Source organism: Curtobacterium luteum, assembly GCF_001475545.1.
Classification (GTDB): Bacteria; Actinomycetota; Actinomycetes; order Actinomycetales; family Microbacteriaceae; genus Curtobacterium; species Curtobacterium luteum_A.
On sequence record NZ_LDQC01000008.1, the window covers coordinates 1 to 42,745 of the forward strand.

45 protein-coding genes, 1 tRNA gene and 2 pseudogenes are annotated in these 42,745 nt (G+C 70.5%); 24 read left to right on the forward strand and 24 right to left on the reverse strand.

What is annotated here, in order from left to right:
* On the forward strand, positions 1 to 430 hold a 430-nt coding region (locus NS184_RS18130; RefSeq protein WP_242862935.1), incomplete at its 5' end, for a hypothetical protein.
* A gap of 14 nt (positions 431 to 444) precedes the next feature.
* On the opposite strand, the gene NS184_RS01285 is transcribed toward NS184_RS18130, so the two are convergent.
* Entirely contained in the window at positions 445 to 1,125 is a 681-nt protein-coding gene (locus NS184_RS01285; RefSeq protein ID WP_083513349.1) for a response regulator, read from the reverse strand.
* Entirely contained in the window at positions 1,122 to 2,819 is a 1,698-nt protein-coding gene (locus NS184_RS01290) for a sensor histidine kinase (RefSeq protein ID WP_058724338.1), read from the reverse strand. Before NS184_RS01290 ends, NS184_RS01285 begins: the two co-directional genes overlap by 4 nt.
* A 190-nt stretch (positions 2,820 to 3,009) precedes the next feature.
* Here NS184_RS01290 and NS184_RS01295 point away from each other — a divergent pair, with 190 nt between their 5' ends.
* Complete coding sequence (locus NS184_RS01295) at positions 3,010 to 4,437, forward strand: cation:dicarboxylate symporter family transporter (protein WP_058724339.1); 1,428 nt, start codon at positions 3,010 to 3,012, stop codon at positions 4,435 to 4,437.
* Between the two features lie 92 nt (positions 4,438 to 4,529).
* Here the strand turns inward: NS184_RS01295 and NS184_RS01300 are convergent, their stop codons facing one another.
* On the reverse strand, positions 4,530 to 5,420 hold the full coding sequence (locus tag NS184_RS01300) for an NAD-dependent epimerase/dehydratase family protein (protein WP_058724340.1): 891 nt from the start codon (positions 5,418 to 5,420) through the stop codon (positions 4,530 to 4,532).
* Positions 5,421 to 5,528: 108 nt separating this feature from the next.
* Between NS184_RS01300 and NS184_RS01305 the strand changes: the two genes are divergently transcribed.
* On the forward strand, positions 5,529 to 6,140 hold the full coding sequence (locus NS184_RS01305; protein ID WP_058724341.1) for a TetR/AcrR family transcriptional regulator: 612 nt from the start codon (positions 5,529 to 5,531) through the stop codon (positions 6,138 to 6,140).
* Positions 6,140 to 6,490, forward strand: a complete 351-nt coding sequence (locus NS184_RS17645; RefSeq protein ID WP_058724342.1) for a hypothetical protein — start codon at positions 6,140 to 6,142, stop codon at positions 6,488 to 6,490. Before NS184_RS01305 ends, NS184_RS17645 begins: the two co-directional genes overlap by 1 nt.
* A gap of 223 nt (positions 6,491 to 6,713) precedes the next feature.
* Here NS184_RS17645 and NS184_RS01315 read toward each other — a convergent pair whose 3' ends face one another.
* Positions 6,714 to 7,115, reverse strand: coding sequence for a GNAT family N-acetyltransferase (locus NS184_RS01315; RefSeq protein WP_058724343.1), 402 nt, complete (start codon positions 7,113 to 7,115; stop codon positions 6,714 to 6,716).
* Positions 7,116 to 7,576: 461 nt separating this feature from the next.
* The gene (locus tag NS184_RS01320; RefSeq protein ID WP_152997995.1) at positions 7,577 to 7,909 is read right to left on the reverse strand and encodes a hypothetical protein; all 333 of its coding nucleotides are present in this window, start codon (positions 7,907 to 7,909) and stop codon (positions 7,577 to 7,579) included.
* A gap of 502 nt (positions 7,910 to 8,411) precedes the next feature.
* Between NS184_RS01320 and NS184_RS01325 the strand changes: the two are divergent.
* Positions 8,412 to 8,810 (forward strand): annotated as a pseudogene (locus tag NS184_RS01325) (alpha/beta hydrolase fold domain-containing protein); the annotation flags it as partial.
* A 98-nt stretch (positions 8,811 to 8,908) separates the two neighbouring features.
* Here the strand turns inward: NS184_RS01325 and NS184_RS01330 are convergent.
* From NS184_RS01330 to NS184_RS01355, 6 genes are all read right to left on the reverse strand, one after another.
* On the reverse strand, positions 8,909 to 9,352 hold the full coding sequence (locus tag NS184_RS01330) for an RbsD/FucU family protein (RefSeq protein WP_058724346.1): 444 nt from the start codon (positions 9,350 to 9,352) through the stop codon (positions 8,909 to 8,911).
* A 3-nt stretch (positions 9,353 to 9,355) separates the two neighbouring features.
* On the reverse strand, positions 9,356 to 10,405 hold the full coding sequence (locus tag NS184_RS01335) for an ABC transporter permease (protein WP_058724347.1): 1,050 nt from the start codon (positions 10,403 to 10,405) through the stop codon (positions 9,356 to 9,358).
* A gap of 10 nt (positions 10,406 to 10,415) precedes the next feature.
* Positions 10,416 to 11,972 carry a sugar ABC transporter ATP-binding protein gene (locus NS184_RS01340; RefSeq protein WP_206556243.1) on the reverse strand — a complete coding sequence of 519 codons (1,557 nt, stop codon included), beginning with the start codon at positions 11,970 to 11,972 and terminating at the stop codon, positions 10,416 to 10,418.
* Complete coding sequence (locus tag NS184_RS01345) at positions 11,969 to 12,853, reverse strand: ABC transporter substrate-binding protein (protein ID WP_206556244.1); 885 nt, start codon at positions 12,851 to 12,853, stop codon at positions 11,969 to 11,971. Before NS184_RS01345 ends, NS184_RS01340 begins: the two co-directional genes overlap by 4 nt.
* Before the next feature lie 221 nt (positions 12,854 to 13,074).
* On the reverse strand, positions 13,075 to 14,340 hold the full coding sequence (locus tag NS184_RS01350; RefSeq protein WP_058724349.1) for an MFS transporter: 1,266 nt from the start codon (positions 14,338 to 14,340) through the stop codon (positions 13,075 to 13,077).
* 79 nt (positions 14,341 to 14,419) lie between these two features.
* Entirely contained in the window at positions 14,420 to 15,379 is a 960-nt protein-coding gene (locus NS184_RS01355) for a sugar phosphate isomerase/epimerase family protein (RefSeq protein WP_058724350.1), read from the reverse strand.
* A 183-nt stretch (positions 15,380 to 15,562) separates the two neighbouring features.
* On the opposite strand from NS184_RS01355, the gene NS184_RS01360 reads away from it, so the two are divergent.
* The 3 genes from NS184_RS01360 (at position 15,563) to NS184_RS01370 (ending at position 17,689) form a co-directional block, all read left to right on the forward strand.
* Positions 15,563 to 16,480: a ribokinase gene (locus NS184_RS01360; RefSeq protein WP_152997996.1), complete on the forward strand. Its 918-nt coding sequence runs from the start codon at positions 15,563 to 15,565 to the stop codon at positions 16,478 to 16,480.
* Entirely contained in the window at positions 16,467 to 17,240 is a 774-nt protein-coding gene (locus tag NS184_RS01365) for a DeoR/GlpR family DNA-binding transcription regulator (RefSeq protein ID WP_058724352.1), read from the forward strand. Before NS184_RS01360 ends, NS184_RS01365 begins: the two co-directional genes overlap by 14 nt.
* A 254-nt stretch (positions 17,241 to 17,494) precedes the next feature.
* Positions 17,495 to 17,689 (forward strand): hypothetical protein, encoded by a 195-nt coding sequence (locus NS184_RS01370; RefSeq protein ID WP_152997997.1) that lies wholly within the window; start codon positions 17,495 to 17,497, stop codon positions 17,687 to 17,689.
* 240 nt (positions 17,690 to 17,929) lie between these two features.
* Here NS184_RS01370 and NS184_RS01375 read toward each other — a convergent pair.
* Positions 17,930 to 18,001 (reverse strand) — tRNA-Gln (locus NS184_RS01375).
* A 95-nt stretch (positions 18,002 to 18,096) separates the two neighbouring features.
* Here NS184_RS01375 and NS184_RS01380 point away from each other — a divergent pair.
* Both NS184_RS01380 and NS184_RS01385 read left to right on the forward strand, forming a co-directional pair.
* Complete coding sequence (locus tag NS184_RS01380) at positions 18,097 to 18,591, forward strand: MarR family winged helix-turn-helix transcriptional regulator (RefSeq protein ID WP_058724354.1); 495 nt, start codon at positions 18,097 to 18,099, stop codon at positions 18,589 to 18,591.
* Positions 18,592 to 18,669: 78 nt separating this feature from the next.
* Positions 18,670 to 19,113: a VOC family protein gene (locus tag NS184_RS01385; protein WP_058724355.1), complete on the forward strand. Its 444-nt coding sequence runs from the start codon at positions 18,670 to 18,672 to the stop codon at positions 19,111 to 19,113.
* 120 nt (positions 19,114 to 19,233) lie between these two features.
* Here the strand turns inward: NS184_RS01385 and NS184_RS01390 are convergent, their stop codons facing one another.
* The 6 genes from NS184_RS01390 to NS184_RS01415 form a co-directional block, all read right to left on the reverse strand.
* On the reverse strand, positions 19,234 to 21,120 hold the full coding sequence (locus NS184_RS01390) for an ABC-F family ATP-binding cassette domain-containing protein (RefSeq protein ID WP_058724356.1): 1,887 nt from the start codon (positions 21,118 to 21,120) through the stop codon (positions 19,234 to 19,236).
* Positions 21,121 to 21,304: 184 nt separating this feature from the next.
* Positions 21,305 to 21,703: a PLD nuclease N-terminal domain-containing protein gene (locus NS184_RS01395; protein WP_058724357.1), complete on the reverse strand. Its 399-nt coding sequence runs from the start codon at positions 21,701 to 21,703 to the stop codon at positions 21,305 to 21,307.
* Positions 21,704 to 21,829: 126 nt separating this feature from the next.
* A complete protein-coding gene (locus NS184_RS01400) occupies positions 21,830 to 22,270 on the reverse strand; it encodes a molybdenum cofactor biosynthesis protein MoaE (RefSeq protein WP_058724358.1) in 441 nt (146 codons plus the stop codon).
* Positions 22,267 to 22,776 (reverse strand): MogA/MoaB family molybdenum cofactor biosynthesis protein, encoded by a 510-nt coding sequence (locus tag NS184_RS01405; protein WP_058724359.1) that lies wholly within the window; start codon positions 22,774 to 22,776, stop codon positions 22,267 to 22,269. The genes NS184_RS01400 and NS184_RS01405 overlap by 4 nt, the downstream gene beginning before the upstream one ends.
* Complete coding sequence (gene moaC / locus NS184_RS01410; RefSeq protein ID WP_058724360.1) at positions 22,773 to 23,246, reverse strand: cyclic pyranopterin monophosphate synthase MoaC; 474 nt, start codon at positions 23,244 to 23,246, stop codon at positions 22,773 to 22,775. The genes NS184_RS01405 and moaC overlap by 4 nt, the downstream gene beginning before the upstream one ends.
* On the reverse strand, positions 23,247 to 24,491 hold the full coding sequence (locus NS184_RS01415; RefSeq protein WP_058724361.1) for a molybdopterin molybdotransferase MoeA: 1,245 nt from the start codon (positions 24,489 to 24,491) through the stop codon (positions 23,247 to 23,249). It lies immediately after the preceding gene.
* 120 nt (positions 24,492 to 24,611) lie between these two features.
* Between NS184_RS01415 and NS184_RS01420 the strand changes: the two genes are divergently transcribed.
* From NS184_RS01420 to NS184_RS01455, 8 genes are all read left to right on the forward strand, one after another.
* The gene (locus tag NS184_RS01420) at positions 24,612 to 25,454 is read left to right on the forward strand and encodes an MTAP family purine nucleoside phosphorylase (protein ID WP_058724362.1); all 843 of its coding nucleotides are present in this window, start codon (positions 24,612 to 24,614) and stop codon (positions 25,452 to 25,454) included.
* Positions 25,451 to 26,518, forward strand: coding sequence for an NAD-dependent epimerase/dehydratase family protein (locus tag NS184_RS01425; RefSeq protein WP_058724363.1), 1,068 nt, complete (start codon positions 25,451 to 25,453; stop codon positions 26,516 to 26,518). The genes NS184_RS01420 and NS184_RS01425 overlap by 4 nt, the downstream gene beginning before the upstream one ends.
* A gap of 387 nt (positions 26,519 to 26,905) precedes the next feature.
* The gene (locus NS184_RS01430) at positions 26,906 to 27,700 is read left to right on the forward strand and encodes a glycosyltransferase family 2 protein (protein WP_083513355.1); all 795 of its coding nucleotides are present in this window, start codon (positions 26,906 to 26,908) and stop codon (positions 27,698 to 27,700) included.
* Positions 27,697 to 28,332, forward strand: a complete 636-nt coding sequence (locus NS184_RS01435; RefSeq protein WP_058724364.1) for a TIGR04282 family arsenosugar biosynthesis glycosyltransferase — start codon at positions 27,697 to 27,699, stop codon at positions 28,330 to 28,332. Before NS184_RS01430 ends, NS184_RS01435 begins: the two co-directional genes overlap by 4 nt.
* Positions 28,329 to 28,991: a class I SAM-dependent methyltransferase gene (locus NS184_RS01440; protein WP_058724365.1), complete on the forward strand. Its 663-nt coding sequence runs from the start codon at positions 28,329 to 28,331 to the stop codon at positions 28,989 to 28,991. Before NS184_RS01435 ends, NS184_RS01440 begins: the two co-directional genes overlap by 4 nt.
* A 62-nt stretch (positions 28,992 to 29,053) precedes the next feature.
* Positions 29,054 to 29,320 (forward strand): hypothetical protein, encoded by a 267-nt coding sequence (locus NS184_RS01445; protein WP_058724366.1) that lies wholly within the window; start codon positions 29,054 to 29,056, stop codon positions 29,318 to 29,320.
* A gap of 192 nt (positions 29,321 to 29,512) precedes the next feature.
* Positions 29,513 to 31,132, forward strand: coding sequence for a phosphoglucomutase (alpha-D-glucose-1,6-bisphosphate-dependent) (gene pgm / locus NS184_RS01450; RefSeq protein ID WP_058724367.1), 1,620 nt, complete (start codon positions 29,513 to 29,515; stop codon positions 31,130 to 31,132).
* A gap of 138 nt (positions 31,133 to 31,270) precedes the next feature.
* Positions 31,271 to 33,739 (forward strand): MDR family MFS transporter, encoded by a 2,469-nt coding sequence (locus tag NS184_RS01455; RefSeq protein ID WP_058724368.1) that lies wholly within the window; start codon positions 31,271 to 31,273, stop codon positions 33,737 to 33,739.
* A gap of 24 nt (positions 33,740 to 33,763) precedes the next feature.
* On the opposite strand, the gene NS184_RS01460 is transcribed toward NS184_RS01455, so the two are convergent.
* Positions 33,764 to 34,639: a DNA-methyltransferase gene (locus NS184_RS01460; protein ID WP_058724369.1), complete on the reverse strand. Its 876-nt coding sequence runs from the start codon at positions 34,637 to 34,639 to the stop codon at positions 33,764 to 33,766.
* Between the two features lie 70 nt (positions 34,640 to 34,709).
* Between NS184_RS01460 and NS184_RS01465 the strand changes: the two genes are divergently transcribed.
* Positions 34,710 to 34,997: a GNAT family N-acetyltransferase gene (locus NS184_RS01465; RefSeq protein ID WP_058724370.1), complete on the forward strand. Its 288-nt coding sequence runs from the start codon at positions 34,710 to 34,712 to the stop codon at positions 34,995 to 34,997.
* Between the two features lie 28 nt (positions 34,998 to 35,025).
* Here the strand turns inward: NS184_RS01465 and NS184_RS01470 are convergent, their stop codons facing one another.
* Entirely contained in the window at positions 35,026 to 35,355 is a 330-nt protein-coding gene (locus NS184_RS01470; protein WP_152997998.1) for a hypothetical protein, read from the reverse strand.
* 184 nt (positions 35,356 to 35,539) lie between these two features.
* On the opposite strand from NS184_RS01470, the gene NS184_RS01475 reads away from it, so the two are divergent.
* Positions 35,540 to 36,349, forward strand: a complete 810-nt coding sequence (locus tag NS184_RS01475; protein ID WP_058724372.1) for a hypothetical protein — start codon at positions 35,540 to 35,542, stop codon at positions 36,347 to 36,349.
* Here the strand turns inward: NS184_RS01475 and NS184_RS01480 are convergent.
* The gene (locus tag NS184_RS01480; protein WP_058724373.1) at positions 36,346 to 36,984 is read right to left on the reverse strand and encodes a GNAT family N-acetyltransferase; all 639 of its coding nucleotides are present in this window, start codon (positions 36,982 to 36,984) and stop codon (positions 36,346 to 36,348) included. The genes NS184_RS01475 and NS184_RS01480 overlap by 4 nt on opposite strands.
* An 80-nt stretch (positions 36,985 to 37,064) precedes the next feature.
* Between NS184_RS01480 and NS184_RS01485 the strand changes: the two genes are divergently transcribed.
* Positions 37,065 to 37,685, forward strand: coding sequence for a TetR family transcriptional regulator (locus NS184_RS01485; protein ID WP_058724374.1), 621 nt, complete (start codon positions 37,065 to 37,067; stop codon positions 37,683 to 37,685).
* Between the two features lie 17 nt (positions 37,686 to 37,702).
* On the opposite strand, the gene NS184_RS01490 is transcribed toward NS184_RS01485, so the two are convergent.
* The 3 genes and pseudogenes from NS184_RS01490 to NS184_RS01500 form a co-directional block, all read right to left on the reverse strand.
* A complete protein-coding gene (locus NS184_RS01490) occupies positions 37,703 to 38,752 on the reverse strand; it encodes a lipoate--protein ligase family protein (RefSeq protein WP_058724375.1) in 1,050 nt (349 codons plus the stop codon).
* 40 nt (positions 38,753 to 38,792) lie between these two features.
* A pseudogene (locus NS184_RS17250) lies at positions 38,793 to 39,155 on the reverse strand (GNAT family N-acetyltransferase); the annotation flags it as partial.
* Positions 39,156 to 39,370: 215 nt separating this feature from the next.
* On the reverse strand, positions 39,371 to 40,240 hold the full coding sequence (locus NS184_RS01500; RefSeq protein ID WP_058724377.1) for an alpha/beta hydrolase: 870 nt from the start codon (positions 40,238 to 40,240) through the stop codon (positions 39,371 to 39,373).
* A gap of 99 nt (positions 40,241 to 40,339) precedes the next feature.
* On the opposite strand from NS184_RS01500, the gene NS184_RS01505 reads away from it, so the two are divergent.
* From NS184_RS01505 to NS184_RS01515, 3 genes are all read left to right on the forward strand, one after another.
* Positions 40,340 to 41,476 carry an inorganic phosphate transporter gene (locus tag NS184_RS01505; RefSeq protein ID WP_058724378.1) on the forward strand — a complete coding sequence of 379 codons (1,137 nt, stop codon included), beginning with the start codon at positions 40,340 to 40,342 and terminating at the stop codon, positions 41,474 to 41,476.
* A 12-nt stretch (positions 41,477 to 41,488) separates the two neighbouring features.
* Positions 41,489 to 41,761 (forward strand): hypothetical protein, encoded by a 273-nt coding sequence (locus NS184_RS01510; RefSeq protein ID WP_058724379.1) that lies wholly within the window; start codon positions 41,489 to 41,491, stop codon positions 41,759 to 41,761.
* A gap of 40 nt (positions 41,762 to 41,801) precedes the next feature.
* Positions 41,802 to 42,745 (forward strand): acetamidase/formamidase family protein (locus tag NS184_RS01515; protein WP_083513356.1); only part of this gene is annotated, 944 nt, incomplete at its 3' end.

A 42,745-nucleotide genomic window follows, 5' to 3' on the forward strand; every position in this document is an offset into this window, starting at 1 on the left:
CGCTCAACGTCGGGACGATCGCCGGGGGGGGGGGACCGCCGTCAACGTCGTCCCGGACCGCGCATGGGCGCAGGTCGACCTCCGGACGACGGACCCCCGCTCCGACCCGTCGGTCTGGTGGCGCGAGCAACCGGACCTCGCTTCGGTCGAGACCGAACTCTCCCTGCCCGCGGTGCTCCTCGACCCGGAGGACCCGGAGGTCGTGCGCCTCGGGATCCAGCCGGACGACCGGGTCGTCGGCTACTTCACGGACGCGGCCGTGCTCACCGGCGCGCTCGGGTGCGACCGCGTGGTGCTGCTCGGCCCGGGTCAGACCGACCTGGCGCACAGGCGGGACGAGTCCGTGGCCGTCGAGGCACTGCGCCGGGCCGTCGAGGACTACGGGGAGCTCGTCGTCCGGTGGCACGCGCGGGACACCGCCGATCGGTGACGGCCCGACGGTGCTCAGCGCAGCCAGCGGTAGGCGTACTCCGGTCGGCCGGGCCCGCTGTACCGCACGTCCTTGCCGGCCTGCCCGGCGCCGATGAGGTGCTCCAGGTACCGGCGCGCGGTCACCCGCGAGATGCCGAGCGCATCGGCCACCTCGGACGCCGACGCTGCCCCGTCGGCCTGCACCAGGTGCGCCCGGACCGCGTCCAGGGTCTCCCGGGCGATCCCCTTCTCGTGGTCCGGCGGCGCGGTCGGTCGCAGCGAGCCGAGGCTCTGGTCGATGTCCGCCTGGGTGAGCGACCGTCGGTCCTCGAACCCACGCCGGAACTCGCGGTACGTGGCCAGACGCTCAGCGAAGGTGCGGAAGCTGAACGGCTTGACGAGGTACTGGACGATGCCGAGGGCGATCGCGTTCTTCACCCCGCGGGCGTCGTGTGCGGCGGTCACGGCGATGACGTCGACGGCGGACCCGGCGGTGCGGAGCGCACGGACGAGTTGCAGGCCGTGGGCGTCGGGCAGGTTGAAGTCGAGCAGGACGAGGTCCGGCTGCTCCGCGGCGACGGCGGCCAGCATCGCGCGGCCGGTCGCTGCGGACCCGACGACCGTGAAGCCGTCGAGACGCGCCAGGTACGCCGCGTGCGCCTCGGCGGTCAGGGGTTCGTCCTCGACGATGAGGACCCGCACGGTGTCGGTCACGCGCGCACCCGCCCCGGTGCGAGATCGACCACGAAGGTGCTGCCGTCGGACCCCGTGCTGACGGCGATGTCCCCGCCGGTGCGCGCCACGGCGGACCGGACGAGGTCGAGACCGAAGCCGCGCCCCTCCGGACCCGCGGGCTTGGTGGACCATCCGCGTCCGTAGGCCGCGTCGACGTCGGGGATGCCGGGGCCGTCGTCCTCGACGACGAACCGGGTGCGGCCGCCGGTGGTGGTCACCGTGACGGTCACGGTGCCGCGACGCTCGGCGGTCGCGTCGACGGCGTTGTCGACCAGGTTGCCGAGGACGGTGATGACGTCGCCGGGCGCGGCCGCCACGGGTGCCGTGAGCCCGCTCGTGTCCGCGGTCAGGGCCACCCCGCGTTCGTGGGCCTGCGCTCGCTTGCCGTCGAGCACCGCCGCGATGACGTCGACCGGGGTCTCCGCGACGGCGGCAGCACCGCCACGCGCACCCGTGTCCGCACCCGCGTCGGCGTGGACGGCCGAGTCCGCGCCGCGCGCACCCGTGTCCGCACCCGCGTCGGCGTGGACGGCCGAGTCCGCGCCGCGCGCATCCGCGTGCCGGTCGAGCTCGTCGGATGCGAACCGGATCGCCTCGTCCACGCGCCCGAGCTCGAGGAGTGCGACCACGGCGTGCAGCCGGTTCGCGAACTCGTGCGTCTGCGAGCGCAGGGCGTCGGTGAGGGTCCGGGTCGCCGCGAGCTCGCCCGACACGTGCAGCAACTCGGTCTGGTCCCGGATCGTGGCGACGGTCCCGAGCGGGCGGGACGACCCGCGTGAGAACGCCATCTCCTGGTTGACGACGAGCACCCGGTCAGCCGTCGCGTAGGTCTCGTCCACCGCACGGTCGCCGGAGGCGAGCAGGGTCCGCAGTTCCTCGGGCACGTCGAGCGATGCCAGCGGGACCGGGGGCTGTCCGTCGACCGGCGCCGGCAGGTGCAGTAGTTCCGCGGCGCGGTCGTTGTGCAGCACCACGTCGCCCGAACGGTCGATGACGACGAGCCCCTCGTGGACCGAGTGCAGGACGCCCTCGTACGACGCGAACACCCGCGCGAGCTCCTCGGGCCCGCGCCCGGCGGTGACCCGGCCGAGGTAGCGGCTCAGCAACCACGAGAACAGGGCCGACACCGCGACGACGGCGAGCGCCAGCAGCACGACGGACACCAGCCGTGGCAGCAGCGCCGTCGAGATGTTGGCGACGGTCACCCCCGCGGCCACGAGCCCGATGACCCGACCGTCAGCGTCGGTGATCGGCGTCACCGCCCGCACCGACGGCCCGAGGGTCCCGGTGGAGGTCTCGGTGAACGTCTTCCCCGCGAGGGCCGGCGCGATCGTGCCCCGGAACGGATGCCCGATCTCGGCGCGGTCGGGATGGGTCCACCGGGTGCGGTCAGGCGCCATGATCGTGACGAAGTCGGTGTGCGTGCGGCGCATGAGGTCGAGGGCGTACGGCTCGAGTCGCTCCGACGGATCGGTGGAGGTGGCCTGCTCGACGACGAACGGGTTGCGGGCGATCGAGACCGCGAGGGCCTCGGACTTCTCCGCGGCGTCCGTCTCGAGGTCGGACCGTGCGGACGCCCAGCTCCATGCGCCGCCGACCGCGACGCCGACGACCACGAACACGAGCTGCAGCGCGAACAGCCGTGTGGCGATGCTCCACCGTCTCGGTGCCACTGACGTACCTCCTCGCCTCGTCGCGGGAAGACACCATCCTCGCGTACCGCGGGCCCTCCGCGCATCACCGCCGTGAACGCAATGAACACAAGTCGACGTGGGCACACCGCGCGGGCGAGGGTGTCCCCACTCCCGAGAGGGCGAGCCGACCGGTGCGACGACGCGCCGGCCCCGACGACAAGGAAGTCTCATGGCATCGACGCACCCGTCCAGCACGCGCCCCACGCGGCGTCGCGGCCTGGACCGCTCGCACTGGCTCTACATCGCCGTCATCGTGGCGGTGGCGGCCGGCATCGTGGTCGGACTCGCGGCCCCGGCCTTCGCGGTCGGCCTCAAGCCGATCGGCGACGGCTTCATCGCCCTCATCAAGATGATGATCGCCCCGGTGATCTTCTGCACGATCGTCCTCGGCGTGGGATCCATCGCCAAGGCCGCGACGGTCGGCAAGGTCGGTGGGCTCGCGCTCGGCTACTTCATCGCGATGTCGACCTTCGCGCTCGCCATCGGCCTCGTCGTCGGGAACCTCATCCACCCCGGCGACCACCTCGACATGTCGACCGCGAAGTACGAGCCGCCCGCGGGCTCGACCGAGGACGCCTCGTCGACGTCGGGCTTCCTGCTCGGCATCATCCCCGCCACCCTGGTGTCCTCGCTCACGAGCGGCAGCATCCTGCAGACCCTGTTCGTCGCGCTGCTCGTGGGCTTCGCCCTGCAGGCCATGGGCGAGAAGGGTGCGCCGATCCTGACCGGCATCCGGCACCTGCAGGCGCTCGTGTTCCGCATCCTCGCGATGGTCATGTGGGTCGCCCCGGTCGGTGCCTTCGGTGCGATCGCCGCGGTCGTCGGCGCGACCGGCGTCGCCGCACTGGTGGCCCTCGGCACGCTCATGGTCGCCTTCTACATCACGTGCATCGTGTTCGTCGTCGGGGTGCTCGGCGTGCTGCTCCGCATCGTCACCGGGATCAACATCTTCCGGCTCATGAAGTACCTGGGCCGCGAGTACCTGCTCATCGTGTCGACGTCGTCGAGCGAGGTCAGCCTGCCGCGCCTGATCGCGAAGATGGAGCACCTCGGTGTCTCGAAGCCGGTCGTCGGCGTGACCGTCCCGACCGGGTACTCGTTCAACCTCGACGGCACCGCGATCTACCTGACCATGTCGTCGCTCTTCATCGCCAATGCGCTCGGCACCCCGCTGAACATCCCGGAGCAGATCTCGCTCCTGGTCTTCATGATCATCGCCTCGAAGGGCGCCGCAGGCGTCACGGGCGCCGGTCTCGCGACGCTCGCGGGCGGCCTGCAGGCGCACCGTCCGGACCTCGTGAACGGCGTCGGGCTCATCGTCGGCATCGACCGGTTCATGTCCGAGGCCCGCGCGCTCACGAACTTCACCGGGAACGCGGTCGCCACGGTGCTCGTGGGCACCTGGACGCGGCAGATCGACGAGCAGCAGGTCGAGCGGGTGCTGTCCGGCGCCGCGCCGTTCGACGAGCGCACGATGTCCGCGGACGACCACGGCGCCGCCTCGGCGGCGCCGACCGAGCGGATCTCGACCGAGGCGGTGCGGACCATCGTCGAGCCGGAGCACGAGCGCCCGGAGGCGGCCGCCGAGCGGCGCTGACGTCCTCGACCGGCCTGGAGGCCCGGATCACCGCACGCAGACCTGCTGCGGTGATCCGGGCCTCCAGGCTGGTGCGACCGCACCTGCGTCGGTCAGTCGGCCAGCGTCGTGTAGTACCCGGCGTCCAGGTCCTCGAGGAGCGTCGGGCCCGTCGGCTCCCAGCCGAGGAGCGCGCGCGTCCGCGCGCTCGACGCCGGCTGGTCGCCACCGAGGAGCGCGCCGAAGACGCCGAGCGTCGCGGGGTCGACCGCGTGCGCGGGCAGCCCCGTCTGCCGACTGACGGACTCGGCGACGGCACGCATGGGGACCCCTTCCTCGGCGACGGCGTGCAGGACCGACCGCGACGGCGCGGTTTCGAGGGCGAGCCGGAACAGCTGCGCCGCGTCCTCGACAAGGACCGCCGGCCACCGGTTCGCGCCGTCGCCGACGTACGCGGCGACGCCGAGCTGCCGGTCGAGCCGCACGAGCGAGGCGATGAGGCCGTTCCGGTCCCCCGCTCCGTGCACCGTCCGCGGCATCCGGACGAGGCCGGACCGGATGCCACGATCCGCGAGTGCGAGGACGGCTGCGGCGGTCCGCGACCGTGCGCCGGCGGGACCGTCGGGGTCGAGCGCGTCGTCCTCCGTGGCGGTCCCGGTCGGGTTCGTCGGCGTGCCGGACGCGGCGAAGAAGGCCTTGCCACTGTCCGCCAGCGCATCGGCGAGGGCGGCGACCAGGGCGACCTCGTTGTCGATCGTCTCGTCGAACGAGGCGAAGTCGAGCGTGAACGCCAGGTGGGCCGTCGCGTCCGCGTGCTGGGCCTGCTCGACGATCACGGCGTGGTCGGACACGTCGCCCCGGACCGGGCGGGCACCCAGGACCCGGATGCGCTCAGCGGAGGCGTCGGAACGAGCGAGACCGACGACCTCGTGGCCGTGCGCCACGAGGTCCCGGGTGAGGGCGCTGCCGATCCAGCCCGACGCTCCCGTGATGAAGACCTGCATGTGGTGACTCCTGTCTGGTGCCGTCGTCATCGGCACCATTGAGTGATGAGACTTGGTATCGTCACCGTACACCCGATGAGACCAAGTCGCATCAGGTAGCATGAGCCGGTGGCACGATGGCAACCCGATCCCCGCGGACGACTCCTGCACGCGGCGCTCGAGCTCTTCGCGGAGCAGGGCTACGACGACACGACCGCCGCGCAGATCGCCGAGCGCGCCGGGCTCACGAAGGCCACGCTCTTCCGGCAGTTCCCGGACAAGCGGGAGATCCTCTTCCAAGGGCAGGCGGACACGGTCGAGACCGTGTCGCGCGTCGCGCGGGACGCCCCCACCGGACACACGGACGTGGACGTGGTCGACGACGTGCTCGATGCCCTCGTGGCGGCGCACGTTCCCGAGCAGCAGGCGATCGGCGCGGCGATCACGGCACTGACGGTCGAGCACGAGGCCCTCCGGGAGCGGTACGTTCACAAGCGGTACGTCGTCACCGAGGCGCTCGCGGCGGCGCTGCGGGAACGCGGCGTCCCCGCACACCGGGCGACGGTGCTCGCCTGGACGGCCGTGCGGGGGTACTGGGACGGATTCGAGCGGTGGACCGTCGCGGGTCCGGGTGCGGCGCTCGCGCCGTTCGTGCACGAGGAGGTGCGGGCACTCCGGACGGCGGCGCGGTCGCTCGAGGCGGACGTTCCGCCCGCGGACGCCCGGGCGGCGCGCGCGTGATGTCGCGGAAGCGGCACGCGCTGCTGTGGGGCCTGGCCGCCCTCGGGGCCCCCGTGGTCGGCGCCGCACTGCTCTGGGTGTGGGGTGTCTCCGAGGAGGCGACGCGGGGCACGGCGAGCGGCGCCACCGAGGGGCCGTCACTGACGCTGATGCTCGCGCCGTCGGTCGTCGCGGTGGTGGCGGGAGCGGTCGTCCTCGGCAGCGTGACGCAACCGGTCCGGCCGAGGCAGCTCGGCGCGGGCCTGGCGCTCGTCGCGCTCCTCATCAGCGCCGGCCTCGGTCTCGCGGCGGCGCTCGTCGTGACCGGAGGGCAGCTCTACGTGCCGGGCCCGCTACCGCCGAGTCCCTGACGAGGCGCAGCGGCGCGGACCCGGAGTGGCTGTCGCCGGACCGGAGCGGGGCTTCCTGCACAGCCGAGGGCGCACGAACAGCTGTGGTGGGCCGGTCGAGTCGGAAGCTGAGGTCGCCGGCCATCGGACCATCCTGACCACGGCCACAACCACCCGGCATGACGCTAGTTGCGGTCTACGGCATTCCTCTGCGTCGTCGCTGACGTGTCCGGCAACCGATGGACTAGCGAACGCCCACCACGTCCATACCTGGTCCGTTGTCGGGCCGCCGCTCGAAGCCGTGACGCTCGTAGAACTCAACCCGACCTCTTGCCGCAAAGAGCTGTACGTCGGTCACGCCGCGTCGACGCGCCTCATCTACCAGGCGCCCGAGCACTTCCCCGCCGATACCTGCACCGCGAGCTCGTTCGGTCACGATCATCTCCGTGACGAAGGCGTGAAGCGCCCCGTCGCTGATGAGCCGCCCCATCCCGACCAGACGGCCAGCGTCATCCCGAGCGGTGCAGACGACCCAACTCCCGGACAGGGCCCGCTCGAAGTGGTCGAGGGCCCACTCCGCCCACCCGGTCTCGTCATAGAGCGCCTTGAACTCCATGGCGGTGGGAGCGGAGAGGGAATAGTCCATCCCGAAACGCTACTGCGACACCGTCTCGATAGCCGATCGGCTGGTGAGACAGGTGGTGCTCCTACTGCTGAGCAATCCATTCGTCGACGTAGTCCCTCGAAAGCGCCCGACGTATGTTGAGGCGATGAGCCGAGAGAGCTTCGTCACCGAGCATGGGTCGTCGAGCCGGGCATGCTGCGCACGGAACTGACCGGTCACATCCGAGACGCCGACACAAAGGCCCAGGCGGACGCGTACTACCGATCGATGCCGGTCCTCGAAGCCGACGACGTTGCGGCCGCGGTGCTCTACATGGCGAGCCAGCCCGCCTACGGAGCGGTCGCGGAGATCCTCCTCCGCTCGCCGGCCAGCAAGTCCCGTAGTCGAGACCACCCAAGCTCAGCGGGGTCTCTGACGAGCGAGCGCGCGGGCGAGCTGTTTCGTGGAGGTGAACCCGGCGCGGATCGCTCGGTCGGTGACCGTCAGGGACTCCGTCTCCTCGAGGTGCGCAGCTTCGGCGAGGCGGCGGCGTCCGATCTCGCGGCGGGGGCGGTGCCCATCTGCTTGAACGTGTTCTCGGATACGGCGAGTTCCCGGGCGAGGCGTTCGACGATGAACGCGGGGTCGCGGAATTCGGTCTCGATCACGGCCTGCGCGGCCATGAAGAGGCCGTCCCGAATCTGGCCTATGTCTTTCGGCTGGCGTGGTGCGCTTTCTTCGAGGGTGGCGGCGAGGAGGTTCTCGAATGCGAGGGTCAGTGGCCGGCGAGCCGCGTCGGTGGCCGGGGCCGGGTTCTGCAGGAGGCTGTTCGTCACGAACATCAGCGTCTCGATCCCGGACCCCGTGGTCGGGAGGGGTTCACCGTACTGGAACCGGCCCTTCCCGGTCTGCAGGAACGTGGGCTCGAGGTACCAGACGTACCGGGACGTGCGGGTGACGGTCCGGGTTGTGGTGGGGACTTCTCCATTGAGGAGGATGAGGGTGCCGGGTTCAGTGGGAACGAGCTCCCCGTCACGGCCTGCTTCAACGAGTCAACCGACCCTGCAGCAGTCCCCCTCGACCAGCGTCGGCGGTGGGACCGCAAACGCCGTTCGCAGATGATCTGCGAAGTTGTTCTCCATGTCGCCGCCCCACCCCCAAAACCGGTCCGAAGCGGAAGGATCCTGCTCACGCCGTAAACGTCGCTGACTGCAGCACGTGCACGGCTCCCGCATCAAGGTCATGGCACCGACCGGCCTGACGCCCAGGTTCGAGCGCCTCCCGGCACCCACGACGGAACATGTTCACACTTGACACGTACACACCGCAGGTCTCCCCGGGCCACGGGCGATCGCGCTCGTTGTACCCGTGGTCGACGTCACCCGCACTGACCGGACCTCGAGCATCCGGCGACCAGCGGTCAGCCCGCTCGTGCAGCGGTTCGTGTGGTGGGCGTACTGCCCCGACGTTGCTCGCCGCCGTGAAGCACTTGCGTCCCCGCAGTCCGACGAGACACTCGCCGCGGCGCTGCCGCCGACACTGATCCTCACCGCCGCACACGACACCCTTGCACCAGAAGGGGCAGCACTCGCAGCCACCCTCCGAACGGCTGGCGTGCACGTCGAACACCGCGAGTACCCCGCTGCGGAACGCGACTTCATAGCCGGACGCGACCGCGACGTCGTCCGTGACGCACTCGACCGGACGGCATCGTTCCTGGTCGCGCCAGACGCATAGGACATGCCTCGATGGACGATCGGCGGTTGCAATAGGTCGTTGCAACCGCCAATCGATTACCGGACCCTGCGCAAGCAGGAGCCGTGACACCACCGCCGTTAGTCGATGACGCCCTTACGGAGGAGGAAGCAGCCGTAGGGCCCGGGGTCCGAGGTGCGGATCACCGCGAAGGCGCCTCGAGCGGCTTCGTAGAAGTCAAAGCGTGACAGCGCCTTGATCGCGACTGGTCCGCCAAGGACCCGATTGGCGACGCGTTGCATGGTCTCATGCGCGGCGGCGATGCTCTCCGGCGCGCCGACAACCTCCATCCGTCGGATCGGCGCGTCGACGAAGGTGTCGAGCGGCAGGAGGGACAAGATCGCCGTCGTCGCATGTTCGATGTCGCACCCGGACATGTGTACGACGCTGCCGTGCACCGTATGTGCGGCGATGGACGCCGCCGGGTGGTTGACATCGCAGATCAGGATCTCGTCGCCGTGTCCCATGGACATCAGGACGCTCATCACCTCGGCGTTCAGGACCGGGTCGATTCCCTTCAGCAACGGTCACTCCTTTGCCACGGCGCGGTTGTTGAGCTGGTCGAAGGCCACAGCGACGAGGATGAGGGCGCCGATCGCGATCTGGAGGTAGAACGAGTTGACCGCGAGCAGGTTGCCGCCGTTGTTGAGCACTCCGATGAGGAGCGCGCCACACGCCGCGCCGATCGCACTCCCGCGTGCTCCCGACAGGCTCGCACCGCCGATGACGCACGCTGCGATAGCCTGCAGTTCGAAGCCGGTACCTGCTGTCGGGACGCCCGCTCCGAGGCGAGACGTCAAGAGCACACCACCGACGGCCGAGAGAAGGCCAGCGATCACGTAGACGGAGACCGTGACGAGCTTGACGGGCACGCCGGCGAGACGCGCGGCTTCCGCGTTGGAGCCGACCGCGTAGACGTAGCGCCCGAACACGGTGCGCTTGAGAACGAACGCGGCGGCGGCTGCCAGCAGGACGAACACGATGAGCAGGTTTGGGACTCCGAGGACCGTCCCGTTAGCGAGTTCCTGAAACCCGTCGGGCAGCCCCTGAACGGTGTTGGCGTTCGTGATTACGAGCACGATGCCGCGGGCGATACCCAGCATGCCGAGTGTCGCGATGAACGGTGGCAGCTTGAATCGCGTGACGACGAATCCGGTGAAGAGACCGAGCGCTGCGCCGATGAGCAGTCCGAGCGCGATCGCTGGCACGACAGGGACGCCGTCGACGATGAGCTGAGCGGTGACTGCGCCCGAGAGGCCCAGGATGGACCCAGTCGACAGGTCGATCCCGCCTGTGAGGATCACGAGGAGCTGCCCGATCGCGATGATGCCATAGATCGACACCTGTCGGGCGAGGTTCGCCAGGTTGTTCGCGGTCAGAAAGTCATCACTCAGCAGTGTCAGTGCGCCGAAGACGACGAGCAGGACGACGAGCACGCCGCTCTCGCGTCCGGCGATGCTCCCCAGCGTGGCGACCCTGGGCTTCAGGTTGGTTCGGGCGGTGAGTGGGGCGCTACTGTCCCGCAACGTGCGGATGGTGGTCGTCTCAACGGCTTCGCGCCAGAGGAGTTTCGGCATTGGAGTATTCCTAGGGCTTCTGTCCGACGGCGGTGTCGGATCGGTCGTTGAGGGGAAGCGTCGCGACGCCACTAGCGAGCTGGAGCACGTCTTCCTCGGACGCGCCACGGGGCAGCTCGCCGGCGACGGCGTCCTCGCGCAGGACGACGACACGGTCGGCAAGACCAAGCAGTTCCGGGAGGTACGACGACACGACGACGACGGCAAGGCCCTGGCGAGCGAGAGTGTTGATCACGTCGTACAGCTCGCCCTTCGCGCCGATGTCGATACCCTTTGTCGGCTCGTCGAACATGATCACCTTGGGCTTGGTGAGCAGCCATCGGGCCAGCAGGACCTTCTGTTGGTTGCCGCCGGACAAGGAGGACACAGGCTGGTCGTAGGACCCGGCTCGGATTCGGAGGCTGTCGAGGAGCGCGTCTGCCTTGCTTGCCTGCGAACGCCGCGGCAGCAGACCCTTCCGTGATCCGGACCGAAGACTGGCGATCGTCACGTTCTCGCGGATCGACAATTCCGGGAGGAGCCCGAGCACTTTCCGATCCTCGGTGAGCAGCGCGACTCCAGCGTCCATCATCGCGCGGGGTCCGTCCGGTCGGACAACCTCCCCGTCGATTCGGATCTCGCCCGCTGCGATCGGTTCGGATCCGAAGATACTCAGGAGCAGCTCGCTCCGTCCCGAACCGAGCAGACCGCCGATGCCGAGGATCTCGCCGCCCCGCGCAGCCAGGTCGATTGCTGGGCTGTCCGGAGTCCGCTGCAGACGGGTGACGGTGAGCCGCTCTGGACGTTCCTCGCGGACCTCGTCCGGGTAGAGCGCGGTCACGTCGCGTCCCACCATCGCAGTGATGAGGGTGTCCTCGGTGTAATCGGAGAGCGGACCGCTCTGGGAGAGTTCGCCGTCACGGAGGACGGTCACCCAGTCACCGATCGCGAACATCTCCTCGAGACGGTGAGTGATGTAGAGGATCGCGACGCCGGCGGCCTTGAACCGCCGGATCTGTTCGAGCAGTCGATCGGACTCAGCCTCGGTCAGCGCCGTCGTGGGCTCGTCGAAGACGATTACCTTGACGCGGTCAGCGGTTGCGACCTTCGCAACTTCCACGAGCTGCTTGGTCGCCGCCGGGAGATGCTCGACGGTGGCCGAAGGGTCGACGTCGACGAGGCCGAGGTCGTCGAGAACGTCGCGACACCGGTGGTGAAGCTCACCCGTGCGGACCAGCCCAGACCTGGACGGGAGCCGTCCCATGAACACGTTTTCGGCGACCGTGAGGTGTGGGAGCAGGCTGAGTTCCTGGTACACGGCCTGTACCCCCGCCGACCGGAGCGCCGCCGGTGTTGCGGCCGTCACCGTCTGAGATTCGATTCGAAATTCGCCTGAGTCACGGGGCAGCGCCCCAGTGAGGATCTTGATGAGCGTGGACTTGCCTGCGCCGTTCTCGCCTGCAAGGCAGTGCACCTGGCCGGCAACGAGCTTGAGGGACACTCCGCTGAGCGCCTGCACTGCACCGAACGCCTTGGATACGTCGCGGAGTTGCAGGATTGCGGGGCCGTCGGGGTCGGTGATCGTCACTTATCGACCTCAGCGGTCTGCGGCTTGAGGAGTGTCTTGATGGCAGGGTCGTTCATGTTGTCGCGGTCGACGACGGCCACGCCGGGGTCGAGGACGGCTGGCGGGATGCGGCCCTGAGAGGCCATCGCTGCTTCGACGACGCCCTGGTATCCGAGGAACCACGGGTTCTGCACTACGAGCGCGTCGATGGTGCCTGCCTTGAGCGCAGCGTTCTCGGCCGGGTCCGAATCGAAGGCGACCACAGGGATGGTGTCCGCGGCCTTGTTGTCCTTGATTGCGGTCGCGGCGCCGACACCGGAGCTGTTGTTGTCGGCGAAGACGCCCACGAGGTCTTTGTGTGCCGAGATTGCGTCGTTGACCTGCGATGCCGCCGTGCTGATGTCGTTGTTGTTGTAGTTCTGCAGGCTCGCGTCGATGTCTGGGCAGTCCTTCGCGAGACCGGCCCGGAAGCCCGCGTCACGCTGCTGGTTCGCTTCGATGCCCGCGATCGGCGCCTCAACAAGTACCTTGCCGGTCTTGGTCCCTTGATCCTTGAGGAGCTTGCACATTTTTTCGCCGGCGGAAGTCCCGGCGAGCTCGTTGTTCGTCCCGATGTGACCGTCGACGTCCGCGGTGACCCGCGTGTCGGCCGTGATCACCTTGATGCCGGACTTCCGGGCGGCGTTGACCGAGGCGTTGAGGGCTGTGCTCGAGCTCGGCGCGATGACAATCGCGTCGACACCGCGGGAGACGGAGTTCTCGACGAGCTGAACCTGCCCGGCAATATCGGTCTCGGATGTCGGACCGAAGGTGTTGACGTCGACTCCGTAGTCCTTCGCGGCCGCCTCTGCTCCGGCAAGGAGGGTCTGCCAATATTCGGAGTCGGTCGCGCGGATGATCACGTCGACCTTCGTGCCGGCGGCAGCTCCTGCGGATCCGGAGCTGCGTGCGTCGGCGTTCGAAACGGTGGCTCGTCCGCCGACGACACCGCCGACAACTGCGACGAGAGCGATCGCCACGACGAGGGAGAGGGAGAACACGGTTCTGGTTCGCGCCATTGCGTTGACCTTCTGGGAGGGCGCGGCACTCTGCAGCGCCGCGGATTCGGTGGGAGGGAGGAGTTTCAGTTGTCGACCACGACGGGTTCGCGGCGGCTTCTAGGAGTGGCGTCGGTGGCCGCCTTCTCCGCTGGGGTCTTGAGGAAGGGGGTGAGGATCGCACTGAGGATGTACAAGCCGGCGTAGATGCCGAGCACGCCGCCCGCGCCCAACCAGCCGAAGAACAGTCCGGCGAGGGCCGGTGCAACGAACGCGGAGAGTCCGGCACCGAGGTTGAGTACGGACATCGCCGCCCCCTTGTTGTCCGGGGCCAGCAGCGGGAACAGCGCGGAGAGCGGCACGAAGCCTGCCATCGTCACGCCGCAGAAGCAGAGGACGATCGTCATCAGAGCGACGTTGTGACCGACGATGTGTGGAGCAAAGAAGACCGCGACAAGCACGACGGCGTACGCCACTCCACCGACCCAAACGATCGTGCGGCGCCAGCCGATCTTGTCGCCGACGTACCCGAAGAACAGGTTGGCGAAGATCGCGACGGTGAACACGAGAGACCACATCTGCAGCCACTGCGTGGTCGTGTACCCGAACGAGGCCAGGTAGATCGGCATGAACACCGGGAGGCCGTACTGCGCTAGCCCGTTGATGGTCTTCACGACGAGGCCCATAGAGATCGTCGGACGTCCGATGAGGGTGACGGCTTTGGAGAGTTCCCGAGCACTGAACGGGTGAATCTCGTCCGCCGGGACGGTCGCACGGTTAGCTATCGTGCCAACGAGTGCCCCGATGACCACGAACGCCAGCCCAGTCCAGAGGACCGTAATGTGGCCGAAGGCCGGCAGGGCGAGCGACGAGTAGAAAGGCCCGATGACGCTGAGGCCGAGCGAGAACATGAACCAGAACCAGCCGGCGGCGAGTCCACGGCGTTCGAGAGGGGCGCTGTAGTTGATCCAGGTCAGGAACGAGTAGGCGAACAAGGGGTACCCAAGGCCCCGGATCGCATAGAAGACGAGCATCACCGGCCAATTCAGGGTGGTGACGCCAAACCCGATGAACCCGACGCTGCCGACTAGGAACGCCGCGAGCGCGAGGAGCATGACTTTCCGCGGTCCCATCGTTTGTACGAGGACGCCAGAGAACCACGCGGCGATCGCGACGGTCACTCCGTAAACCGTGATGAGGGCGGCGGTGTCCGACACGGTGACACCGCGGGAAACGAGCCAGGGCGAAATCCACCCCTGTTCGACACCGTCGCCCACCATGAAGAGGACGAGTCCGACGTAGCCCCAGACAAGGTTTCGGGGCAGACCGATGCGGTCGAGGACGCGGTTCACTACAAGCCTTTCGGTTCACGTCATTGGGAATTGAGGCGGGCTCGACCGGCGCAGCACGGTGCGCCGGTCGGGACTGCGGTCAGCCGGCTAGTGCGCCCTGGTACTTTGACGATCCGATGCCAAGGAGCTCGTTTCGGAGTCGCTGCGCCGCGATGCCGTCCTGCGAGCGGATGACCTCGGTGATGCGGTCGACTCCGACTGCCTTGACCTTCTCGAAGAAGAGCTCGACAGTGGCCCGATTGGTCTCCGCCTCGTCCTGCGCGTCCTCGCGAATCGGGAAGGTGTCGAAGTAGATGACGCCGTCCCACTCGTGACGAAGGAGGAAGTAGATCATCTCCATGGTCTCGAACGGGTGAATCGACCCGATCATGAGGCCGTCGTCGTGGGCGTTGTTGCCGTCGTTGAGGTGGATACCGAAGAGCTTGCCCTGCTCGAGGAGCAGCGATGCGCCGAACGCGGGCTGGTCACCAGCCATGAGCATGTGCGCGAAGTCGAGGGTCGCGCCGAGGTTCGGCCGGTCGATGCGATTGATGACGTCGAGCGTCTGGCCGAAGCTGTTGATCATCGAGTGCACTCGCTCCTCGTAGGGCTTGTACTCAATGCTGATGCGGAAGTCGGGCCGGTGGTCGGCAAGTTCCTGGAAGGCGGAGACGATGCGCTGGAGGTCGGCTGCGTAGTCCTTCTGGAACGTGAAGTCGTAGCCGTCGAACCCGAGCCAGACGGTGAGGAGGTCGCTACCGCAGGTAGCCGCGGCGTCGATCGCGTCCTTTGCGAGGTCGATCGCCGCGCGGCGGACGGTCTCGTCCGGGTTGCTGAACTCGCCCGCGACGAACTGCTTGCGGAACCGCGTGGCGTTGCCGTTGAGCGTGAGGCCCAGCTCGTCGAGCAGCGCCTTCATGGCCGCCGGGTCAACGTTCTCGAAGTGCTCAGGGTAGTTGAGGTCGACGTAGTCGACACCCTCCGTCGCAGCGATGCGGCGGAGAGCAGCGGGGACGTCGCCGCCGCTGACGAAGGAGTTGAGGCGCGTTGCGAACTTCATGTGGGTGAAGCTAGCCCCATCTGACAACTGTGGTCAAGTTTTTTCCTCCTTGGTCATCCTCTTTGACAACGAGCGTCAAGGATTCCTATGCTCGGCGTGCGTCAGAGAGCGTGGGACGACTCACGGGGGCGCACGAATGCTCCTTCGATGGAGTAGAGCAAGCACAACGAGGTGGAGGTCCACATGGCAGGCAGGGACGTGCTCGTCGTCGGCAGCGTCAACTACGACTACATCGTCACTCAGGACCGACTCCCTCGACGCGGCGAGACGTTTGTCGCGACCGACGCAGAAGGCGCCTTCGGTGGGAAGGGCGCGAACCAGGCCGTCCAGGCTGCCCGGCTCGGCGCCCGTGTCCGGTTCATCGGTGCAACGGGTGCCGACAGCCTCGGGCAGATGTGCCTCGACAACCTGCGGAACCAGGGCGTCGACTGTCACATGCGGCCAACCGGGCAACCGAATGGGCTGGGTATCGTCCACGTCGTGGGTGAGGGCGACGTCTACGCCACGATTGTCGAGGGAGCAAACGGGACGGTCGACCCAGATTGGATCGATGAGAACGAGCAGTTGTTCCACGATGCCGGCGTAGTCGTGATCCAGAACGAGATCCCCGCCGAAGCGAACGAGAGGGCCGTTGATCTGGCCGTCGCGGCCGCCGTACCCGTCGTGTTCAACGCTGCTCCCGCACGGCCGGTCGCGGAAAGCGTGACGCGCCGGTGCGCGTGGTTGGTTGTGAACGAGGACGAAGCGAGCGCCTACCTCGGACGAGAGCTTGGCGACGTCCGCGACGACACGGCAATGCGTCGGGCAGTGGTCGACCTGCAGCTTCTCTGCTCGGGTGTGGTCCTGACGCTCGGGAGCCGTGGGTGCTACGTCGCTGACGGACCGCACCTCCGGTTCGTGGAAGCCGTACCCACTCACGCCGTAGACTCAACCGGCGCCGGAGACTCGTTCATCGGCGCGTTCGCCAACGCGCTCGTCGACGGCTCCGACCCGTTCGCCGCTGCCGTGGACGCGACACGTGTGGCCTCCATCACGGTCGAGGGCGTCGGTGCACAGTCCAGCATGCCGACCCGCGAGGTGCTCACCAGTGAAGTCCTTTGAGCGACACCAGCTCATCCTTGACCAGGCGGCCTCCGGCGAACCGGTCACGATCGAAGCCCTGATCGACGTCACCGGAGCATCGCCGTCGACAGTGCGCCGCGACATCAGGGCCCTCGAGGACACTGGCAGGATAGTGAGTCTTCGCGGCGGTGCCATCCGGTTGGAGGACTCCGCAAGCGAAGTGCCGATCGCAACGAAGTCTCTGATCAACCGGGACCAGAAGACGGCGATCGCCGAGGCCGCAGCCGCTCTTGTCTCGGACGGCGACACCATCTACGTCGATTCCGGAACGACCGCCACGGAGCTCATGCGCGCCCTCCGCGGTGCACGGGTGCACGTGATCACGTCGAACACCCACGCGCTGAGCCTGCCACTGACGCCGAGCATCAGCATCACTGCGCTCGGCGGTGACGTCCTCCCCGAGATTGGCTCGGTGGCTGGCCCGATCACCGACCGCGAGCTTGCAGACCTGTACTTCGACAAGGCGTTCATCGGCGTAACCGGCATCGATGCGGACGCTGGCGTCACGACCTTCGACATACGAGAAGCGAACAAGAAGCGAATTGTCCACGCGCACACTCGCCACACCTACGTTCTCGCAGACAGCAGCAAGTTCGACCGGGTGTCACTCTGCCACTCCTTCCCGCTCGCCGACTGCACAGTGATCACCGACACCGACGGTGACGTACTACAGCACGCCGGCGCTGCGGTCGTCGCGCTCAGCGCATCGACCGGTTCGGCCAAGCGCGATCTGAGTTGAAGCAGGCCGCGTGATACAAAATGCCCATCCGCAGACCAGGGCATTGGCCGGGAACACACCCGGCGCACTGAGCGACAGGAAAAGAGCAACCGGGGACCCACCGATGGTGCTCCTGCGGCGAGAAACACACCCGAGCGGATTGCCGGGACCAGCTTGGGCGACCCGAGCGTCCGATAGCCGATGGTGCTTTCAAGGAGTCGTCGCAACGAAGGACTTCGAGGCGACCTTACGGGGCCGGGGGCATGCTTGGCGTCATGACGATCTACCCGGGTGATCCGCGCGACGTCTACCGGCGTCGTCGCGGACTGGTCAACGGCATCAACCGCATGAACAACACCAGCCCCGCCCTGTTCGAGGCCGGCCTGAGCACCCTCACCCTCGACGAGCACGACACTCGAAACGGCTTCAACGCAATCGCGCAGCTACCGGAGTTCCAACTACTGGACTGACGAGCCCGCGCCTCCAAACTTCATAGACCCTGAACTCCCCCTCGCCACGTCCGGCAGGGGGTATTCGTCGTTCCTCGAAGCGAACGCAGACCAAGGCACGCGTCGCGGTACGCTCCCCAGCGGTCGTCGGGACAGGACGAGCGACCCTGGGAGCGGAGCTGAGCGCGGTTTTCCACCTCGGCCTGCTGTCACGCTCGAATATTCCGACTGAGATCGCCGAAAACTCCGAACACCCCTGCGCTCCGCCTCCAGGATTCGAACCCGGACCTAACGGCACCAAAGGCCGTCGTGCTGCCGTTACACCAAGGCGGAACACACCGGGTCAGGGTGGAGCCTGCCCGGTGCCCGTCCATCCTCCCATGCCTCGGTCGGTGGCCGTGCGCTCCCGGTTCGGCCAAGATGGGGGGATGCCGCAGGAGGACGAGGTCGATCGCATCGTCGCGGCGTGGGGGCGTGAGCGGGACGACCTCGACTTCGCCCCGCTCGAGGTGTTCTCGCGGGTCGACCGGCTGGCGCGACACCTCGACCGGGCACGGCGGGCAGCGTTCGACGCGAGCGGTGTCGAGCCGTGGGAGTTCGACGTCCTGTCGGCGCTCCGGCGGGCGGGCGAGCCGTACGAGCTGAGCCCGAAGACGCTCCTGCAGCAGACCCTGGTGTCGAGCGGCACGATGACGAACCGCGTCGACCGGTTGGCGGCGCGCGGCTTGGTGAGCCGGCGGACGGACCCGCGCGACGGCCGCGGCATCCTCGTCGCGCTGACGCCGTCCGGGCGGCAGGCGGTGGACGCGGCGATCGCGGACCTGCTCATCGCCGAGCGCGGGATCCTCGACGAGGTGTCCGGCCCGGAGCAGGCGCAGCTGTCCGGCCTGCTCCGCCGACTGATCCTCGGCCTCGGCGACTGACCGCGACCGACGGCGAGCGCGTACGGCCGCGCACGACCGACCACGATCGACCACGACCGATCGGAATAGCCTGCGGCCATGCACGCGATCACCCTGGCCGTGGCCGACGTCGAGCGCTCCGCCGTGTTCTACCGGGCTCTGCTGGGCATCGAGGGCAGCGGCGTCATCGGCACCGAGTACCCCCGCACGGAGTCGCAGGCGGGCGGCACGACGGCGATGTTCACCCTCGACGACGGCCTCATCGTGAGCGTGTACGCCCGCGAGGACATGGCACTCGACTCCGGCGTCGACCTCCCGCACGGCCCGACGTCGACCATCGGGCACTTCGTCGGCTCGCAGGCGGAGGCGGACGCGTTCCTCGACCGTGCGCGGGCGGCGGGGGCGACCGTGCTCGCAGCGCCGTACACACGCCCGTGGGGCATGTACTCCGGCTTCTTCCAGGACCTGGACGGCCACCTCTGGGAGGTCGTGGCCAACCCGGGCGGTGGCGACCCTGCGGACGCGCAGCCTGCTGCGGGGTAGCGCCCCGCACAACCAAACTCACCGAGAACCAGGGATCCGCGTGGTTCGAGGAACCTTTGGTTGTGCGAAGACATGCCGCACCGCGAACGCGCTCGTGGCCGCGCCGCGCACCCCGCCCCGCTACACCCCGAGCAGCTCCGCGACCTCGAGCCAGCGCTCCTCGAGCTGCTCGACCTCGGCCTCGAGCGCCCCGAGCTTCGCCTGCAGCGCGCCGAGGCCCGCGTAGTCGGACTGGTCGTGCGCCGCGAACGCGTCGAGGACCTCCTGCCGGTCGGCGCCGACGCGGGCGATCCGGCGGTCGAGCGCCGACATCTCCTTCTCCGCCGCCCGACGCTCCGCACCGGCGAGCGCCGGAACGGCGGCCGTGGCCGCACCAGACCCTGCAGCAGCACCCCCGGCCCCTGCCCCCGACCCGGCCATGCTGCCGGCCGAGCCGGTCCCGCCTGCCGTGTCGGGCCTCCCGGCCGCAGCGGCGGCAGCCGCCGACGCGGTCGCCGGCACCGAGCCCGACGCACGCAACCGCATGTACTCGTCGACCCCGCCGGGCAGGTGGCGGAGGTGCCCGCCGAGCACGGCGTACTGCTGGTCGGTGACGCGTTCGAGCAGGTAGCGGTCGTGTGAGACGACGAGCAGGGTGCCGGGCCACGTGTCGAGGAGGTCCTCCATGGCGGCGAGCATGTCGGTGTCGAGGTCGTTCGTGGGCTCGTCGAGGATGAGGACGTTCGGCTCGTCGAGCAGGATGAGCATGAGTTGCAGGCGCCGCTTCTGCCCACCGCTCAGGTCCTTGATGGGCGTCGAGAGCTGCGCGGAGGTGAAGCCGAGGCGCTCGAGGAGCTGCGACGGGGTCATCTCCTTGCCGTCCGCGACGTAGCTCGTCTTCTTGCGGGCGACGACCTCACGCACCCGGTCGTCCGCGTACTGCTGGAGGTCGGCGAGCTGCTGGTCGAGCACCGCGACCTGCACGGTCTTGCCGGTCTTGACGCGGCCCGTGGTGGGCTGGAGCTTGCCGGACACCAGGTTGAGCAGCGTCGACTTGCCCGCGCCGTTCGGTCCGAGGATGCCGGTCCGCTCCCCCGGCGCGATCCGCCACTCGACGTCCCGCAGGATGACGTCGTCGCCGAACGTGACACCGGCGTCGAGCAGGTCGACGACGTCCTTGCCGAGGCGCGCGGTCGCCATCTGCGAGAGCGCGACGGTGTCGCGGATCGGCGGGACGTCATCGATGAGGGCGTTGGCCGCGTCGATGCGGAACTTCGGCTTGCTGGTCCGGGCAGGGGCGCCGCGGCGGAGCCACGCGAGCTCCTTGCGGGCGAGGTTCTGCCGGCGCTGCTCGGACGCCGCGGCCTGTCGGTCACGCTCGACGCGCTGGAGGATGTACGCCGCGTACCCGCCCTCGAAGGGCTCCACGATGCCGTCGTGGACCTCCCACGTGTCGGTCGACACGGCGTCGAGGAACCACCGGTCGTGCGTCACGACGACGAGTCCGCCCTGGTTCGCGGACCACCGACGCTTGATGTGGTCGGCGAGCCACTGGATGCCCTCGACGTCGAGGTGGTTCGTCGGCTCGTCGAGGAACAGCACGTCCCAGTCGCCGACGAGGAGCTTCGCGAGGGCGATCCGCCGCCGCTGGCCACCGGAGAGGTCGTCGACGTTCGCCTCCCACGGGATGTCCGAGACGAGGCCGCCGATGATGTCGCGGATGGTCGGGTCGCCGGCCCACTCGTGCTCGGCTCGGTCGCCGACGACGGTGGCTCCGACGGTCGCGCCCGCCGGCAGGACGTCCCGCTGGTCGAGGTACCCGACCGTCAGGCCGCGGCGATGCGTGACCCGGCCGTCGTCCGGCTCGATCCGCTTCGAGAGGAGCGCGAGGAGCGTCGACTTGCCGTCGCCGTTGCGGCCGACCACACCGATGCGGTCGCCCTCGTCGATGCCGAGGGTGACGCTGTCGAAGACGACACGGGTGGGGAACTCGAGATGCAGGTTCTCGGCGCCGAGGAGATGAGCCACCCGACAAGGGTACGGGGGCGCGCGGCGCGCTTGTGCTTGACCCTGTTACGTCGGGCTGCACCGACAGCCGGTGTGGTTCGGCGCCGCACAACCAAAGACAGCTCGAACCAGGGAACCGCGTGGTTCGGTTGCACGTTGGTGGTGCGGCGCGGTGCGCTGCGGCGGACCGGCCTGGAGGCGCGACTCAGCTCGACGGGGTCGAGTCGCCCTCGCCGGCGGCCTCCTTGGCACGCTTCAGGCGCGCCTGCGCCTCCCAGTACTCGATCTCGCGCTCGAGGTCGGCGAGCTCCTGCTCGGTCCCGCTGACGCGCTTGTCACCGTGGGCCGAGCGGGCCTCGCCGAGCGTGGCGTACCGGTCCTCGTGGCGGACGGGGTCGAGGTAGCGGCCGTGGTTCCGCTCGCCCGGAGCCCAGTCGTGCCCGACCGCGAACCACACGATCGGACCGACGACGGGGACGAAGATGCAGATGAGGACCCAGGCGAGCTTCGGCAGGCCCCGGATCTCGGCGTCCGTCTTCGTCAGGATGTCGATCAGGGCGAAGACGAGCAGGAGGGTCCCCGCCCCGTACAGCAGCACGCTCATGAGGACGAAGTCTATGGACCGGCCGAGAGCCCGGCTACGCCCCGAACGCATGCCGGAGTTGCGATCGGGCAACGGTCTCCTGCGACGGCGTACAGGTTTCGACAGGCGCCGGAGTGCTGGCCGCGGTCAGAGGGCAGCGACCCACTCGTCGGAACCGTCGAGGAACCGCTGGTGCTTCCAGATCGGGGTCCGCTCCTTCACGAGGTCGATGAGCGCCGCGCACGCTGCGAAGGCCTGCGCCCGGTGCGGCGAGGCGACGGCTGCGGCGAGCGCGACGTCCCCCACCACGAGGGCTCCGACCCGGTGCAGCACGGCGATCCGGACCTCGGGGTGCTCCGCTGCGATCGTCTCGGCGACCTCGCGGAGCACGGCGGCCGCGGTCGGGTGCCCCTCGTAGTCGAGCGCGGTGACGCCCTTGCCGCCGTCGTGGTCGCGGACGACCCCGGCGAAGGTCACGACGGCGCCGTCACGGTCGGATGCCACTGCCGTGCTCGTCTCCTCGACCGTCACGTCGCGGTCGACGACGTCGGCGAGCAGGACCCGCCCGGAAGCCTGCGTCCCGGTCACGAGGCGCTCCGCGGGGCATGCCCGGCGCCGTGCAACTGGGCGAGCACGTGATCGAGCAGCCCGTCGAGGACGTCGAGTCCGTCCACCACCCCGCCGCGCGAGCCGGGGAGCGTGACGACGAGCGCTCCACTGGCGACGCCCGCGACGCCGCGGCTGAGGAGTGCGGTGGGTCCGGCCCCGGCGAGGCCACGGCGACGGATCTCCTCGATGATGCCCGGGAGCTCGAGGTCGAGCAGCGGCGCGACGGCCTCGGGCGTGCGGTCGGTGGGGGTGACACCGGTGCCGCCGGTGGTGATGACGACCCGGGCACCGGCGAGGACCTCGCCCGTGATCGTCTCCGCGATCGGCCCGCCGTCGGGCACGATCGTCGGCTCCGCCACCGTGAAGCCGTGCTCGCGGAGCCAGGCGGCGATCACCGGTCCGGTCCGGTCGAGCGCGCTGTCCGTGGCTGCCTGCGTGGACACGACGAGCACCCCCGCGCGTCCCTGCGTCGGTTCGGATGTCATCGGTCTGCCTCCCAGTCGCCCGAGCGGCCGCCGTGCTTCTCGAGCACCCGCACGTCGGTGATCGTCGCTGCCCGGTCGACCGCCTTGACCATGTCGTACACCGTGAGGGCCCCGACGCTGGCGCCGGTCAGGGCCTCCATCTCGACGCCGGTGCGCGAGGTCGTGCGGACGGACACCTCGACCACGACCCGGTCGTCGGTGCCGGTGATGTCGACCTGCACCCCGGAGATCGGCAGCGGGTGACACAGCGGGACGAGGTCGGAGGTCTTCTTCACCGCCATGATCGCGGCGATGCGGGCGGTGCCGACGACCTCGCCCTTGGGAAGCGAGCCGTCGAGGATGCGGGCGACGACGTCGGGCCGGGTCACGAGCGTCGCGGTCGCGGTCGCCGAGCGGTCGGTGACGTCCTTGTCGGAGACGTCGACCATGTGGGCCGATCCGTCGGGGCGGACGTGGGAGAGGTCGGTCATCTACAGGCTCCAGACGGTGAGCGGGTCGCCCGCTTCGACGGTGGCGGTGCCGACGGGGACGTGGACGAGGTGCGTCGCGGCGGCGTAGTGCGCGAGGAGGTGGGAGCTCGGGCCGCCGACCAGGTGGACACGACCGTCCTCCACCCTGCCCCGTCGGACCTGGTGCGTCGCCTCGGGCGAGACCGCGCGCTCGGCCGCGGGGAGCACCTGCACGGGGCGGTCGGCCGGGAGCCCGACGAGCGGCGCGAGCACCGGGCGGAGGAACACCTCGAACGAGACGAGCGCCGAGACGGGGTTGCCGGGGAACGCGACCACGGGGACGGCTCGGTCGCCGAACGTCACCGTCCCGAGTGCTTGCGGACCACCGGGTTGCATCGCGACCGGCGTGACCTCGAGTCCGCGTGGCTCGAGTGCCTGCCGCACGACCTCGTACGCACCGGCGCTGATCCCACCGGTGGTCAGGACGAGGTCGGCCCAGTCGCCGACGGCTCGGGTGACGCCCGCGAGGAACGCGGTCTCGTCGTCGGGGACCACGACGGTCCGGGCATCGGCGCCGACCTCGGCGAGCGCTGCGGTCAGGGTCACGCCGTTCGCGTCGCCGATGCCGGCACCGTGGACGTCGACACCGACGAGTTCGGAGCCGGTGCTGACGACGAGCACCCGGACCGGCCGGACGACGTCGACCTGTTCCACCCCGGCAGCGGCGAGGGCGCCGAGGAGCGCCGGCGTGACGAGCGCCCCGGCCTCGGCCACGACTCCGCCGCTGGGCAGGTCGGAGCCGGTGGTGCGGACGAAGTCGCCCGGGACGACGTCCTCGGGCACGTGCACGCGGTCGAGCGTCAGCGCCGCGGGGAACGCGCCGGTGTCGGTGCGTTCGACGGGGAAGACGGCGTCGGCACCGTCCGGGATGCGGGCACCGGTCATGATCGGCGCGGCGGCACCGGGCGCGAGCGGGGCGGGGACCCGGCCGGCCGGGATCGGCGCAGCGACCGTCAGTGACCGGCCGGCATCGGCGGCGCGGACGGCGAAGCCGTCCATCTGGCTGTTGTCGAACGCGGGGAGCGCGACCGGTGCGACGACGCGTGTCGCGAGCCGACGGCGGGCCCCGGCGCGGGCGTCGGCGGCGAGGTCGACGGTGCGCTGGGCCTCCAGGCCGGAGGAACCGGGCACACCGGACGTGAGCCGTGCGGTGACCGGGGCGAGCAGCGCAGCCACCGCTCCGGCGTGTCGACCGATCGTTCGCACAGGGCCCTCCGAAGTCGTGGACGGGGCAGGGGGACGTGAGCTACCCGGCGGAACCGCCGTCAGGGAGCGTCAGTAGCGTATCCAGCGCGCGACCTGCGCCGAGGACGATTCGGAGGACCTGTGGAGAACGACGTGACGATCGGTGTGATCGGTGGATCGGGCCTGTACGACCTGTTCGAGGCGGGCACGGCCGAGGAGCGGACGGTCGCGACACCGTTCGGCGAGACCTCCAGCCCGATCAGCATCGGCACGATGTCCGGCCGACGCGTGGCCTTCCTCACCCGACACGGTCGATCGCACTCGGTCGCACCCCACCGCATCAACCACCGCGCGAACACCTGGGCCCTGCGGTCGCTCGGGGTCCGGGCGATCGTCTCGTCGAGCGCCGTCGGGGGTCTGCACCCGGACTACGCGCCGGGCACGTTCGTCGTGACGGACCAACTCATCGACCGAACCTGGGGGCGCGCCGACACCTTCTTCGAGGACGACGTGCAGCACCTGTCGTTCGCCGACCCCTTCGACCCGGTGCTCCGGGACGCCGCCGTCGAGGCCGTCGCCGCACTCGGTCTGCCGCACCGGACGACCGGCACGTGCGTCGTGATCCAGGGCCCGCGGTTCTCGACCCGCGCCGAGTCGGTCTGGATGCGGGAAGCCGGCGGCCACACCATCAACATGACGATGACACCGGAGGTCCCGCTCGCCGCGGAACTCGGCATCGGTACGGTGAACCTCTCGTTCGTGACCGACGCCGACGCCGGTCTCGAACTCGCGGCGGGGCCGGACGACGAGCCGGTGACGCACGCGGCCGTCATGGAGCGGCTGCAGCGGGCGAACGAGGTCATCGTGCGGGCGATCGGCTCGATCGTCGCGGCGATCCCCGAGGACTTCGCGCCGCGCGAGCTCGTGCCGTCGACAGCGAGCGAGGCCGTGCTGGCGATGCCGGTGGCCGAGGGCGCCGCGTGACCCGCCTGCTCGTCACCGGCGGCGCGGGGTTCATCGGCTCCGCGATCGTCCGGCGGGCACTGACCGAGGGCCACGAGGTTCGGGTGCTGGACTCGCTCCGGCCCGACGTGCACGGCGACGCCGGCGCAGGGCACGCCCCCGTCCCCGAGGGCGTGGACTTCGTCCGGGGGGACGTCCGCGACGACACCGTGCTCGACGCTGCCCTCGACGGGATCGACGTCGTCTGCCACCAGGCGGCGAAGGTCGGACTCGGCGTCGACTTCCAGGACGCCCCCGACTACGTGTCCTCGAACGACACCGGGACGGCCCACGTCCTCGCCGCGATGGACCGGCACGGCATCGGCCGACTCGTCGTCGCGAGCTCGATGGTCGTCTACGGCGAGGGCGCGTACGCCACCGCTGCCGGCGACCCGACCCGGCCGCCTGCGCGCCGCCGCGAGGACCTCGACGCCGGACGCTTCGACCCGATCGGCCCCGACGGCGAGCCGCTCGTGCCGGGACTCATCGACGAGGACGCCGCGCTGGACCCCCGCAACGTGTACGCGCAGACGAAGGTGGCGCAGGAGCACCTGGCGTCCTCGTGGGCTCGCGCCACCGGTGGGCGGGCGATCGCGCTCCGCTACCACAACGTGTACGGGCCGGGCATGCCCGCGAACACGCCGTACGCCGGCGTCGCGTCCCTGTTCCGGTCGGCGCTCGCCCGCGGCGAGGCCCCCCGGGTGTTCGAGGACGGCCGGCAGCGGCGGGACTTCGTGCACGTGGACGACGTGGCCGGAGCGAACGCGGCGTCGATCGCAGCGACGGCCGACCTGCCGGACGACTCCTTCCGCGCCTACAACGTCGGCTCGGGCACCGTGCACACCATCGGCGAGATGGCCGCGGCGATCGCCGGGCCGGACGGTCCACAGCCGATCGTCACGGGCGAGTACCGGCTCGGGGACGTCCGGCACGTGACCGCGTCGTCGGAGCGGATCGGGCGCGAGCTCGGGTGGCACGCCGAGGTCGACTTCGAGCGGGGCATGCGCGAGTTCGCGACGGCACCGCTGCGGGCCGCGGTGCGCTGAGGGCCGGGCGGCAGCGCGGTCTCGCGGTCTCGCACCGCCCGGGACTCGTGCCCCGCGCCCCGAGACTCGTGCGCGCGCCCCGAGACTCGTGCCGCGCGCCCCGAGACTCGTGCAGGCGGACACGTCTCGTGTCCCGGAGCACGAGACGTGTCCGCCACCGCGAGACTCGGCCCCGCCGGCACGCCGCACCCCGCACCCCGCACGCCGCACGCGGCACGCCCGCCCCACCTCGGGGGACACGACATCTGGACACCGGGGTACAGTGCGGCCCGGTTCCGATCAGGCCGCTCGGGCACCGTGGACTCCATGTCGACGCCCGCGAGTCCCGCGAACCCCGAGCCGCACGGCGATCCCCGTCGATCCGGCCGTCCGCACCGAACAGACGGCATGAACGTCGACGTGATCCTGCCGTGCCTCGACGAGGCCGACGCCCTCCCCCGTGTGATCGGGCGACTGCCACAGGGCTACCGGGCGATCGTCGTCGACAACGGTTCGACCGACGGTTCCGCCGACGTCGCCCGTGCACACGGCGCCACGGTCGTCACCGAGCCCCGTCGCGGCTTCGGCTCGGCCTGCGCAGCGGGTGTCGCGGCCGCCACCGCGGACTTCGTCGCGTTCTGCGACGCGGACGCCTCGATGGACCCGGCCGAACTGCCGGGCCTCCTCGACCGGGTCGTGTCGGGCCGGACCGACCTCGCGCTCGGCCGCCGCGTCCCGACGTCGCGTGGCGCGTGGGCACCGCACGCGCGCTTCGCGAACCGCGTACTCGCGGTCCTCATGCGCCGAGCCACCGGCTACCGACTGCGCGACCTCGGGCCGATGCGCGTGATGCGCCGCGAGCAGCTCGTCGCGCTCGACCTGCAGGACCGACGCAGCGGCTACCCGCTGGAGATGGTCCTCGCCGCGCACGCCGCCGGCCTCCGCGTCGACGAGAGCGACATCGGCTACGCCCAGCGGATCGGCGACAGCAAGGTGACCGGCACGCTCCGCGGCACGGTCAACGCCGTCCGCGACATGTCGCGCCTCCTCCGCGCGTACCGCTCCGGCGAGCGCCGCCCCGGCAGGGTCCGGTCAGCGAGTCCCACGGAACCCGCCACGACCGGCCGGGAGGCCCGTCCCACCGCCGCCGACACCGCTCCCCTCGAGCGCGTGGCCGGTCCCGTCGAGGGGATGCGCTCGTGACCGCCGTGACGGTCGCGGTGGTCGCCAAGGAGTGCCTGCCCGGCCGCGTGAAGACCCGCCTCATCCCGGCGCTCGGACCCGAGGGTGCGGCCCGCGTCGCCGCCGCCAGCCTGTCCGACACCCTCGCGACGGTGCGCGCCATGCCGGCCGCGCGTCGGATCCTGTTCTTCGACGGCGAGGTCGTCCCGGCAGCTGCCGAGGGCTTCCACGTCCTCCCCCAGCCGACGGGTGACCTCGACGAGCGCCTCGGCACCCTGTTCGACGCGGTGCAGGGGCCGCTCCTGCTCGTCGGCATGGACACACCGCAGGTGCGTCCGGACGACCTCGCCCCGGTGTTCGAGCAGCCGGAGCGCGACGCCTGGTTCGGACCGGCGGAGGACGGTGGTTTCTGGGCGCTGTACATGCACGTCCCGGACGGATCACTCATCCGCGGTGTGCCGATGTCCCGCGACGACACCGGTGCGGTGCAGCGAGCCCGTCTCGTGGACGCCGGACTCGACGTCGGCGACCTCGTTCCCCTGCTCGACGTGGACGAGATCGCCGACGCCGACCGGGTGGCCGAACTCGCTCCCGACTCCGCGTTCGCCGCAGCACTCGCGTCCGAGCGCACGACCTCCGGAGGTGTCCGATGACCATGCACGCCCCGATGACCTTCGGCGCAGGCGGCGGCGAGCCGTACGCCCGCGCGCTCCGCTCCGACGGTCGGCTGCGACTCACCGACCCGAACCGCCCGGGCACCGTCGTCACGATGGACGTCGGCCGCTGGAGCGCCGCCGCCGACCGCGTCGACCGGTCGCTGCTCGACGACGCCGACGGCGGGGTCATCGACATCGGCTGCGGGCCGGGTCGGATGCTCGTCGCCGCGCGGGCCGTCGGTCTGCCCTCCCTCGGGGTCGACGTCTCGGCGGAGGCGGTCGCGATCGCCCGTCGTTCCGGAGGCAACGCCGTCCAGGGCTCCGTGTTCGACACGGTCCCCGACGAGGGGCACTGGGACACCGCGCTCGTCATCGACGGGAACATCGGCATCGGCGGCGACCCGACCGCCCTCCTGGCCCGGTGCCGCGCGATCGTGCGCCTCGGCGGCCGTGTGGTCGTCGAGACGAACCCGGAACGCGCCGCCGACCGGACCTACACGGCCCGCGTCATGGACGCCGAGGGTCACGAGAGCGCAGCGTTCCCGTGGGCCGAGGTCGGACTCGACGCCCTGCACGGGCACGCCGCCGACGCGGGGCTGCTCGCCCGGCAGAGCTGGACGGCCGAGGGCCGGACGTTCTGCGAGCTCATCGCCTGACCCACGACGTCAGCGGGACTCTTGTTTTGCATGATTCAAGAACAGCCCGTACGATGGCAGACATGCAGAACCGCGACTTCCCCTTCGGCGGCTCGTACGTGAGCGGCACCACGCGGCGCGACGAGCTCGGCTCCTACGCCGTCACCGCGGCCCAGCGTCCCCTCGGCACGTACACCGGAGTCACGGTCGCGGGCCCGCTGGGGCGCTTCGTCGACACGCAGGCGACCCGTGGCACGACCGCGACGGGTTCCGTGCGCACCGCGACCGGCTCGTTCCGCACGGCGACGGGTTCGCTCCGGACGGCGACGGGCTCGTTCCGCACGGCCTGAGTCCCGACCTCGACAGCGCCACCCCCAGACCGCGAGCGGTCGCCCACCGGATCGTCCCCCCTACCGATCCGGGCCGGGCGGCCGCTCGCTTCGTTCCCACCCCCGCCGAGCACGCGGACCACCCGGTGCCCGATCCGCCGCGCGACACGGACGACCAGCACGCGCACCGACACCCGGTGCCAGGATGGACCCATGAACGACCGCGCCGGAACCCCCGCGACCGCCGACGACCTCGTCGACCTCGACGCCCTGCTCGCCGCGTACCACGAGCGCGTCCCGGACGTCTCGGTCCCCGAGCAGAAGGTCGTCTTCGGCACCTCGGGCCACCGCGGCTCGTCGCTCGACACCGCGTTCAACGACACCCACATCGCAGCGATCACGCAGGCGATCGTCGAGTACCGCACCGAGCAGGGCACGGACGGACCGCTCTTCATCGGCCGCGACACCCACGCCCTCTCGGCCCCGGCCGAGCGGACCGCGCTCGAGGTCCTCGCCGCGAACGGCGTCCGGGTGCTCGCCGACAGCGCCGACGGATACGTCCCGACCCCGGCCCTGAGCCACGCGATCATCGCCTACAACCGCGCCGGCAACCCGGACACCGCGGACGGCATCGTCATCACGCCGAGCCACAACCCGCCCCGCGACGGCGGCTTCAAGTACAACCCCCCGCACGGCGGCCCGGCGGACAGCGACGCCACGAGCTGGATCGCCGACCGCGCGAACGCCATCATCGCCGGCGGCAACGCCGACGTGCAGCGCCGAGAGGACACGGACGCCGAGGGCTACGACTACCTCGGCTCCTACGTGGCCGACCTCGAGAACATCATCGACATCGACGCGATCAAGCGCGCCGGGGTCCGGATCGGCGCCGACCCCCTCGGCGGGGCGTCGCTGCCGTACTGGGAGCGCATCCGTGACCACTACGGTCTCGACCTCACGGTGGTGAACCCCGAGGTCGACCCGACGTGGGCGTTCATGACCCTCGACTGGGACGGCAAGATCCGCATGGACCCGTCGAGCGCGAGCGCGATGGCCTCGGTGGTCGCGCGCAAAGACGAGTTCGACGTGCTGACGGGCAACGACGCCGACTCCGACCGACACGGCATCGTGACCCCGGACGCCGGCCTGATGAACCCGAACCACTACCTCGCGGTCGCGATCGAGTACCTCTACGCCCACCGGCCCGAGTGGCGCGACGACGCCGCGATCGGCAAGACCCTCGTCTCGTCGAGCATCATCGACCGGGTCGCGGAGTCCCTCGGGCGTCGGCTGTGGGAGGTCCCGGTCGGGTTCAAGTGGTTCGTCCCCGGCCTGATCGACGGCTCGGTGGCGTTCGGCGGCGAGGAGTCCGCCGGTGCGAGCTTCCTCCGCAAGGACGGCACCGCGTGGACGACCGACAAGGACGGCATCATCCTGGCGCTCCTCGCGTCGGAGATCATCGCGGTGACCGGCAAGACCCCGTCGCAGCTCTACGCCGAGCTCACCGAACGCTTCGGCGCCCCGGTCTACCAGCGCGTGGACGCCGCGGCGAGCAAGGAGCAGAAGGCCCGCCTGTCCAAGCTCGACGGCGACGCCATCACCGCGGACACGCTCGCGGGCGACCCGATCACCGCCAAGCTCGCGAAGGCGCCCGGCAACGACGCCGCGGTCGGCGGCGTCAAGGTCGTGACGGACAAGGCCTGGTTCGCGGCGCGGCCGTCCGGTACCGAGGACGTCTACAAGATCTACGCCGAGAGCTTCGTCGGACAGGAGCACCTCGAGCAGGTGCAGCGCGAGGCCAAGGAGATCGTCGACGCGGCCCTCGGCGCGTAGCGGGACGCAGGCGTAGCCTCCGGCTGGTCGGCAGCAGCCGGAGGTCTGCCGATCCACTCAGGAACGAGCTCCGGGCGGACCTTCGCCTTGCGGAGGTTGTAACTTTGCACCCAGCGCAAAGTTTCGGGAGACCTGCTCATGACCCAGACCGCGACCGCACCCGCGGCTCCCACGACGTCCTCGAACGCCGTGATGAACCACCGGCAGATCCTGCTGGTGATCTACGGCCTCATGGCCGGGATGTTCCTCGGTGCCCTCGACCAGACGATCGTCGGTACCGCGATCCGGACGATCGGTGACGATCTGCACGGACTCGACCAGCAGGCCTGGGTGACCACCGGCTACCTGATCGCCAGCACGATCACCACGCCGATCTACGGCAAGCTGTCCGACATCTTCGGCCGTCGCCCGCTGTTCCTGACCGCGATCGGCGTCTTCATCGTCGGGTCGCTGCTGGCGTCCTTCTCGACCTCGATGCTCATGCTCGCCGGGTTCCGCGCCCTGCAGGGTCTCGGCGCCGGTGGTCTCATGTCGCTCCCGCTCGCGATCATGGGCGACATGCTCGCTCCGCGTGAGCGCGCGAAGTACCAGGGGTACTTCCTCGCGGTGTTCGGCATCTCGAGCGTCATCGGCCCGCTCGTCGGCGGCCTCTTCGCCGGCGCGAACGAGATCGTCTTCATCGCCGGCTGGCGCTGGGTGTTCCTCATCAACGTCCCGATCGGCATCATCGCGCTGATCATGGTGACGACGTTCCTGCACCTGCCGAAGTTCGGCGACCGCGGCAAGCCCCGCATCGACTGGTGGGGTGCGGCGCTCGTCATCGTCACCCTCGTCCCGCTGCTCCTCGTCGCCGAGCAGGGCCGCGACTGGGGTTGGTGGTCGGCCGGGTCGATCGCCTGCTACGCCATCGGCCTCCTGGGACTCATCGCGTTCGTCATCGTCGAACGCGCGATGGGCGACAACGCGATCCTGCCGCTGAAGCTGTTCCACTCGCACGTGTTCTCGATGGCCGCGGTCCTCAGCGTGCTCGTCGGCTTCGGCATGTTCGGCGCGATGCTGACGATCCCGCTGTACCTGCAGATCGTGAAGGGCGTCACGCCGACCGAGTCCGGTTTCGCGATGCTGCCGATGGTCCTCGGTCTGATGATCGCGTCGATCGCCTCGGGTCAGATCATCTCCCGCACCGGCAAGTACCAGGTCTTCCCGGTGACCGGCACGGCGTTCACCGCGATCGGCTTCACGGTGCTGACGTTCCTCACGGCCGACAGCCCGCTGTGGTTCCTCATGCTCGGCATGTTCGGCATCGGACTCGGGCTCGGACAGCTCATGCAGACGCTGACCCTCGCCGCGCAGAACTCCGTGTCCCCGCGGGACATCGGCGTCGCCACGAGCGCCGCGACCTTCTTCCGCCAGATCGGCGGCACCATGGGCACCGCTGTCCTGCTCTCCGTCCTGTTCTCGCTCATGCCGACGAACATCACGACGGCACTGCAGAACGAGTCCACGCTGAAGAGCAGCCTCAACGCCGCACTGACCCCCTCCGTCGCGAACGCCTCGGAGAACAAGGCGGTCATGGACCAGATCTGGAACCGGATCGTCGACCCGATCCAGTCGAACGTGCAGGACCAGCTCAACGCGGGTGCCGCGAAGGCCAAGGCCGCCGCGGACGAGGCCGTCACGAAGCAGGTCACCGCGAAGGTCCAGCAGGCCGTCGCCGCCGGGCAGGTCCCGGCGGCGTCCGCTGGTTCCGTCATCGCCGAGCAGGTCGCCGCCGCCAAGCCCGACGCCGAGCAGCAAGCGCTCGAGCAGGTCGCGTCGAAGGCGAAGGCCGAGGTCGTCGACGGCACGGTCCAGGTCGACTACGCGAACGCCACGCAGCGGAAGAACGTCGTCGACGAGGTCGCCCCGACGATCAAGGAGCAGCTCGAGAAGGGGACGACCAGCTCGTCGAGCTCCTCGACGACGAGCGACACGTCGTTCCTCAACGGCGCGGACCCGCGGCTCACCCGCTCGTTCCTGGTCGGGTTCAGCAGCTCCGCGGTCACCGTCTACTACGTCGGTCTCGGCGTGATCCTGCTCGCGTTCGTCCTCACCTGGTTCTTCCGCGTCCCGCCGCTCCGCAAGGTGTCCGCCCTGCAGGAGCAGGCGAACGCCGCGAAGGACGGGCAGGACCGCCTCACGGCCGACGCGCAGCAGGCCGCCGCGAACACGGGTTCGCTCGTCACGCCGCACACCGGGTCGACGGACGTGGTCCCGACGTCGCCGGACGTGTCCGTGCCGCGTCAGGACCGACCGGGAGGAACGCCCTCCCCCGCATCCCCGGTCGCGTCCGACGGACGGACGGCTCCCACCTCCGCGGACACCCGTGCCCCGCTGCCCGACGCCACCACCCACGGTGCACACTCGGCGGCTGCGCCGGTGGACGAGCCACCCACGACGACCGGCACCATCCGGACCCGACCGGCGCACGCCGCACCGGCCGACGCAGCGGCGGTGTCCGCCCCGGACGCGACCACGACCGCGCCGCAGGCCGATCCGTCGGAGGCGAGCCGTGCCTCCCGGCCGGTCCAGGGTGACCACCCGCACGGCCGCCACTCGGCCGAGTAGCCCACCAGCCCTCGGTCCCTGCCGTCAGCCGACGGCGGAGAACGAGGCGCCGGGGAGTCGACGGCGCATGACGTCGATCGCGGCGTCGTTGTCGTCGACGAGCACGTAGCGGCGGCCGAGCGCGGCCGCGACGGCACCGGTCGTGCCACTGCCGGCGAAGAAGTCGAGCACCCAGTCACCCTCGCGCGACGACGCCTGGACGATGCGCCGGAGGACGCCCTCGGGCTTCTGCGTCGGGTAGCCGGTCTTCTCGCGGCCGGTCGGGGACACGATCGTGTGCCACCACACGTCCGTCGGGAGCTTGCCGCGCTCCCGCTGCTCGGGCGTCACGAGCCCCGGCGCCATGTACGGCTCACGGTCCACCGACGCGGAGTCGAAGTGGTACCGGGCAGGGTCCTTCACGTACACGAGGATCGTGTCGTGCTTGGTCGGCCACCGCGTCTTCGACTTCGCCCCGAAGTCGTAGGCCCAGACGATCTCGTTGAGGAACGACTCGCGGCCGAAGAGCGCGTCGAGCAGCACCTTCGCATAGTGCGACTCCCGGTAGTCGAGGTGCAGGTAGAGGGTCCCGTCGTCGGCGAGGACCCGCCAGGCCTCGAGCAGCCGCGGCTCGAGGAACGACCAGTAGTCGTCGAAACGGTCGTCGAACCGGAGGAGGTCGCCGCGGACCCGCTCGTACGTACCGCCGCGGAACCCCGTGACCGTCTCGCGTCGGCCGGGGGCGACCGGCGCGGCATCACCCGTGCTCCGGATCGCGGTGCTCGCGTGCCGCCGCTGCTTCCGGCCGGTGTTGAACGGCGGGTCGAGGTAGACGAGTGTGAAGGAGCCGTCGTCGAGGGTCGGCAGGACGTCGAGGGCGTCCCCGTGGACCACCCGGTCCGGTCCGCGGTCGTCGTGCACGGGTCCATCCTCGCGTACGGAGCGCGGTTCACAGTGCGCTCACCGGCGGCCCCGGCGTAGCGTCACCGACATGGCGACACCCGAGGTCCGGAACGACACCGAGCAGCAGCAGTACTCCCTCGTCGAGGACGGGGAGGTGATCGGACTCGCGGCGTACGAGATCGAGGGCGACGAGATCCGCTTCGTGCACACCGAGGTGGACCCCGAACACCGCGGGGGCGGCCACGCATCCATGCTCGTGCAGGCAGCGCTCGACGACGTGCGCGCGAACTCGTCCCGAACCGTGGTTCCGCTGTGCAGCTACGTGAAGGCCTGGATCGAGCGACACCCGGACTACCAGGAGCTCACCGCGCGCTGATCGACGCCGCGGGGCCTGGCGCGGCCGGTCAGTACGTCCGGTCGTGTGTCCCCGCGCGGACCTCGTGACGAGCGCCTGGCCGGACGCCTGGCACCTTGATGAGCACGTGCCCGCTCAGCAGGTCGTGGTCGTCGTCGGCGGGGGTCGGCGCCTCCCGTGGCAACCGCGACTGCCGTTCGTACTCGGCCTGGGCCTCGTGCCGGGTCGGCGCGAACACCTCGTCCATCATCGACACCACACCGCCGGAGCCGCCCGAGCGCGTGGCCTTGTTCGACAGGTCGATCCACCCCGCGCGATCGGCGACCCACATCGCGACGACCGCTGCGGCCACCGCCCCCAGGAGGATCAACCAGTTCACGTGCACGACGCTACGTGGACGATCCGGTGCCGACATCAGCCGCGCGGGGGATTCTCCTGATCCCCACACGTCGTTCTTGGGGAGTACACCGAGACTGATGGGGCGGCGGCCCGGTTCCCCCCTCCCGGGCCGCCGACCCCGTTGCAGGGCTCGGGTCTCGACGCTCGTCGTGCAGACTGGGTCGATGCGCCGTCTCCGAGCTCCCCTCGTCGTCGTGCTCTGCGCGGCCGTCCTGACCGGCTGCTCGACGGCGGAGGGCATCGCGCGGCAGGCATTCCACGGCGGCGGCTCGGCCCCCTGCCCCGTACCCGGCGCCGACTCCGCGCCCGGTGCCGGTTCCGTACCCGGCGCCGGTTCCGCGCCCGACACCGACCGCCCCGGGCCGACCGCCTCGGCCTCGGCCGGCCCCGCTCCCGAGGCGACGCTGGACCCGACCATCGCGCGCGAGGTCGCCGCCGCGCTCCGTGCCGTCCGCGCACTGCCGGGCGTCGACCGCGCGACCGAGACGACCACGAACGCCCCGAGCTCCGCGCCGGATCCCGCGTGCCCGTCGCGTGAGGTCACGACGAACCACTTCTCGTCGCGCTTCACGGTCGTCACCGCCCCGTCTGCGTCCCCCGCCGAGGTCGGCGCCGTCCCGAGCACGATGGCCGAGGAACTCGCGTGGACCGGGGTCAGCCTCACGCTCACGGTGCCGGCCGGGAGCGGGCACATCGCGAGCACCACCCGCTACGAGGGCACGTTCGACCAGGTCATCCCGCGCAGCACCTCGACGGAGGTCGCGCAGGGGCTCGCCACGCTGGCCGCGACCCCGCACGTCGCCGGGCTGGACGCGACGATCCCGTACACGATGCGGGTCGACTACGGGTCGCTCACCATCGGCGTGGACTCGGTCGACCAGGCGGTGCTCGACGAGGTGCACTCGGTCATCGAGCGGACGGCGTTCAAGGACACCACGTTGCACGGTTCGTTCGGCAACGGCGCGAAGCCCTAGGCCGGCCGCGGCCCGACGGCCTGGTCGACGGCGGGACGCCACATCGACACGGGCGCGGCAGACGTGAACCCGGTCAGCGGCGCGCCGTCGGCGAACCCGTGCCGCCGGTAGAGCCGTCGGTTCTGCGAGGTCGAGGACTCCAGGTAGGCGCCCTGTCGTCGCCGGTCCACCCGGTCGAGTGCGTGCTCGAGCAGCAGTCCCCCGACACCCTGCCCACGCACGGCTTCCGACACGCCGATCTCGGCGAGGTACCAGTGCGGCGCTGCCGGACGGGCGCGCTCCATGCGACGCAGGTGCGAGAGCGCCCGGAGTCCACCCGCGATCCCGAGCACCCGCACGAGTTCCGGCACCTGCCGCACGAACGCCCAGAGCCCGCCTCGGTGCGGGAGCGGCGCCTGCCAGAACGCAGTGCCGACGACCCGGTCGCGCGCGACCGCGACGTCGACATCGCGGGACCCCCGCGGCACCGCTCGGATCAACGCGGCGAACAGCCGACCGAGCACGGCCAGGCGGTCCTCGCCGGAGCGCGCGGGCCGGATCTCCGCGAGCACCGGGTCCTCGGCGAAGGCCTCGGCCAGGACGGTGGCGGCGGCGTGCAGCTCGTACTCCGCAGCGGCTCGGACGACGATCTCCATGGGGGCTCCTCCCTGATTCGGCCAATTGGCCAGATTCATCGTCCAGCACGACCCTGCGCACGCGCCGTACGCTTCCTGTGATGACGGAGGACGAGGGGACGCGCGGGTACCGCAGTCGTGCCGACCGGCGTGAGGAGTTGCTCGACGCCGCAGCGCTCGTCGTGCGTGACGACGGCCTCTCCGGGTTGACGACCCGGGCGGTGGCTGCCCGGGCGGGCGTCGCCCACGGCGTCGTGCACTACGTGTTCGGGGCGAGGCAGCACCTCGTCGTCGCGCTGCTCGAACGCCAGGCGCGTGCGCTGCTCCCCCGGGTCCTCACCGCTGCCGAAGAACACGACGACCTCGACGACGCCCTCGACGCGGCGGTCGCAGCATGGGTCGACCTGGTGCGGCGGGAACCCGAGCGCTTCCGTCTCCTCGAGGCGGCGAGCAGCAGCACGCTGGACCCGACGGGCGACGGGGCAGCGATGGAGGCCGAACGGGCACTCTGGCAGGCAGCGGTCGCGTCGGGCATCGAGCACTGGGCGGTCCCGCGCGGTGTCACGCTCACGGTGCCCGTGGTGGACGCTGCCGACGCGGTCATCGCCGTCGTCGACGGTCTCGTCAGGTCCTCGGCGAGCGACCCCGACGGCACGGTGACCGAACGGGCCCGGGTGCTGCTCGTCCGCGGTCTCGCGCACGCCCTCACGACGCCACGCTGACGGGGGACGTCAGATGGTCACGGCACCCGCTCGAGCCACTCCTTCGTCGCGAACTTCGTCGCGATGAGCTCCTGCGCCCGCTGCCGCTCGGCCTCGGTGACGTGCCCTTCGTGCGCGCCGTAGAGCTTCGTGAACGTGCCGACCAGCCGCTCGATGACCTCCGCACGGGGCAGGCCGGTCTGCGAGCGCAGCGGATCGACCCGCTTCGCCGCCGAGGTGGTGCCCTTGTCGCTCATCTTCTCGCGGCCGATCCGGAGCACCTCGACCATCTTCTGGCCGTCCATGTCGTAGCTCATCGTGGCGTGGTGCAGCACCGCACCGGTGCCGAGGCGCTTCTGGGCGGCGCCGCCGATCTTGCCCTTCGCCGAGGTGATGTCGTTGAGCGGCTGGTAGTACGCGTCGATGCCGAGCGACTTGAGCGCCTCGATCACCCACTCGTCGAGGTAGGCGTACGAGTCGGCGAAGGTCATGCCCTGCACGAGGTCGGCCGGCACGTACAGCGAGTACGAGATGATCGCGCCGGCCTCCATGAACATCGCGCCGCCGCCGGAGATCCGTCGCACGACCTGCACGCCGTACTTCTCGGCGCCCTCGGGGTCGACCTCGTTCTTGAGGGACTGGAACGAGCCGATCACGACGGCCGACTCGTCCCACTCCCAGATGCGGAGCGTCGGACCACGACGGCCGGCCCCGACCTCCTCGGTGAGGACCTGGTCGAGCGCGAGGTGCTCGTTCGGGGAGATCGGCCCCTCGTGGATGACCTCCCAGTCGTAGTCATGCCACGAGGACGCGCGCGAGAGGGCTCGGCGGACGGCGACGCCGACGGCCTCGGGTGTGAAGCCGAGCAGCTGCGCGCCCTCGGGCAGTGCTCCGCGGACGGCGGCGGCGATCCCGGCGGCGTCGGTCGTCGACGGCAGGCCGTTCACGGCCTCGTCGATCAGCGGCAGCGCGTGGTCGGGTTCGAGGAAGAAGTCACCGGCGAGCCGGAACTCCTGGATCGATCCGTCGACGACCTCGAGGTCGACGACGACGAGCTTCCCGCCTGGGACCTTGTACTCACCGTGCACAGGACGACCCTACGCCCGCGGGCCTCGGCCCGGAGATCGGTCACGGGCTGCGACGGAGGTCCTTCGCGAGGAACACGGAGGACTCCTGCGCGGTGACCTGCCGGCCGCCGTCGTCCACGTACTCGTACTCGTACTCCTCGACCTCGCCCGTCGCGATGTACCCGGCCCGCTCGTAGAGCCTGCGAGCGTCCGGGTTGTCGAGCGCGACGCCGATGCGGAGCACCCCGGACGGCTCCGCGAGGCGTTCGGCAGCGGCGATGAGGGCCGAACCGACGCCACGTCCGCGCTGGTCGGGCTCGACCCGGAGATTGCGCAGTTCCGGCTCGTCGATCGCGGTGACCTCCCCCGACCCGACCGGCTCGGTGCCGACCCACGCGACGAGGACGGTCAGCTCACCGCGGTCCTGGGCGGTGGCTGCCCACCGCGCGTACCCCGCCCGGGCGGCTCCCGCCGCTCGAGCGCGACCGCAGCCGCCGCGTCGAGGACCGTCACCACCACGTCACCGTGCCGTCCGGTCACCGTCGTCCCCGTCTCCCGGCCTGGAGGCGCGGGGCGGGCCCGCCCCCGTGCCTCCGGTCCGTCCTGTCGTCGCGTCCACCCCGCGTCGGCCCGCCGCCGTCAGGGCGCGACCGCGCGCTCCAGCCACGCGACGAGGTCACCAACGACCTCGTCGCGGTTCGTCTCGTTGTAGACCTCGTGCCGCGCCCCCTCGTACACCCTGACCTCGACGTCCGACAGCTTCCCACGCGACCGGTACGCCCGGGCCAGTCGCTCGACCGACCGCGGTCCGCCGAGCGTGTCGTCGGACCCGACCTGCAGGAGCATCGGGAGGTCGTGCGGGATGCCCCGACGCGGCACGCCGAGCAGCCGCAGGGTGTCCGGGAGTCCGAAGAGCCGGATGACGTCGGCCTCGACCGCGAGCGGGTCCAGCCCGATCGCGTCGATCACCGCACGGTCCCGGCTGATCCACTCGTACTTCGTCGGTCCGGCCGCGGCGAACCGGGCGTTGAGGTCGCCGCTGTTCATCCAGCCGGGCAGCCGGTACGCGGTCGCGGAGAGCACGACGCCGTCGTAGAGCGCGCTCGAGGTGTTCACGATCCGCTGTGCCATGAGCGACCCCCACGAGTGTCCGAGCAGGACGAGCGGGACGCCGGGGGTGTCCTCGCGGGCGAGGGCGCTCAGCTGCTCGACCGCCGCGATCGCGGCACGCAAGCCCCCGGGGCCGAGCCGACCGAGCTTCGCGTGGTCGCCGTCCCACTGTGCGAGCCCGGTCCGGCCGTGCCCGCGGTGGTCGTTCGCGTGCACGGTCCAGCCGGCGCGGACGAGGTCCTGCGCGAGCGGCTCGTAGCGCAGGGAGTGCTCGCCGACACCGTGGGCGATCTGCACGATGCCCTTCGGCCGCGCGGCACGCCAGGTCGAGTAGACGATCTCGACGCCGTGCGCGTCGGTGAACGAGGAGTCCCCTCGGGCTGCGGAGAAGGTCGGCACCTCTGCATCCTCGCAGACGGGCGGGCGCCGCACGGGTTCCGTCGCGTGTTCACCCGGCGTTCACGCAGCGGGCTCGGAGCGGGCCTACCGTTGGCGCGCATGGACGTCCTCGTCACCGTCGTGCTGGTGATCGTGGTGGCCCTCGTGTTCGACTTCACGAACGGCTTCCACGACACCGCGAACGCCATGGCCACCTCGGTCGCCACCGGAGCCCTGAAGCCCCGGACCGCCGTGCTCATCTCCGCCGTCCTCAACGTGGTCGGCGCGTTCCTCTCCACCGAGGTCGCCAAGACCGTCTCGCAGGGCATCATCCGCGAGGGTCAGGACGGCATCCACATCTCCCCCGTGATGATCTTCGCGGGGCTCGTCGGCGCCGTGCTGTGGAACCTCGCGACGTGGTACTTCGGCCTGCCGTCGTCGTCCACGCACGCGCTGTTCGGCGGGCTCATCGGGGCGTCGATCATCGGCGCCGGCCTGAACTCGGTCGACTGGGCCACCGTCGTGTCGAAGGTCGTGCTCCCGGCGCTGCTCTCCCCGGTCATCGCGGGCGTGATCGCCCTCGTCGCGACGTACCTCGTCTACTCGCTCACGAAGAACGCCACGACCCACGGCGCCGCGACCGGGTTCCGGCACGGGCAGACGATCTCCGCGTCGCTCGTCTCGCTCGCCCACGGCACGAACGACGCCCAGAAGACGATGGGTGTCATCACGCTGACCCTCATCGCCGCGAACTACCAGCCGTCCGGCAGCGGACCGGCGCTCTGGGTGGTCCTGGCGTGCGGGCTCGCGATCGGCCTCGGTACGTACATGGGCGGCTGGCGGATCATGCGGACGGTCGGCAAGCGGATCTCAGACGTACAGTCCCCGCAGGGCTTCGCGGCCGAGGCGAGCTCGGCGGCCACGATCCTGGTGTCGTCGCACCTCGGGTTCGCCCTGTCGACCACGCACGTCACGAGCGGCTCGGTGATCGGATCGGGCCTCGGCAAGAAGCTCGCGGACGTGCACTGGTCCGTCGTCGGTCGGATCGTCGTCGCGTGGGTCATCACGCTGCCCGCCGCTGCGGTGGTCGGCGCCCTCGCCACCGCGGTCGCCGCGACCTCGACCATCGGGCTGGTCATCGTCGCCGTGCTGGCCCTCGCGGCCGGGATCGGCTTCTTCGTCCTGGCCCGCCGCAAGCCGGTGACGCAGGACAACGTCAACGAGGACCAGCCGGCGGCCCAGCCGGTGGCCGCCTGATCGGAGGACGAGATGGACATCGACTTCGGAGCGATCGGGACGGTCGCGTGGGTGGGGTTCGTCGCGGCGGTCGGCGTGGTGCTCCTCTACACGCTGGGGCTGCGCCTGCTCGGAACGGGGCAGCCGGCCGACGCGGGCGGCGAGCGGACGCAGTACGCCGACGAGACGCCCCGGTCCGGACACACGCCCGCCGCCGCGATGGTCGGTGCGTGGACGTGCTTCGCGGTGTGCGGTGCGGCGGTGCTGTTCGGGATCTGGCTGACCATCCCGCAGTTCCACAGCTGAACGCCGCCCACGAGGACCGGGCTGGTGCGAGGATCACCGGGTGACCACGCACCGGCTCGACCCCACGCCCGTCACCGCCGTCGACGTGTTCGACGCGGCGCTCCCACCCGTTCTGCGCGTGGATCCCGGGGACACGGTCACCGTCCGGACGCTGAGCGCGGCGGGCTACACCGAGCGTCAGCCGGAGCCCGGGGCCGAGGTCCCGACGCTCCTGCCGTCCCGACGCGGCCACTGCCTGGTCGGTCCGATCGCGGTCACCGGCGCCCGCCCGGGTCAGGTGCTCGCCGTGCACTTCGACGACCTCGTGCCGGACGACTGGGGCTACACCGGGTCGGGTGGCGTGGACACGCCCGTCAACCGAGCCCTCGGTCTCGTCGAGCCGGAGTCACGCGGTCCGCTCCTCTGGGACGTCGACGCTGCCGCGGACCGGGCGGTCAACCAGCTCGGACTCGCGGTCCGGACGGCACCGTTCCTCGGCGTCGTCGGCCTGCCCCCGGAGCCGACCGGCGAGCACTCGACGATCCCGCCGCGACCGGTCGGCGGCGGCAACGTCGACTGCCGGGAGCTGGTCGCCGGGTCGACGCTGTTCCTGCCCGTGACCGTGCCGGACGCCCTGCTCTGGGTCGGGGACGGTCACGCTGCGCAGGGGGACGGCGAGGTGTCCGGAACGGCCATCGAGTGCGGCATGACCACCACGGTGACGCTGTCCCTGCTCGACGAGGCCCCGGTCTCCGGCATCCACGCGGAGAGCCCGGCCGGACGCATCACGTTCGGGTTCGACGCGGACCTCAACACCGCCACGACGACGGCGCTCGACGCGATGGTGGAGTGGATCGCCGGACTGTTCGACATCGGCCGTGCCGAGGCCCTCGCGATGGCGAGCGTCGCGGTGAGCATGCGTGTCACCCAGGTCGCGAACCGCACCTGGGGCGTGCACGCTCTGCTCCCCGAGGGTGCGATCAGTCGCGGTGCGAGCGCGGTGTC

Bases quoted from the DNA above. Each gene is read 5' to 3' on its own strand.
- NS184_RS01295 (WP_058724339.1), top strand. From the start codon at position 3,010: ATGGCATCGACGCACCCGTCCAGCACGCGCCCCACGCGGCGTCGCGGC.
- NS184_RS01300 (WP_058724340.1), bottom strand. From the start codon at position 5,420: ATGCAGGTCTTCATCACGGGAGCGTCGGGCTGGATCGGCAGCGCCCTC.
- NS184_RS17645 (WP_058724342.1), top strand. From the start codon at position 6,140: ATGTCGCGGAAGCGGCACGCGCTGCTGTGGGGCCTGGCCGCCCTCGGG.
- NS184_RS01315 (WP_058724343.1), bottom strand. From the start codon at position 7,115: ATGGACTATTCCCTCTCCGCTCCCACCGCCATGGAGTTCAAGGCGCTC.
- NS184_RS01335 (WP_058724347.1), bottom strand. From the start codon at position 10,405: ATGCCGAAACTCCTCTGGCGCGAAGCCGTTGAGACGACCACCATCCGC.
- NS184_RS01355 (WP_058724350.1), bottom strand. From the start codon at position 15,379: ATGAAGTTCGCAACGCGCCTCAACTCCTTCGTCAGCGGCGGCGACGTC.
- NS184_RS01360 (WP_152997996.1), top strand. From the start codon at position 15,563: ATGGCAGGCAGGGACGTGCTCGTCGTCGGCAGCGTCAACTACGACTAC.
- NS184_RS01370 (WP_152997997.1), top strand. From the start codon at position 17,495: ATGACGATCTACCCGGGTGATCCGCGCGACGTCTACCGGCGTCGTCGC.
- NS184_RS01380 (WP_058724354.1), top strand. From the start codon at position 18,097: ATGCCGCAGGAGGACGAGGTCGATCGCATCGTCGCGGCGTGGGGGCGT.
- NS184_RS01385 (WP_058724355.1), top strand. From the start codon at position 18,670: ATGCACGCGATCACCCTGGCCGTGGCCGACGTCGAGCGCTCCGCCGTG.
- NS184_RS01395 (WP_058724357.1), bottom strand. From the start codon at position 21,703: ATGAGCGTGCTGCTGTACGGGGCGGGGACCCTCCTGCTCGTCTTCGCC.
- NS184_RS01405 (WP_058724359.1), bottom strand. From the start codon at position 22,776: ATGACATCCGAACCGACGCAGGGACGCGCGGGGGTGCTCGTCGTGTCC.
- moaC (WP_058724360.1), bottom strand. From the start codon at position 23,246: ATGACCGACCTCTCCCACGTCCGCCCCGACGGATCGGCCCACATGGTC.
- NS184_RS01430 (WP_083513355.1), top strand. From the start codon at position 26,906: ATGAACGTCGACGTGATCCTGCCGTGCCTCGACGAGGCCGACGCCCTC.
- NS184_RS01440 (WP_058724365.1), top strand. From the start codon at position 28,329: ATGACCATGCACGCCCCGATGACCTTCGGCGCAGGCGGCGGCGAGCCG.
- NS184_RS01445 (WP_058724366.1), top strand. From the start codon at position 29,054: ATGCAGAACCGCGACTTCCCCTTCGGCGGCTCGTACGTGAGCGGCACC.
- pgm (WP_058724367.1), top strand. From the start codon at position 29,513: ATGAACGACCGCGCCGGAACCCCCGCGACCGCCGACGACCTCGTCGAC.
- NS184_RS01455 (WP_058724368.1), top strand. From the start codon at position 31,271: ATGACCCAGACCGCGACCGCACCCGCGGCTCCCACGACGTCCTCGAAC.
- NS184_RS01465 (WP_058724370.1), top strand. From the start codon at position 34,710: ATGGCGACACCCGAGGTCCGGAACGACACCGAGCAGCAGCAGTACTCC.
- NS184_RS01475 (WP_058724372.1), top strand. From the start codon at position 35,540: ATGCGCCGTCTCCGAGCTCCCCTCGTCGTCGTGCTCTGCGCGGCCGTC.
- NS184_RS01480 (WP_058724373.1), bottom strand. From the start codon at position 36,984: ATGGAGATCGTCGTCCGAGCCGCTGCGGAGTACGAGCTGCACGCCGCC.
- NS184_RS01485 (WP_058724374.1), top strand. From the start codon at position 37,065: ATGACGGAGGACGAGGGGACGCGCGGGTACCGCAGTCGTGCCGACCGG.
- NS184_RS01505 (WP_058724378.1), top strand. From the start codon at position 40,340: ATGGACGTCCTCGTCACCGTCGTGCTGGTGATCGTGGTGGCCCTCGTG.
- NS184_RS01510 (WP_058724379.1), top strand. From the start codon at position 41,489: ATGGACATCGACTTCGGAGCGATCGGGACGGTCGCGTGGGTGGGGTTC.